Raw genomic sequence first — 56,122 nt, forward strand, 5'->3', positions numbered from 1 at the left:
AATACGCAAACATCAAGAGAAGTTAGAGCACAAGAACTAGAACGTCTAAATGTCTGTATTGTTCAGCTTCAAAGGACCAAGATAAATGTACACCTCTCTATTCGTCGTCAGCGTCAGATATGTATAAGATACAGAAGCAAGGGATGTTATTTTTAATAAATCACTTGATACATTTGCAATTTTTGTTATTAGTTCTAGCTCTTTTTTGATTTTTATTGAATTTCTTTGCATGGTACGTAAGTATAAAATTTTTGTTTTATTTTTGATTTTACGCTTTATTGAAGTGTATTTTTTATTTATGTATTCTTTTACAAAATTATATTTTTCTTCTAGTTTTCCTTTTTTCATTTTCAACCTTTAAATATTTTTTTTATATTGTAGCAGATTAATATCTCGTGAAGTTTGTTTGATTATCATTTAGCAAAAACAAAGGGAAGAAAATGCCTATAAGTTTTACAGATAATGAAAGAAAAGAATTTCAAAGTGGAATAAGTGCTTTTATTAGCGAAATAAATAAATGTCTTAAAAATAAAAACAAATCAACCAAAGGCTTTAGTGTTAATAATATTAAGCCGTTTTTTAATTTCTTTAAAAATAGTTATGAATATAGTATAGGTAGTGGTAGTGGGACTTTGGCTGATACTTGTTGGATTATTTTTGTTAGAAAAGAGCTTTTAAGCGATGGGCTTATAAATACTAGCAAAGTTAGTCCTAGATATGGTGTTTATGTTTATTTCGGGTATTCTCACTCTTTAAAAGAAGGTTTTAAATATCGTTTAGCATTTGGATTTCCAAAACATGATATTGAAAACGCAAGGTGCAAAGCTGTTGATGAAATGGAGCGAAGTGGTAAACTAACTGAGCTTGATTTTACCTATTATACGTTAGACTTAGAGCAAATCACAGATGATTTTATAAAGCTTTTAGAGTATTATGAGAGTTTTAGTAAAGATGACTTTATTCCAATAAATCAAGCAAATATTACTAATAATTTAAATAATACTAATGATATTAAAAACATCCCACTAAATCAGATTTTATATGGAGCACCAGGGGTTGGTAAGACTTATGATACTATAAATATAGCTTTAGAGATTTTGGGCGAAGATTTTTCAACTCAAACAAACGAAATTAACACAAGACAAGTAATGCAAAAAAAGTTTAAGGAGTATGTAGAAAACGGACAAATCGTATTTATCACTTTTCATCAAAGCTATGGATATGAAGAATTTGTAGAAGGAATTAGACCTGATTTTGATAACGATGATTTGAAATATGTGATAGATGATGGTATTTTTAAGACTTTATGTAAAAAAGCTAAGCAAAATTATATAAATTACTCTACTCCAAATGAGCTAGATTTTGATAAGCTTATCAATTATTTTGCTGAGTATGTAAAAAGTGAGTTTTTAGACCAAAATAAGGAATTTGAGTTAGAAAAGGGTGTAAATATTCATAGCGTTTATTATGATAAAGACGGCAAGTGCCGTTCTTTTAAACTTGGTGGCACTATACAAAGTGATCAAAGATTAGTTATGGATATAATTAAACGTGATTACGAAGAATTTAAAATAGGAAATATAAAAAGCTATAAAGATATAAAGCCAAAGTTTGAAAGCAAGAGTATTAATCATGGTAATGCGGGGTATTATTTTATGCTTTATAAAAAACTTTTTGAGTTTGAGAAAAAAGATAATTATAAAAACCAAAAAGAAGATTTAAAGCCTTATATAATCATTATTGATGAGATAAATCGTGGGAATATTAGTAAGATTTTTGGAGAGCTTATCACACTTATTGAGCCTAGTAAAAGACTAGGAAATGCTGAAGAGCTAGAAGTAGTGTTGCCATATAGTAAAGAGAGTTTTGGTGTGCCAAATAATGTTTATATAATAGGCACTATGAATACAGCTGATAAGAGTATCACTACCCTTGATACGGCATTAAGGCGTAGGTTTGAGTTTAAAAAGATTATGCCTAATAGTTTTCTTTTAAATTCTAATTGCGATGGGATAAATCTTCAAGAATTATTAAATAAAATGAATGAAAGAATTGAATGTTTAATAGGAGATGAAAAGCTTATCGGACATTCGTATTTTATGGATATAAACAGCATTGATGAGCTTAAAGTCGTGTTTAGAAATAAGATTTTACCACTTTTAGAAGAGTATTTTTATAATGATTATTCGCAGATAAAATCGGTGCTTAATGATAATGGTATGATAAAAACTAAAAATATTTTAAATACCGATAAGTTTTATTTAAGCGATGATTTTAATGAAACGGATTTTAAGAAAATATATGAAGATTGAAATAGCCCACGAACACGAAATAATAAGCTCACTTGATAACGATGAGTTTTTAAATGAGCTTATGAGCTTTGCTGAAAATAACCCAGAGTTTTTAAGAATAGTCGGTAAAAATAAGCTAAAAGCAAGAAATTATGTAGGACTTATAAAGACAAAAAGTGGGGTTTTAGAAATTTATCCTAAGGTTTCAAAACCAAGTAATGAGATAATGCCAAGAATAGATTTAAGCAAGGCTTATGAGCTAAAAGATGAGATGTTTAAGGATTGTAAAGAAAGAGAGTTAAATCCCAAGCAGCTACTTTTAGAACTTTTAAGAACTTTACAAAAAAGTCCGTTTAAAAAATCGCTTAAAGCAACGCTAAAAGATGAAAAAATGTCACTTTTTGAAGTCTTTGTTGAAATGTTTTTAGAAGAACTTTTCGTGCTTTTAAATAAAGGGCTTATGAGTGATTATATAAAAATAGCTGAAAATAGAACAACTTTAAAAGGCAAATTGCTTTTTAATGAGAATTTAAAACATAACTTAATTCATAAAGAGCGATTTTTTACCGAAAATGATGAATATATCATAGACAATGTGATAAATCAAACTATAAAAACTACATTATTTCATTTAAAAAAACTAAGTCAAAATAAAAAGATTTTAAAATATTTAAAGACTTTTGATGATATTAGTTTAATTGATATTAAAAAATGTGAATTTAGTGTAAAAAATAAGCATTATAGTTATTATGAAAACATACTTTTATGGTGTAAGTTATTTTTAAATGGTTTTAGTTTTACACCATTTGCGGGGGATAATAACGCTTATGCTTTGCTTTTTGATATGAATAGACTTTTTGAAGATTATGTAGCTTTTATGCTTAAAAAACACAACCCAAATATAAAAATAAGTGCTCAATTATTAAAAAAACACTTAATAAAAGATGGTCAAAATGAGCGTTGTTTAATGCGACCTGATATTTTAATTGAGCTTAAAGATAAAACAATCATCGCTGATACAAAGTATAAAATCATAAATAAGTTAAGTAATATTAGCCAAGCTGATTTATATCAATTATTTGCCTATGCAATAGCTTTTAAAGTTAGTGAAGTTTGGCTTATATATCCACTTTTTGATGGTAGTTTAGGGTATAAAACACTAGAATATAACTTAGATTGCTTTAATACTAAGATAAAATTACAAATTCTTTTTGCTCCTTTAGGTTGATATTTTAGTTGCATTGTGATTTGTTATAATCTAGGTTTTATGAATTTAAAATATGATTAGATATAAATAAAAAGCTTAATTATTAAGATAATAAATTGCAAGTTTAAAGATAGCTTTTACTATCTTTAAACATAGTTTCAAATTAAATTCCTAGATTTTCTAATGTTTTTTGAGCGTTTAGGAGTTGGGTTTTTACTGCGTTTTCTGATGTCCCACCATAAGAATTTCTTAAATCAACGCAAGTTTTTAAATCAATTGCTTTATAAATATCATCTTCAATTAAATCACACTCAAGCCTTAATTCATCTAAGCTTAATTCATCTAATTTAAGTTTTTTTGAGATTGCATAGCTTACTAATTTTCCCGTAATTTCGTGAGCTTTTCTAAATGGCACACCTTTTTTAGCTAAATAATCAGCCAAATCAGTAGCATTTGAATATCCATTAGCAGCTGCTCTTAGCATATTTTCTTTAATTGGTTTCATTTTTGCAATTAGTTTTGTAATTATTATTAGACTATCTTTTATGGTATCTTGCGTATCATAAACACTTGCTTTATCTTCGCTCATATCGGTATTATAAGCTAGTGGCAAACCTTTCATAATAGTTAGCATTGAGATTAGATTGCCATAAATTCTACCTGTTTTGCCACGCATTTTTTCGCATACATCGGGGTTTTTTTTCTGTGGCATTATGCTTGAACCCGTGCAAAAATCATCACTTAGCTCAATGAATTTATAATCATTTGAATTAAAAATAATTAGCTCTTCACAAAGGCGTGAAAGATGGCTAAAACAAATTGCACTAACACTACAAAACTCAAGCATATAATCTCTATTGCTAACACTATCAATACTATTTTCACTTGGCTTTGCAAAGCCAAGTTCATTTGCGCTAAAAAATCTATCTATATTAAAAGTAGTCCCAGCAAGTGCAGCCGAGCCTAACGGACATTCGTTTAATGAGTTGTATAGATTTAAAAATCTATCATAATCTCTTTTAAACATCCAAAAATACGCCATTATCCAATGCGAATATAAAATCGGTTGAGCGGTTTGAAGATGAGTAAAGCCTGGCATAATTAAGTCTAAATTTGTCTTAGCTTGGTTTAAAATCTCTTGCATTAATTCTTTTAAATTAGCTCTAATTCCTAATACAAATTCTTTCATTTGTAATATTCCATCTAGTGCAGTTTGGTCGTTTCTACTTCTTGCAGTGTGAAGCTTACCAGCACTTGCACCTATTAAAACACTAAGTCTTTTTTCAATAGCCATATGAATATCTTCATCGCTTATATTAAACTCAAATTTATTTTCTATAAATTCGTTTTGAATAATTTCTAAGCCTTTTAAAATCTCTGCTAATTCTTGAGAGTTTATGATTTTTTGACGCTCGAGCATTTTTGCGTGTGCTATGCTTCCTTTTATATCTATTAAAGCAAGTCTGTTTTCAAGTGGCAAAGTCGCTGTGTAATTTTCTACTAATTTATCCGTAGCTTGGCTAAATCTACCGCCCCATAATTTTTTCATACTATTCTCCTAATAAAATTCCTTCTTTAAGCCCATAAGCTGAAATGATAAATTCAAAATCATCAAATAAAGTATCAATAAAATAAGCCCCGCAAAGCACTGCAAAATCTCTATTAACTCCTAGCATTAAATCTCTTTTTTCGGCATTATTTGTATTAATAAAATCAATTAATTTATATAATTCATCTTTATTTACAATGCTATTATGAAACTCTAAATCATCAATATCTTTATAAGCAATATTTTTTGCAATACTTTTTGCGAATATTCCCGTTTTTGATGCTAGAACAATTGGTCTTGGATAGTTTTTAAGCTCGTTTTTATAAGGGTTTAAAAGTGTATATGCGTAGTCTTTAATATCTAAATTTTTTTCTTTTACGCTTTTATAAAAAGATAAAAGTCCTATATCAAGTAATAATTTTTTATCATTACTTGTAATTTCTGTTGAATACCCACCAACATCTACTAAAGTAAAATCACCTTGAATTGAAATTCCAACCCCTAATCTAGTAAGCCTTGCTTCTTCGTTTTGGCTTAATATTTTTAATTTAAAGCCGTATTTTTGATAAAGCATATTAGCTATTAAATCAGCGTTTTTACTTTTTCTAAAAATTGCAGTAGCAACTACTTTTGCCTTGCTTAAATCGTAATTTAGCTCATCAAGTGCATTGATTAAGACCTTAATTCCTTCATCATTTATACACTCGTTTTCATAAAATAGCCCTAAGTTTAAGACCTTTTCGTAGTTTTTTAAAACCTTATCAAATACAGCTATTTTAAGAGTATTTGAGCCTATATCAATTGCCAAATTCATTTAAAGTTGCCTTTATTAGCTTTAATAATTTTTCATTATCAATATCTTTTAAAACCTTTACTAGGTTTAACTTGCTTAAATCAATGCCTATATTCATATTAAGATTTTTATCATATCTTAAGCTTTTGCCCCTTGCTTCGCCACAAGTTTCTATATCTACATAATATTCATCGCTTTTACAAATGCTAGAATCTAGTAAATATGCAATTATTAAAGCATCGTGTATCCAAGTGCCAATGCTATTTCTTGTAAGCTCTGCATAACTTATCCAAGGCTTAATACTTGTATATAAAAAATCACATAATTTATTATTAATTGCTTTTATTTCTTCTAAATCTTTATGAGTTAGGCTAGTTTGCATTGTGATATTGTAAGGTGCTAGAGTGATTTTTGCCCCACTTCTTAGCACAATCCTAGCAGCTTCTGGGTCAAAACCAAAATTAGTATCTTTAGGGTATTTACTCATATCAAATACCCCGCCCATAATTAAAATCTCTTTTACATTTTTTGCAAACTCATTATCTAAAATACAAGCTTGAGCTATGTTTGTAAGTGGTCCAATAGCACAAACAATAAGCTCATTTTTATAAACTCTTGCTAATTCGCATAATTTATAAACAGCGTTTAATTTAGCGTTTTTATAAAGTTTAATAGGTTTAAAATCTTGCCATAAGTGTTCTAATTTAAAATTATAAACACTCTCATCAAGTCTTTTTCTCCACGGCGTTTCATCTTCCAATAAAGCCTTGCTTGAGCCTAAAAATACAGGAATTTTAATCCCTAATTTAGAAATTAAATTCCTTGCGACTGCATAAGCTTTGTGATTTATCACATTTCCGCTTAGAGTTGTTATTGCTTTTAAATCAATCTTTTTACTAGCAATTGCAAGTGCTAGGGCTAAGCCATCATCAGTATTAGCCCCACAAATACCATTGCCTATATCAGTGTCAATTACGATTTTCATATAGCATCTTCAATAAGATTTAAATCTCTACCCCTAGTTTCAGGAGCAAAAAATGTAGTAACAAATCCAATTCCTGCCATAAATATAAAATAAGCAGCGATTAAATACCAATTATGAGTTAGATTTATAAAATAAGTCGCTAAAAATGGTGCAGTTCCACCTGATAAAATGCCACCGATTTCTTTAGCTAGTGCCATTTTTGTATAACGATTTTTGCACCCAAACATTTCAACTCCGTAAGCTGCTTGAACTCCAAAAATCCCTAAAGATGCAAGACACATTCCTACGACAATTACACAAATTACTATTATTTCATTTTTGCTATCAAGTAACATAAATGCAGGAACTGCATAAATCATTAATAATAAGCAAAATATCCTATACATAATGCGACGACCAAATTTATCGCTTAGCCATCCAGATAATGGAATAACCAAAAATCCTAAAAATGAAGCTATTAAAACCCCTGTTGTAGCTATTTGTTTGTCTAATAATAAAATAGTATAAACATAACCTACTAAAAAGCTTTGAGCTATATAAGATGGGGCGTTTTCTCCCATTCTAAGACCTAGCATAATAAAAAATGATTTGTTTTTTTGCCAAAAAGTTTTGTTTTCGGTTTTGTGAGTTTTTAAATTTTGTTCTCGTTGTTTTTGCATTTGTTCTTTTTGTTTTGCAAATACAGGTGTTTCTCCTACAAAGCGTCTTAGATATAAGGCAAATGCAGCTATTAAAAAGCTAAATATAAATGGCAATCTCCAGCCCCATTCTAAAAAGTCTTTATCATCTAAAAATCCAAGTAAAAACCAAATTCCACTAGCAATTAAAGTCCCACTATTAGAGCCTAGTGCAATGATTGATGATACTAAACCACGATTTTTGCTAGGTGCGTATTCACCTAACATAATAGCTCCACCGCTAAGTTCAGCTCCTGCTCCAAAACCTTGTAAAAATCTTAAAATCACTAATAATAAAGGCGCTAAAATGCCTATGCTATTATAAGATGGGATAAATCCTATTAAAGTAGTCGCTGCACCCATTAAAAATATAGTTATCATCATAACTTCTTTACGACCATATTTATCTCCTAATCTACCAAAAAAGAAAGCTCCAATAGGTCTAGCAATAAAGCCAACTCCATAGGTTGCAAAACTAAGCATTAGAGCAATTATAGGAGTTTGCTCTGGGTAAAAAACTTTACCAAAAACGGTTGCAGCCGCAAGGCCATATAAAACAAAATCAGCATATTCCATAGCAGTTCCTAGCCAACAGCTAATGATTGCGTTTTTAAAGGATTTTTTGCCTTCTTTTGTCTTTAAAATATCATCTTGAATTTGATTCATTAAATCTCCTAAAATAAATAATAAAGTAAGCTTAAGAAAAATGCCGAAATTAAAGCACTTGCAGGTAAGGTTATCATCCATGCTAAGCCTATTGGCTTCATCATTTTCCAATTTGCGTTTTTGTTAAATACTCCAATTCCTAATACCGCACCTATTAGAATATGAGTTGAGCTGATTGGAATTCCTAGTTGAGTTGCTAGAAGTATTACAATAGCTGAAGCAAACTCGGCACTAAAACCTGTGGTAGGCTTGATTTTTGCTAGACTTTTGCCAACGGTTTTAATAACGCTTTTGCCTAAAAACCAAAGCCCAGCAACTAGTGAAATGCCAAATACTAACATTACAATAGTAGGCACTGCTGAAGTTGGATTTATTGTATTTGTGTGTAAAATATCTAAAATCGCAGCAAATGGTCCAACTGCGTTTGAAATATCGTTTGCTCCGTGAGAAAAGGCAAATGTGCAAGCTGTAAATATTTGAAACCATGAAAAAATACGATTTACTGCTTTTTTTGGTTCGCCTTTTTTCATAATATTAATAATTCCTACACAAATTATATAAGCACTAATACAAATTAATAAGATGATTAATCCTATACTAAAATGACTAAGTCCTGTATCAACATTATTTAAGGCTTTAAAAAATAACATAGATGAAATTACAAAAGCTATTAAAGTAGCTAAAACAGGTATGCGTTTGCTTAAAAATCCTGCTACATCAACTGCTTTTTCTTTTTTTGTAAATTCTTTTAATTTATTTGCATATTCACCTTTTTCGTTAAGCAAAATGCCGTAAAGCTCACTATATTGCTTAGATTTTTCGCTTTGCATAAATTCATCTATATATTGTTTTTTATACTCTGCTTTATCTTTTTTGATTTGTTTTAAAGTATTTTCTTTTTCTTTAGTAGGAACTACAATGAATTTATAAACTAATGAATAAACAAAATAACTCAAAACCCCACCTAATACAGGAGAGATAAACCAACTAGCAACAATAGTTCCTATCCCACCCCAGCTAACTTGAGTAGCGTTATTTTCGGCTATGAAACCTAAAGCTAGTGCAGCACCTAAAATCCCGCCTACTATTGAATGAGTTGAGCTAACAGGTAAAGATTTATAAGTAGCTATAAAAATCCAAACACTAGCAGCACACAAAGCACTCATCATAACATAAGCAAAGTGCATAGGTTCTATGTTTTCTTTAACGCTTACAATACCACTTCTAATAGTAGCAGTTACTTCAGCACCAGCAAAAAATGCTCCGCTAAATTCAAATATCGCAGCTATTATTAAAGCTTGTTTTATGCTAAGAGTTTTTGCTCCAACACTCGTTCCAAAAGCATTTGCAACATCGTTTGCACCTATATTGAATGCTAAAAATATTCCAAAAATTGCAGCAATTGTGAAGAATATATAATAATTTGTGGTGCTATAACCCCAAAACAAAAAGCCAACACAAACGATAGCAAAAAGTATCGTTATAATAATGTTTTCTCTTGCCATTACCTTTCCTTTTTAAAAAATTGGGCTAATTATAGACTAAAAAAAATTGTTAAGATTTCTACAATGTAAAATCTTTGTAAAATATGCTAAGATACGCAAAATTAAAAGGAGTGTTGATGAAAAAGTTTTTAGTATTGGTATTTTGTGTTAGTGCTTGTTTTGCTAATAATCAAGTAATTTGTAACAATGCAAATGATTGCTATAACATAGGAATTGCTAAGGCAAAAGAAATGCAAATAGCAGAATCTATTAAGTATTTAGAAAAGTCTTGTGAGCTTAATTATATGTCAGCTTGTATGGAATTAGGAACTGCTTATATTTATAGTGCTAAAAGTAAGGAAGAATTTACTAAAGGGATTAATTATTATATGTTAGCTTGTAATAATAATGAGCCTATATCGTGCCACAATATAGCGTATATGTTAGAGCAAAGCCAAAATCCTGCATTAATGAATGAAATAAAGAGTTATTATGAAAAATCTTGTAATTTAAGATATTTAAATGCTTGCACTAATTTAGGAAATATTTATTATACGAAAGAAAACAATAAAGAAAGAGCGAAAATGCTTTATGAAAAAGCTTGTAATTTAGGAGAGGCTATAGCTTGCAATAATTTAGGTAACTTTTATTATTATACCAATAAAAGCTTGGCTAAGGAATATGTAAGAAAAGCTTGTAATTTAGGCTATCAAGTAGCGTGTGAATATAAAATAGATTAAATTATAAAAAGTGCAAAATTAATTTTTCTAGCTAATTCCTTTTATTTTTGATAGTATGAAAATAAAAGGAATTTAAATTGGTAAGATTTTTTAATAAAGTTGATTTTTTTATTTTCGTATTGAGTGTAATTTTTTACGCTTATTGTATTTTTGTATTTAAGCATTTAACCACTTTTTCAGCCTTAGATATAACTGCTAATTCTATATTTATTATATTTGCAAATGCTTATTATTTTTATCTGTATTTAAAAGATGAATTGTTGTTTGATTCGTTTTTTGTATTTATTGGCTCTTCTTTTATTTTAGTAATCTTAATATATGGCTGCATTATTTTATGAAGTATTAGATTTGGAATTTAAAAGCGAGAATAAATCTCGCTTTTTATTTAACCTTGAATGATTTTTGGTTTAGAAAATGCTCTTAAAGGTCTAATAACACCTTTGAATTTTTCAATCTCTACTAAGGTTGTGTGAGCTGTGTTTGATTGAGCTAGTTTTGATGTTCCTTTATCACGAGTTAGCACATTTACGCATCCGTGCTGACAAAGTGATTTTTTCCCATAAACTTCAGGGTCATACCAAGCACCTTCACAAATTATAATAGTATCAGCCCTTACAATATCACTTACTAATGCACCTGCTAAAATTTCGCCCCTATCATTATATACTCTTACAATATCGCCTGTTTTAATACCTCTTGCTTTTGCAGTATCAGGATGAATTATCATAGGCTCTCTGCCATTTACTTCAGCATAATTTCTAATAAGTGAGTTATTTAGCTGAGAGTGTAGTCTAAATCTAGAATGAGGACTTACAACAGCAATTGGATATTTTTTAATTTGCTCTTTGTTACCAACCCACTCAAATGGTTCAAACCAAGCAGGATGACCTAAACAATCATCATAACCCATTTTTGCAATTGTTGGAGAGAAAATCTCAATCTTTCCACTTGGTGTTCCTAATCTATATTTATGCGGATTGCTTACAAAATCACTAAGTCTTGTGTAATATTCTGTATCTTTATTTACTTTATCAAATCTAACAAATCCTTTATTAAGTGCTTCGTCAAAAGTTGGCATATCATATCCTAATGTTTTTCCTTGTTGTAAAGCGTCGTTATAAATATATTTCATCCAATCAAGCTCGGTTGCTTTTCCTTCTGTAAATATTTCTTCTACTCCCCATCTTTTACAAATTTCTTTACAAATCCAAAAATCGCTTTTACTCTCTCCCATAGGTTCAATTACAGGCTTATTTAAGAAAATATATTCAGAATTTGTACTAGCTTCTATATCATAACGCTCAGGCTCAATAGCAACAGGTAAAACAATATCACTTAATTTTGCTTGTGAAGTCCAAAATGGTTCAGCTGTAATAATCGTATCAACCTTTTTAAATCCTTCAATAGCACGATTTACATCTTGATGGCGAGTAAAAAATGACCCACTAGCATTAAATGCTACTTTAATATGTGGAAGTTTTATTTTTTTACCATTTTGGTCAATTATTTTACCTGGGTTTAGCATAGCGTCAATACTTCTTGAACTTGGAATTGTTATGTTTTCAAATTTTTTCCAAGGACTATTTTCGTCTCCTAAATCATCGCTTGGAATAGATGAAAGTCCTTTTAAAGTAGGTGCTATAAATTTATCAGCACCTTGAGAATAATATCCTAAACTAAACTCAAATCCACAACCCTTGCTTCCTATATGCCCTAACATTGTTGCTAGTATTGTTATCATCCAATGTGCTTGCTCGCCGTGGTCTTGTCTTTGTATTGCACGACCTGCAATAATTATTGATTTATTATCACATAAATCATCTGCTAATTTTTTTAATGTTGTTGTATCTACTCCACAAATATTGCTAGCCCAAGTTAAATCTTTTTTTATTCCATCATTTTCGCCCATGAAGTATTCTTTAAATTTATTAAAGCCAACCGTATATTTTTTAATAAAATCTTTTGCATATTTTCCACTTTCATATAAATAACAACACATTCCTATCATCATTGCAGTGTCTGTATTAGGGCGAACTGATATTAATTCACTTTCAATATAACGATTTGTATTATTAGCATATACATCTATGCTATAAGTTTTGATTTTTCCTGCTTTACTTAGTTCTTTTAATTTTGTGAAATATTCATAATTAGTGTGAGTTGGTGTGCCAACTGCAATTTGATTTGTTACTAGCGGGTCAGTTCCCCAAAATACAACACTTTTTGCATTTTCTAAAATACTTTTCCAAGTTGTAGGTGCTTCATAAACGGTGTTTGAGCCAAAAATATGTGGTAATATTACCATACCAGCACCGGTTGAATAGTCTCCACTTTCTTCAACATATCCACCTAGGATTTTTAGCATTCTATGAGCTGTGGTTCTTCCCCAGCTAATTTTACCCCAGCCACCCCACCAATAGCATTCGCCATATATAGCTTCAGGGCCATATTTGTCAAAATTTTCTTTAAGCGCTTTTGCTGCTAAATCAAGTGCTGTTTCCCAACTAACTCTTACAAATTCTTCTTCACCCCTTAAATCGTTTTTCTTTTTTCCTTCTAGGTAGCTTTTTCTAACACAAGGATATAAAACACGGCTTTCGTTTTGTGTTCTATCTGGAACACAATTATTCATAGTATTAGGGAATTTATCTCCTTCAAAAGGTGTAACGCTAACGATTTGAGAACTATTAATATTTGCGTAAAAACTACCAAACCTATCAGATACTAAAGCCTTTTTATCATCAAAAATTGTATCTTTGATACCTTCAATTTTGCTAGCTTGTAATCCAACTCCTGCTACTGCACTTAGTTTTAAAAAACTTCTTCTTTTCATATTCTTCTCCTTTATTTAATGTCTTTTGCGTGATTTTGTAAATATTTAATAATTAAGCTTTTTTCATCCTTGCTTAGCTCCACATAACCAGAACTTATCATGCTTTCAAGATTTGAAGGCCATTGATTTACCGAATATTCTTTAGTATCGTGCAACAAATGACAAGGCGAGCAAGTTTGCTCGTAAAAACTTTTTGCATTTTTAAAGATTTCATCTTTGCTAGCTACTAAATCATTTGAATTTACATCAAAAGTTATGCTTACTTTATGCCAATTTTCTCCATATTCATCTTGCAACACTTCAAGCATTTTAATGTATGGATTAGCGTCACCTTTGTATGTTGGATTGTCATTGTTATCGTGAAAACTCATATAATTTTCAATTTGAGAAAAACTTTTAACTATTTCTTCTTGATAATTATCATTAACATATCCAATTAGCTCAACTTTGCTAGTATCGTTATTGCTTGAAATGACTTTTACAGGTGCTAATAAACTAGCAGTTCCTATTATTTTACCATCAAGTTTAATTTCAACATCTTTATTTAAGTACATACTATTTGCTAATGCAAAAGATGATATAAGACAACTTAAAAATAACTTTTTCATATAACTCCTTAAAATAAAATTAATTTTTATATTTAATATTTTAAACTAATAAACTTATGAAATTATTAAAAAGAATAATATTTATTATTCATTTTATTATGAGAATTCAAAACTTAATTTGATATATAAAAAATAATTCTTAAAGAATTTAAATTATCATATTATTTAATATTTATTATGATAATTAATTTAAATATAAGTTTGTTTTAATAATATTTATCATTCTCATAAAAAAGGATAAAAATGAATATTAAAACAACAATTTCTTTAAGTTTAGTTGCTGTTTGTGCTAATGCACTTAGCTTAGAACAATCAATAAAAAATGTAGATTTAGATGGGTTTTTAAGGTATCGCTATGATACTACTAGAGTTAAGGATATTGCTTTAACTCAACCAGCACACAAAATTAGATTAGATTATAAATTAAGCCTAAATTTAGCTGATAATTACAAGGCTAATGCGGTGTTTAGATATGATACAAAATCTTTTAGTTATTCAAATAATGCTTATATTAATACTAATGATAATTTTCATTTAAAAGAAGCGAATTTAACTTATACTAATTTTAATACAAGCTTTAGTTTTGGTAGATTAAAAGTGCCTAGTATGTTTAATGATGGGGTTTTGGTTACTTCGTTTTTAATTGATAATAATTCTTTAGATAATACAAATATAAATGCGTATTTTGTAGATAATTTTGATTTGAGTGAAAGTAGTTTGATAAACGAAAAAGCAATAAATCAAATATCTTATAAAATACCACTGAAAGCTACAAATCTGCCAAAGAATTTAAAATCACAAATCTATAATCAAAACCTTTATGGGCTAAATATTAATTATCATAATGATTTAATAAATCTTACTTTAGGTGCTGATTATCTTAATGATTTTGCTATTTTTTATGGAGTGGACTTGAAAAGTTATTTAGGAGATAAGAAGAGTTATCATTATTCTTTTAATTCTCAACTAACTAGCACATCATTAAAGCAAAATTACAAAACTTCTCTAAATGCAAGTAATTCTGTATTTTATGGCGTTGAAATTCTAGTCGGATTTAAGAATTTTGATTTTGAGTTAGGCTATATAAATTATGGTAAAAAGGATAAAGCAAGTTTTGTAACTTGGCATGATAAAGGATTGCTTTTGCATTCGGGAAAAACGATAATAGATGGATTTTATGGTGGAATAGGTAAAAGAGAATATTTGTATTCAAATATATCTTATAAATATGATAATTTTAATTTTTTATTTAGCATAATTGATGGTGGGGTAAAGCTTGATTTAGCTAAATATAAGCAAACAGAATTAATGCCAAAAATTGTTTATAAATATTCTAAGAAATTAAAATTTAGCGCATTTTATGATTATGCGATTACTAAAACCGATATGAAAAATATTAAAACTTATAAAACTAGATTAGAAGCTAAATACTCGTTTTAACTATATTAAGAATTTAATTTAGGAATTTAAAATAAATATATAGTTTTAAATTCCATTTTTCAATTAGTTTTTATCTAAATTATAATTTAAGATTTAATGTTTTCTTTGATAGCTGCTTTGATAACTTCTACAAATTCTCTACTATCTAAATAATAGTTAGGATAGGCTTTCCTTAGGGTTTTAATTTTGTCTGATGATACAAGCACTACATCAGTATTGTTTGCATTTTTTGATTTTTGTTCTAAAAAATCATAATATTCTTTAGCTTTTTCAAAATCTGATTTTTTATATCCAGTAATCCTTAAACGCCTTGTATTCATATCAAGGTCTATTACAAAATAATAATGTATCTTTTTTTGAAATTCTTCAATGTTTTTGCTAGATACTAAAAGTCCAGAAAGCATTGCTAATATGTTGTATTTTTTATCTAGTTCTAAAATCTTTTGGCATATTTCTTGTTGTGTAAATTTATTATAATTTTCGTGAATTTTTGTTTGTTCTATCATACAAAACAAAGCACTTGATAATCTAAAAAATTCTTTATATTGTTCTTCCCCTTCACCTTGCTTGATTTTTGATTTACTAGTTATTCCTAAAACTTCCACTGCTGTAGCCCAAAAATGCTGCAATTGTGTTCTAAGTTGCAATTCTAAGGCTCTTTTTGTCGTATCTTGATATTCATAAATCTGATGGATTGAGCGGTATCCATCATCTTTTGGTTTATTGATATAATCACTAGTTCGTAAAAGTTTAAATTTTTTTATACCTTTAAGATAGGTTTGTTCCATAATTTGCTGAAAAGTTTTAGTATTGTCAAGATTGGTAAATACTATCCTAAGTCCTGCAATATCTTGCATTCTATCAAGCTTCATATCTGGAAATCTTTTTAACTTGTATTCAACAGAATTTAGCCTTTTTAATCTTCTTGCTACTACTATAGGGGTAATTTTATTTGTTTTTAGTTTTCTATTAATTGATGTTGCAAAGCTTGACATTATTTGAGCGTGAACACTTCTCCAAAAAGACACTATCTCATAGTCGTTTTCAGTGGCAATACCTATTCTTATATTATCTCCAGCTTTTCTTACTTGTTGTTTGGTTGCAATTATATCGTTTTCGCCCATTTTTACTCCTATTATTGTAATTTTTAATGTCAAAATCAATGCTTTTTCGTAGTGTAGTATATCAAAAAGTAATTTAGTTAATATTAGAATTAAACAACATAACGAAACTTAAGACTATTTTGCGGATTTCATTATAGCTTGATTGTAAAAATTAAATAAGAATAAATAATAAATTGTAGGAATTTAAAATAAGAAATTTATTTTAAAATTCCTAATTTAAATTCTTAATACACCACATTACTTCCACCAACAGGAATGTAAATAATATCACTTTTTGAAATATCTGTAAAATTATTATTTGTTTTTGAAATTCTTCCTGTTAGAATTTGTTTTAGAGATTCTAAGCCTAATAATTTATTGCATAATTCACTTCTAGTTTTTAGTTTTTTTACCACTATAAAATAATCATCAGTAGTAACTTCTAAACAATCAGTATTTTTAATAGTAAAATACTTATCATCTTTTAGACTTTGAGAAGTCATATCCTTTAAATTACTGCTAAAATTTGTTTGGGTTGTATAATAAGAGCCTAAATCACTAATTAAAATAGCAAGGTTTTGAGATGATTTTACTATTTCAGCATCATCTCTTGTAGCATTTAGTTTAGGAATTGCAACTGCTGCTAATACACCTAATATTACAATAACAAATATAAGTTCTATCATTGTGAATGCTGTTTTCATTAACTTCCTTAAAGTAACTAACCTAGATTAGTTTCTAGGTTAAAAATTAACATTTCCGCCACCGAGTTTGATTTCATAGGCACTAGCTATTCCTTGATGATTTTTTATATCTTTATTTCCCATAGCCGCTTTTACACTACTAGTTGCGAAGAATGATTTGCAAACACCTTTATCAAAGTCCGGAGAAGCAAAAATTTTAATAGTGCTTCCACTTGATTCTGCATTGATTGTTACACAATTTAAATCTTTAATATACAAATAAGCTGTTGAAGTGTTTGTTGCGTGTGCTTGCATTACTACATTTGTCATATCTTGTATATTGGTAGCAAAACTTCCTTTAGCTGTGTAATAAGAAGCTATATCACTAAGAAGTGTTGAGAAATTACTAACACCTTTTGTAATTTCAGCATCATCTCTCGTAGCATTTAGTTTAGGTATCGCGACTGCTGCTAAGATACCTAGAATAACTATTACGAAGATTAGTTCTATCATTGTAAAAGCTTTTTTCATCTTTGTCCTTTAAAATTTAAAAAAAGCTAAGCTTGGATTTTACCAAACTTAGCTTTGTAATATTCATCAAATAAAGTGAAATTAGAAAGAAATATTTCCGCCACCTAGTTCGATTTTGTATGGGCTTGTAGAACTATAAGTAGATAATTTTTTATTACCTAAAATAGCTGTAATACTACCTACACCATCAAACGCTGTACAAATAGCTTCTCCACCTGTTGCTTTTAAATCAGTACCAGCCTCGATACTTAAAGTACTGCCTGAAGCTTTAATTACAGCACAAGTTTTACCTTTAATTTGGAATTCTCCACCTGTTCCTAAAGCAACATTTGTCATTTTTGCTAAATCTTTATCAAACGAACCTTTAGCTGTATAATAAGAAGTAATATCGCTTATTGCTGTTGAGAAGTTGCTAGCTGCTTTAGCTATCTATGCGTCATCTCTTGTAGCATTTAGTTTTGGAATTGCAACTGCTGCTAAAATTCCTAAAATTACGATTACGAAAATCAACTCAATCATTGTAAAGCCCTTTTTCATGGCTATCTCCTTAAAAAATAATTTCACTTTATTTACACAAATGTAAATCAAAAGCGTTGGTGTATTTTATTTATATTATTCTTAAATTTTACTTAAAATATGACAAATTTTTAAGTTTGGCATACTCACTTTTAGAATAAATTTCGTGCGAATAAACCCTACTTAACATTGTTATATCGTTGTGTCCTAAATGCTTTGCGATGATTGGTAAATCAAGCTTTAAATGTATGCAGTTTGACGCAAAAGTGTGCCTTGTAGAGTGTAGGCTACCTATTTTTAAATTCAGAGATTTTTTTAATTTATTAAACTGATAATAAATAGCAAAATAATCTAAACTAAAATGAGAAAAATTAATATTTTCTAATTCTTTTTTAAGTGCGTTTGATAGCGGGATTATCCTTGATTTTCCATTTTTTGGAGTGGTTATGCCGTATCTTGTGGCGTTTTTGGTAATGCTTATTAAGTTTTGCTTATAATTTATATCTTTTTTGGTGATTGCTAATATTTCACTAGCTCTTGCTCCTGTGTAAAAAGCAAAATATAAAAATGTTTTAAGCTCTCCTTTGGCTTTATTTAATAGCTTTTTTATGTGAAGTTGTTTGATGGTTTTGTTTGGTTTAATGGCTTTTGTAGGTTTTAGGAATTTGATATTTTTTAATGGATTTTGAGTGATTATTCCTAGTTCTAAAGCTAAATTTATACCTTCATTTGCGTATGATATGAGTTGTTTTATAGTGCTATATTTTAATGATTTTTCTTGTAAAGTTTTTATCAATTCATAAGCTTTTAATTTTGTAAATTCTTTGATTTTTATATCTTTTAATATTTCAAAAAGCATTTTATGAAGGTATTTTTTGTTTTCAATTGTGCTTGGCTTTAAAGATGATTTTTTAAACTCAAATGAATAAAGGCAAAAATATTTTAGGCTTAATTCTTTTTGGTTTTTGAATAGTTTAAATAATGGCTTAAAAGCAATTTTGCATAGAAATCTTAATAATTTTAACATTTTTTATCCTTTTTATATAATATGTATTATATTGTATTGATAATATAATATTTATTACATATAATTACTTAAAAAAGGAGTGAAAATGAAAAATATTTCAATAAGAATAAGTGAAGAAGACAAAATCGCAGTTGAAAATATATTTAATGAATTAGGACTTACTTTAAGTAGTGCTACACTTGCATTTTATAAACAAGTAATTATTAATAATGGCTTACCATTTGAGCTAAAAGTAGATCCATTTTATTCTAAAAAAAATATTGATAGATTAAAAAAATCTATCGCTGAATTGGAAAAAGGTGAATACATTACAAAAGATGTTTTAAATGATTAAATGCTGGTCTAATGATGCTTGGGAAGATTTTTTGTATTGGCAAGAAAACGATAAACAAGTGCTAAAAAGGATTATAGAATTAATAAAAGACATTGATAGAAACGGCTATTTAGGGATAGGAAAACCGGAGAGATTAAGCGGTGATTTAGCTGGTTATTATAGTAGAAGAATTGATAAAAAAAATAGGATTGTATATAAAATCGCAGATGGGAAAATCCTAATCGCGCAATGTGGCTCTCATTATAAAGACAAATAAGCTTATAAATCTTCAAAATATTAAAAATTGTCAAAATATTAGCTAGTTTAACTAGCTAAATTCGATATGAAATTTTAATTAGAAAATCAACTTTTGTGTAAATAAAGTGAAATTATTTTTTAAGGAGATAGCCATGAAAAAGGGCTTTACAATGATTGAGTTGATTTTCGTAATCGTAATTTTAGGAATTTTAGCAGCAGTTGCAATTCCAAAACTAAATGCTACAAGAGATGACGCTGAACAAGCAAAACTTGCTACAAATATAACTACTGCTATGGGTGATTTTGCGTCTTATTATACAGCTAAAGGAAGTTTTTATACTACTGGAACAACAAAAGTTGCTATGAATGCTTTAACAAATGTTCCTTTAGATTCTAGTGGAAAACTGCAAGTAAAAACTAAAGATTGTTTAACTTTTGCGGTTGAAGATGGAACTAAGATTAAAATTACTCCTGCAGCAGTAGCTTCTATGGATCCTGTATGTAAAAAAGTTTTAGCTCAAGATGGTATAAGAGCAGCTTTAACCAATGCTAGTGGAACACAAGTGGTTACAGCAGTAGCAAGTAAAATGGCTTCTACAGTGGCTACAAGTGGTGTTTCTTTTGATTACGCTTCAAGTGGTGTATCATTCTAATAAAAATATTTAACTATAAGCCTAGTTAGTATTCATTACTAGCTAGGCTTTTTTAAATTCTAAAGGAGAAATAATGCCAGATGAAAAGAAAAGACAATTGAAAAAAGCTTGGCAAAATAATTACCCTATATATAAAACTAATAAAATAGAAGTGATTTGTTCTCCTGATTACGAGAAAAATGATGATATAGGTGTTTTTTGGAAAGACCACAAAGAAACAAAAGCATTTCCATTAACCTTTAATACAATCACCCCTATTCGTTTAAGTAAAGAATTATCTCTTGCTTTATTAGTCGGATTAAAGACATTAAAAAATGATTTAAAGATTGAAATTAGCGATGAAGAGTTAAACACCTTAATTCAAAAATATGAAGAAAAAACACAAATAAAGGTAGAAAAATGAAAAATATTAAAATCAAAACTTTAGCAAAAGCTTGGGGAGATGAGAAAAAAATATCTATCCTTTATGAAGATTGCAGAATGAGAGTAATTTGTTCTAACTATCATAGATATGGCATAGAAAATGCAATAGGAATTCATTGGAAAGAAGTAATAGATGAAAACGGAGATATGATACACAATGCTTATCCTGTTCAAGGAAGTGCTCATTGTCCTTTGCATTTAAATAATAATCTAGCTTTAATTTTGCTTGAAGGCTTAAAATCAAATACAAAAAATAAATTAAAACTTATAGAAGATTTAATAGAATTTTATAAAAACAAACAGAAAGGATAAAGATGAAAAAAGCTTTTACAATGATAGAACTAATCTTCGTAATAGTTATTCTAGGTATCTTAGCAGCAGTCGCGATACCTAAACTAAATGCTACGAGAGATGATGCTGAATTAGCTAAAGCAAATACAAATCTTACAACACTTATGAGTGATATTCACAGCTATTATACTTCTAAAGGAGTTATTCCAAAAAATTTAAATCTTCAAACAATAACTTCTGTGCCTTTATATAATAGTGGAAGAGGAGATCCTGCAGGAAATATTAATGCAGCATTTATGGGAGTAAAAGATATTAAAAATTGCTTATATATTGAAGTAAGTAGAGGCAATACAGGAAACCAAGATGATTTTATAGGGATGAGGCTTGATATCGATAATCCTACAGGAGTATGTGGTAAATTTATTGAAGAAGTTAGAAAATCAGGTCTTTTAGGAGATGGCTATAAAGAAAATACTTTTCAAAACAGAAAAGCTACTCTTGATAAAAATATGACTTATCTTAGACTAGGTGGAAGTGGAGTATTATGGTAAAACAAGCTTTCACAATGATAGAGCTAATATTTGTTATTGTAATATTAGGAGCTTTAGCAGCAGTTGCAATTCCTAAACTAAATGCTACAAGAGATGATGCTGAAATAGTTAAAGCTAATCAAAATATTACATTATTAATAGGAGATTTAGCTAGTTATTACACAGCTCATAATGAGTTTGCTAAAGATATTAAAACAATGACAAATGTTGCTTTAGATAGTGGAGTTTATAAAGTTAAAAATAAGCCTTGTTTAGAAATAAGCCTTGATGATTATTATGTAGTAATAAAAAAATCAAAAGGTCAAGATAAAGTATGCGATATAGTATTAAATGACCCTAAAATAATATCAAACCTAACAGGAAGAATTTCAAAAACAAATAATAATTTTACAGATATTTCAAAAAGTGATGTTATTTACATTCCTGTTGGTGGAAGTAATGTGGTGTATTAAGAATTTAAAGTGATTTAAATTCTTGGCTTTAATACAAGATAGTTTAAGGATAAATATGTTTTATAAAACTACTTGCGTTTATTTTGTATTTTTAAGTCTTTGCCTTGCTTTTAGGCTTATATTTTTAGCTATTTATAATGAATTTTCTCTAAGTGTATTTTATATAGGACTACGCTTTGATATGGCTTGGTGCGGTGTATTAGCTACTTTATATCTAATAGCTAGTTTTAGTAGATGTTTTTTAGTTAGAATTTATTATGATATAGCTTGTTTTTTATTGCTTGTTAGTGAATTAGTATTTATGATATTTTTTAAGATTTATCGTAAAAATATAGATGATGTAATATTGCTTTTATTTGTTGAAGAGCCGCTTAAATTGTTTAAAACTGCAATTAAATCAAGTTATGGGATAGTGCCCGCATTTATAATTTTTATAATACTTTTTATTATTCTTATAAAAATCCATGAAAAAATATTAAAGAATAATAAAAAATATTTCGCTATCCCTTTGGGAATAATTTTAATTTTTAGTTTAAATTATCAGCAATTTTATTCTCCAATAGAGCAAGTAAAATTTAAAAACAATATCTTACAAACTAGTGCTTATGGACATATTCAAGGCTTAATAAATTATATAAAAATAAAAACTTATAAAAATACTTTTAAAAGTTTTAATGTAGGAGAGCCACGAGACACAGCCTGTGAAGTCTTAAAAGCTTGTGATAAAGAGATTGATTTATATAAGTATTTAGAGCATACTAAAGAAGATGAATTGCAGATAAAACCTAAAAAGATTTATTATATTATTCATGAAAGTTTGTCAGATTGGGTTTTTGAAACAAGATTTGCTGAACTTTTTAGTGATTTGCATGATTTTATCAAAAAAGATAATGTAGCATATATAAAAGCTTTGCATAATGCAGAAAATACAAGAGAAAGCTTTTGGATTCAAATTCTTAACACTTATTATGATAATTATTTGGATTTTGAACCAAATATACAAAGTTATAAAATAAAAACAAATATCGTGGATAATTTTAAAGCTTTAGGGTTTCATACAAACTTTTTTAAAGGCACTGAATATAATTGGTCTGGGAGCGTTTATTTGTTTGATTTATTAGGCGCTAATACTTATGATGAAAATAATATAAAAGCTTCAAAAGATTTTCGTAATGCTTGGGGTTTTGATGATGATGTAGTATTTGATTTTTTAGATACAAAGGCTGATGAAAAATCTTTAAATATTATGATAACAGTTAGCAATCATCCACCATTTGATTTAAATTTTTTAAAACATAGCGATATAAAAATTCCATTTGATAAAATTGAAAAATTAAGCAAAAAATATAAAAGCGAATTAGCAACATTATATTGGAGCCAAAAGATAATGATTGATTGGGTTAAAAATACTGCTAAAAAAGAGCCTAATAGTCTTTTTATTATCACAGGAGATCACTATGGAAGATACAATATAGATGATAGTGATGATTTAGCTACAACTCACACTATACCTGTAATTATGTATTACCCACAAGCTAAGATTTATCCAACTTGCAAGATAACAAATCAATTAGATATTATGCCAAGTATAATAAATCTAATAGCACCTAAAGATTTTAGATACTATAGTTTTGGAAATGCTTGTTTTTCTTTGAAAAAAGAAGAAATAAAAGATGAATTAAAAATAGGTAAAGATATTGCTTATAAAAATAATTCTTTTATGGCTTTAAGTAATTTAGAAACTAAACTTAGGGCTTTATCTTGGTATTTAATCTATAATGGAAACATTATTAAGTAATGTATAAAATAAAATCAAGATTTATAGACAATAAAAGAATTTAAATAGTATTTATTTAAATTCTTTTTAATAATCTTTGGTAAAACTATGTTTTTATCAAAGATTTTATAAAATAAAAAATCTCATTTATAAGCTTTAAGGACTAATATGAAAGATTATTCGCATACTTTATTTGATGTTTTAAGCGAGAGTGATTATGCTAAAAAATTAGCTAAATTTGATGATTTTTACGATGATTTTTTAAGCAATAACCTAGCTTATAATGAATACGAGCCTTTAGTTTTAGAAGAGCCAAGTTATGCAAAAAGCCTTGAGATTATTCACCCAACAAGGATTAAAAGACCAAAAGAACTAAGTTCTGATAATGCTTTAGCAAAGACCTTACACCAAATAGCTCATATTGAATATTCAGCAATTGACCTTGCATTAGATGCTGCTTATAGATTTTATCATACCGGCGGGCTTTTGTTTGCGAGTGATTTTTTAGAAATAGCTAAAGAAGAATGCTTACACTTTAGTCTATTAAACGACGCTTTAAATGAGCTAGGATATAAATACGGAGATTTTGGGGTGCATACTAATTTATTTGACGCTATGAGAGCTACTAATTCTAGTTTTAAGGTTAGAATGGGGGTTGTGCATAGGCATTTAGAAGCTTGTGGGCTTGATGCTAATCCTTTTGTGGTTAAAAAAATAAGCAGCACAAAACACCAAATAAAATCAAAATTATTAGAAGTTTTAAAAATCATCTTGCACGATGAAATAAGCCATGTAAATAAAGGCGATAGATGGTATAAAAACGCAGGTGGGACAAATGAGAATTTTTGTGATTTACTCTTAGAATACAAACACCTAATAAGACCTATTAAAAATATGAATGAAAACGCTAGAATTATGGCTGGATATACCCAAGATGAATTAGATGAAATAAAAAAGAATTTTAATTAATATGCTAGAGAAAATATCAAATCAAATATCAATTTTAAAAGACTTAGAACTAATTTATAATAATACTAAAATTAATTTTGCAAAAGGCTTTGAATTTGCCTTAGATTACGATGAATTATTAGCAAAATTAAATGATTATAATTTAGAAGAATTAGAGCAAATCTCAATTAATTTAGAATATTTGCAAAAAAATTATATAAATGAAATATTGTTTTTAGAAAATGCACTTAAGGATAAATAATGTTAATTTATGGATTAGATTATATAAAAAATCAATTTACAGCTTTAGAATTTGAATTAGGACTTAGTGTAAATAATGTAAGTTGTGTAAAATTTAGCGAAGAAATATTAGCAAAGCCAAATATTAAAAGAGCTATATTTTGCGATACTTTAAGTGAAGTTTTGCAATCAAATGCAGCACTTTGTGAATACATTATCCCAAATGCTAAAATCTTAAAAGACAGCGTATTTTTAGCAGAAAAATATTTATTTGATAGCAAGATTTTATCTTTTATAAAAGATACTAGCGATATTGAAAAAGCCGCTTTAATAGGCGTTGATGCGGTGCTTTTTTGCGATTTTAAAGACTTCGATGATTATTATATTTAATCTAGGAATTTCCTAGATTAATTAGCAAAAATTCTAATCCCGACATCAATTACTACAAGTATTATCAATATACTTAATAAAGTAATTAATGCTGCGTTAGACTTGGGTTTTATCTCGCTTTTGGCTTTTTCAATTTTCTTTAATTTATCATTTAATTGATATTCAAATTTATTTTGCTCTTCGCTTAATTTTTTAATTTGTTCTTTTAACTCTTGATTTCTAGTTTTAAGCAAACTTGAAAGCTCGTTTTCTAATTCGTTGATAGTATTTGCATCAACTTTTATTAATTCTTTACTTGTTTTATCCATTTTAATCTCCTTTAATGTTTTTATTAAATTCTAAACAATGAAAATTATCGCTAAAGCCAAAAAATAGATATTTAATGGCATTTGCGTATTTAATATCGCTAAATTCATCTACTCCAAATTCCATCAAAGCTCTTGATTGTTTTTTAAAGCTATGTTTTAGATTAAGTTTATCAAAATAAAAGCACAATTCATCATAATTTACATTCCAAGTAATATCACAATTTGCAAATAATTCTTCTAAATTAGCGTTAAATGGGTCAATTAATTGATGATTTTTAAATATTCTTAAACTAAACTCATCATTTAAATATGTAGAAAAATAATCAAATGTTAAAAAATAAAATTCCTTACACTTCTTATCTAAAGCACTTAAAAAATCATATATCATAGGAGAAAATTCCAAGCGTTTTTCAAGTTTATCTTGTAAATATTCATAACTATTTTTATGCTCTTTAAAGATTATTTTGCCATTTTCAACGAAGCCAAATTTATGATTATCATAAAGCTCACAAGCAAAAGCGTCAAATAATTCATTTGCGATAAAAAAGGCATTATCACTACTAAAATCATCAAAATAATAATGTTTAAATTCCACATTCAAATTCTTTTTTTGTAAAGCCCTTAGATTGTCGTGTGGCTCTATGATTTTTACATTAATTTGCTTATAAATTTCAGGGCGTTTATCTTTTAAATATGTTAAAAAATCTTTTAATAAATACCCTTCATTTGCACCGATTTCTACTATATCAATAGGTAGTTTTAAAATCTTTTCATCAACTAAAAAAATAAATCTTTTAGCACACAAAAAGCCAAAAAGCTCTCCAACACTAACAGCTGTATAAAAATCCCCATCTTTACCAACTTTTACACCTTTTTTATAATACTCTTTACTCCAAGTATCAAAATATTTGCTAAAAATCAATTAAAAGCCTTTGCGTTAAATTTATTTACAAAATCAAGTGGGTCAACACTAACGCCTTTTATAGCAATTCCAAAATGAAGATGAGGCCCACTAACCCTACCCGTATCTCCACTAAGTCCTATAATATCTGATTGTTTTACAAAATCACCCACTTTTACATTAATCTTGCTTAAATGATAATATTGCGAATAAACGCCGTATCCATGATCAATCACAACGCTACCACCTGAATAATATCTATCTTTTGCAATAACTACTACTCCATCATTACTAGCTGGAATGCTAACTCCAATTGCTGCTCTAAAATCAGTGCCTGAATGATAACTCTTAAGAGTGTTTTCAAACACCCTAGCACTTCCAAAAGGGCTTGTAATAACGCTATCTAAAGGGATTATGAAAGGCTTATTAATATATACTTTTTCGGTGCTTTTTGCATAGATTTTCACTGCTTCATCGTATTCTTTAGCAATTCTTTCTTGAAGCTTTTTGTTTGGCTTAATAATTGATGGTTTTGCAAGTTTAATTTGCTCTTTTTTATATTCTCCTTCAAGCACTTTAAGGCTATATTCTTGATTGTCTAAAGTAATATTTAAAGTTTTACCACTTGAGCGATAATTTGGGGCTAAAATTAATAAGGTTTTATTATTTATCGGATATTTTGTGTAAGTGATTTCGCTTTTACTAATTATTGGATTTTGAATGCTAATATCAACTTTACCATTTATTAGATTATTTGATAGCAAAAATGTTGTAAAAAATGAGATAAAAAATAATTTTTTCATAAAATTCCTTAGTAATTTAATATAGAAAAGATTAGCAAAATAGCATAAATATTGAGTTTTTGCCACTTTTTGATTATCATTATCTTATATATTTTATTTTATTTTAAGTTTTAGGGACTACAATCATTTTTGAAAACGAAAGGATTTTTAATGGATAAAGCTAAGGTTTTAAGTGAAGTTTTAGAATACATTACAATCACTCATCACACAAGTGGTAGATTAAGACTTGATATATCTAGCAAGATAAGAGAATTAAAAGACTTAGAAAGCTACAACATTGATGAAGTTTTTAATCTAAAAGGGATTAATGAAGTTAAAGTTAATAAAATCTTAGGCAAGGTTACTATTTTATATGATGATAAAATCATATCAAAACAAAGCCTTGATAATTTAATCAATGCAAAAAACATTGATGAGATTAACCTAGCTTTAAAGGAGCTTAACATTGCTTGAGCTAAGATTTGAAAACCAAGAGTTTTTGCAAGAACTAGAAAACAGCGATATAAGAAGAGCTTTTGAGCTAGATTTAACTAGCATAAAATTATATGAGTATTATGCTAATTGCTTTAATGATGGTATTTTAAGAGATATTTTAAATGCAAAAAAGCAATTAAATCAATTATTAATTAGCGATAATAATGCTTTATTGGTTGAGTGTAGTTTAAATGATGCTTATTTGCTACTTTTAGCAAAAGAATTTGAAATCGTTCAAGCTTATAAAATAGCGGCTAATGTTTGCAAAGATGAAAAGCTAAAAGACCTTATTTTTAGACTTTGGGCTAGTTCGGTTAATGAGTATCAGGTGGCTTTAAGAAAAAGCCTTGCGACTAATGAATTTAATGTAGATTCTTTAGTTAGTAATTTTTTAAAAGATATTTTAAAATAAAGGAAGATTATCATGCCAATTCCATTCATATTAGGTGCAGCATTAGGCGTAGCTGCAGTAACAATTTATAATAAAAAAGATAGTATTAAAAAAAGTATAAGTGAGTTTAATTCTCAAGATTTTGCAAAAAGTGCAGGAAAAATGACAGAAAATGCAATTTTAAAAATCTCAAAACTTAAACCTTGTTGCAAATGCGAGAAAGAAGTAGCTAAAAAAAGCTCTAAGAAGTAAAAATTATGCTTACATCAAGTAGAGTTCCGAGTGATCATTTATTAAGCTCTAGTCTTAATAATTTTTTTACAACTCAAGATTTAAAAGCAAGTTTAAAGGTAGGAGTTACTAGCTATTTTGCAATTAAAACAAGCAATGATATAGCTAGGAAAGATTATAAAAACGCAATAGTTTCTGGAATTAGTGGAATTTTAATTAATCAATTTTTAGGAGAAAATAAAATGACAAATAATAATAATCCATATTTAAACAATAATCAAAATTACAATGTTAATCAAGGATATAATAATCAAAATTATTCTTATAATCCATATTTAAATAATGTTTCAAACAATAATTTAAATAATACTGCAAACAACAATCAAAATACAGGCTTTTTAAGTTCGCTAACAACTCAAGGAACAGGGCTTTTTGGCTCTCCTTTAGTAAAAGGAATTTTAATTGGTGCTGCGGTTACTTATTTATTAAGTAATAAAGATGCAAAAGATACTTTAGCAAAAGGTGTTGCAAAAATTCAAAGTTTTGCTAGTGCTGCTATTGAAGAATTTAAAGAGCAAGTAGAAGATGCAAAAGCTTCAATGCAAGAATAATTGTAAGGTTATTCATCACTCTAAAAATCGTCTTAGAATTAGGCTAAATACGCTTAATAATCTAAGCGATAATCATTTATTAGTAAGTGAGTTTAATCTTAATTTTTCTGGTGTTTTTGTAAGTGTTAATAATGCTTCAAAAAGCTTAGTTTTTACAAGTTCAAAAGAAATTGATAATAATTTAGCTCAAAAAATATTAGATTTTTTTAGCACTTATGAAATTAAGCAATTAAAAAAAGCAAAAGAAACTCCAAGTAAGGCTATGATTTATTCATCTATTTTAGCTTTAGCAAATAGCTATAAAACAAGCCCTATTTATGATGGTTTTGTTTCTAGTGCAACTGCATTGCCTTTATTAAAAGAAGGAACTTTAGAACTTATTGAAAATGGCTTAACTTCAAAAGTATTAGAAGCAGCAGCGGTAGGAGTTTCTTTATATAGAAAAGATTATAAAGCAGCAAATAGCACTAATTTAATGCTAAATATTGGCGAATATATTGAAGAAAGCGTAGTGGCAAAAAGTGATGATTTGATAAAAGAACTAGCAAAACCACAAATAACTCACGCTTGGGTAGAAGTTAATCAAGAGCTTATTAAAAAAAGTGCAAAAGATTTGGTAGTAGGGGATATTGTAGTGGTATCTCAAGGAGATAATATAGCAGTTGATGGTTATATTGTTGATGGGATTGCTAGTATTAATCAAGTTTCTATGACAGGAGAAGCCCAAGCAGTTACTAAAAGTCGTGGAGATAGGGTTTTAAGTGGAACCGTGGTAGTTGAAGGTCGTATTAAAATATGGGCTGAAAGTGTTGGAGAAAATACATCAACGGCTAAGATTTTACATTATATGAAAGATTGCTTAGAAGAAAAATCAAAAATAGGGCAAAAAGCTTATAAATTAGCAGATAGTTTAGTGCCTGTTACTTTAGGACTTGCTGGACTTGCATATTTATATAAAGGAAGTGCAGCGATGGCTAGTGTGCTTCAGGCTGATTATTCTTGTGCTTTAAAACTAGCAACTCCTGTGGCATTTAAAAGTGCTATTTCTTATGCAGGAAGAAGACAGATATTGCTTAAAGGTAGCACTGCTTTAGAGAATTTAAGCTCGGTTGATACTTTTGTATTTGATAAAACAGGCACATTAACTTATGGGGATTTAAAAGTTGAAAGCGTTCATGTATTTAGTCCAAAATATGATGAAAAAACCTTACTAAATCTTAGTGCAAGTGCTGAAGAGCATTATTTTCACCCTGTTGCAGAAGCTATAGTAAAGGCTGCTAAAGAGCGTGGATTTTCTCATATTAATCACGGAGAAGTGGAGTTTATAGTAGCACACGGCGTTAAAACTAGCATTGATAATGAAGAAGTAATAATTGGCTCAAGGCATTTTTTAGAAGATGATGAAGGTGTTGATTTTTCTAGGGCTAATGCAAATATTAAAGAGCTTTTAGATAAAGGCTTAACTCTTTTATATGTAGCAAAATCTAAAGAATTATTAGGCGTAATTGCTATGAAAGATGAAATTAGAAGCAATGCTAAAGAAGTCTTAGCAAAGCTTAAGCAAAACGGCGTAAAAGAATTAGTAATGCTAACAGGCGATATTGAAAGTAGGGCTTTAGAAGTTGCAAAAGAACTTGGAATTGATAAGGTTTATGCAGAGCTTTTACCACAAGATAAAGCAAATATTTTAGCTAGTTTAAAAGCTCAAGGCAAAAAAGTAGCCTTTATAGGCGATGGTATAAACGACGCTCCATCGTTAGTTCAGGCTGATGTTGGAATTTCTATGCAAAAAGGTGCTGATTTAGCAAAAGCTAGTGCTGATATTGGATTACTAAGAGATGATTTTGCTTGTATTTTAGAAGCAAAAGTTATAGCTAATGAAACTATGAAAAAAATTGATAAAAACTTTAGCACAACGGTATGGGTTAATTCATTCATATTAGGTGCTGCAACACTTGGTTTATTAAGCCCAGCAGCTACTGCATTTGCTCATAATGGCACAACTATTGGCTTATTGGCTAATGCTATAAAACATAAGCAATTATTTTAAATTATATTAGGAATTTGATTTTAAATTCCTAATTTTTCTTTTTAATTATTCTTTAAAATTTAAATATTTTAATTTTTATAAAACATTAAAATAATTATGTGTAAAATTGGCATTTTAAAGGAGTTAAAATGAAAAACAAATATGTTTGGATTGTTGTAGCGATTTGCTTTTTGCTTTTTGCGAATGTTGTTGGATTTTTGGATTTAGCCATAGTTTTAGCGGCTATATTTTTAGGCGTTAGACTTGGTGGAATTGCGATTGGCTATACTGGTGGGATTGGAGTTATTTTATTAGGTATTTTGTGTGGTATAAAACCAGGCGAAATTCCAACTTCGGTAATTTTAATCATTATGTCAGTAATTGCAGCAATTTCGGCTATGCAATTAGCAGGTGGACTTGATTATTTGGTGCATATTGCTGAAAAAATACTTAGGAAAAATCCTAAAAAAATCAATTATTTAGCTCCTAGTATTACTTATTTTTTAACTATTTTAGCAGGGACAGGGCATACTGCGTTTTCTATGATACCAGTAATTGTTGAGGTTGCAAAAGAGCAAAATATTAAGCCAAAAGCTCCACTTAGCCTTGCAGTTGTATCAAGTCAAATAGCAATTACTGCAAGTCCTGTTAGTGCAGCTGTTGTTTATCTTAGCGGTGTGCTTGAGCCTTTTGGGTATTCTTATTTAACATTATTAAGCATTTGGATAGGTAGCACTTATTTAGCTTGTATGCTTAGTGCGTTTTTGGTAACTAAGTTTTCAAATCTTGATTTAAGTTCTGATGAGTATTATCAAGAATTACTTAAAAAAGGCGAAATAGCAAAAAAACAAAGCACTCAAAAAGAGATTATTAAAGGTGCTAAGACTAGCGTTGTGATTTTTGTTATTGGCGTTTTAGCTGTTGTTTGTTATGCGACTTATATTTCAGGCTTAAAAGCTGATGAGATAATTATTCCAAGAGATAGTGCTATTATGTGTGTAATGCTTAGCATTGCTACTTTTATTGTATTAAGCACTAAAATCAATACTTCAAAAATCATTGAAACAAGTGTATTTAAGAGCGGTATGAATGCTTGTGTTTGTGTTTTAGGTGTTGCGTGGCTAGGAGATACTTATGTAAGCGCTCATAGTAATGAAATAAAAGAATTTGCTAAAGGCTTAGTAGAACAATATCAATTCTTATTAGCTTTTGCCTTTTTCTTTGCTAGTATGCTTTTATATTCTCAAGCAGCAACTGCTAAAGCAATAGTTCCATCAGTAATTGTTGCACTTGCATTAAATGAAAACCCAGAAAACGCAAAAATAATCATCGCTTCTTTTGCAGCAGTTTCAGCGCTCTTTGTGTTACCAACTTACCCAACATTACTTGGTGCGGTTGGAATGGATGATACAAAAACTACTAGGATAGGAAAGTATGTATTTAACCATTCTTTCTTTATTCCAGGCGTTTTAATGATTGCTTTAAGCGTTGCTTTAGGATTTTTATTTGTAAAATTTATTTAAAAAAAACTTGAAATTATCATTATTTTTTGTATAAAATGTATCCTTTTTCAAAAAAGGATACATTATGAAACGACTTACTTGGAGTAATAGACTTACATATATTTTAACCGTTGCAGGTGCTACTATTGGATTTGGTGCTACTTGGAGATTTCCTTATATGGTAGGAGAAAATGGTGGTGGTGCTTATGTTTTATTATTTATAATAGCTATGTTTTTAGTCGGTGTTCCTATTATCTTAGTAGAAAATATAATAGGCAGAAGAATGCATAAAAATAGCGTTGATTGTTTTAGTAAAAAATGGCAATTTGTTGGGTATTTAGGGCTATTTGGAAGCTATGCGATTATGGCTTATTATATGGTTTTAGGTGCTTGGGTAATTAGCTATATTGTCAATATTATTATGTCTATGTTTAATTTAGGCGGGCTTGATTTAACTTCAGTAATTACAGCAGAGCAAACTAGCTTACATTATCAAAAAAATATAGAAAATGACCCTTTAATGATAGGAATTTATACATTTATTTTTGTATTTATTAATTGGATTATTTTAAGGCGTGGAGTTATTGATGGAATTGAGCGTTCTGTTAAGTATCTAATGCCGCTTTTGTTTTTATGTCTTATTGCTATGGTTATTAGAAATGTTACTTTAGATGGGGCAATTGAAGGGATTAAGTTTTATTTATATCCTGATTTTAGCAAGATTACACCTAGTATATTTTTATATGTTATAGGACAAGTATTTTTTGCTTTATCGCTTGGATTTGGGGTTATGATTACATTATCAAGTTATCTTGATAAAGGCGAGGATTTATTAAAAACAGCAATTATTACAGGTATTGTAAATACTCTTGTAGCGGTTTTAGCAGGATTTATGATATTTCCTTCTTTATTTTCTTTTGGTTTAAGTCCTGATGCTGGTCCATCATTAGTATTTAAAACCTTGCCAATAGTGTTTTCTCATATGCATTTTGGGGATTTCTTTGCTATAGTGTTTTTTATTTTATTATTAACAGCTGCACTTACTACGAGTTTGCCTATTTATCAAGTAATTATTTCTGTATTAGAAGAAAAATTTAAAATATCAAAAAATACAGCGATTAATTTAGTTTTAGGTGGAATTTTTATATTAGGAAATATTCCTGCTTTATTAAGTTATGGAGTGCTTGATAATGTTTTAATTTATGGAAGAAATATTTTTGATACATTTGATTTTATTAGTGGAAATATTTTATTTGTAATTACAGCTTTACTTTGTGTAATTTATGTTGCTTTTGTTTTAGGTAAAGATGAAGCTTTAAGAGAAATTAGCAATAATTATGAACTTAAAAATCCACTTTATAAAGCTTGGTTTTATTATATAAAATATTTTATTCCTATTGTAATTATTGTAATTTTTATAAGTGGTTTTGAGAATTTAAAATCATATATTTTGGGATTTTTTAATTAAATATTTTACGATTTAGCATTAGCTAAATCGTAAGTATAAATTATTTTTTGTTTTCTACTTTTTCTTTTTTGTTGTGTTTTGATTTTTTAGCTTCTTTACTTTTTTTATTTTTCTTAGCTTCTTTTTTTGCCTTTTTAATTTCTTCTTTTGTTTGTTTTACTTCTTCTTTAACTACTTCTTTTTTTTCTTCTACTTTATCGCTAACTTGTTTTACCACTTCTTCTTTAGCTTTTACTTCTTCTACTACCTTTTGCTCACTTTTTTCTAATATTTTTTCAGCTTTTGCGCCATTGATACATTCAGCACTTTTGCAATCCAAAACATCAACTGCAGGAATTTCAGCAGCACATAAATTAAGGCCTATAAAGGCAACTAATGACAAACATACTTTTTTCATTTTTATCTCCTTTTAAAAAAGTCGCGAAATTGTAGGAGCGAATTATTAAAAATGGTTAATAGGAATAAATTATTTTTATCAACATTAATTCTAATTGATAATAATGAAAAAAATAATAAGTATCATTTAGATTTTATTTATTTATAACTCATACAATAATGAGTAAAATTATTATAAAGGTTATCTTGTGAAAAAAATATTTTTGCTTATTTTTGCTATTTGTATATCTTTAATAGCTAGAGATGATGTTGATTATTTCAAAGAAAAAGATTTAATTATAGAAAAGCTAAATAAAGGTTTAGAAGCCTATAAAAAAGGTGATGCAAAAACTGCAAGACAACTTGCAAGTGAAGCTTATTTTCAACATTTTGAAAATATGGAAGGTCCTATTGGAAGAAATATTGGTAGAAAAGGCTATTTGATGGAGAGAAAATTTACCAATCTTCGTGGTTATTATGGGCGTGGAGAAAATATAGGCAAAATTGAAGCTTTAATAGATGGTTTGATATTTGATTTAGAAGAAGTAACGCCAGTTATACAAAATGGCTTTAAAATAGTTGCAGTAGCGTCTGATCCAAATTATGATAAAGCAAAAGCTGAAATGAATGCAAGAGAGAATTTGTTAAAAACTTGCATTGAAGGTGAGATGATGTTTGGAGCAGATGAAAATAGTGCAAAAACTAAATGTGAAGAACAAAAAGCAGCAGAATTAGCCCATCTTAGCAAAGAAGCAAGTGGAGAAATCACAAAACCAACTATGCAAAAAGAAGTTTATGATAGTTTAGAAGACCTTCAAGCAGCAGCTGCGATTGATCCAAAATTACAATATGTATATGATTTATTAAGTGAGAAATTTGACGAAGCTATTCAATACAATAAGCAAGGAGAATTTACAAAAGCAGCTGATACAATTGGCGTTGCAAGAGAAGAAATATATATAAATACAAATATTGAAATTCTAATAAATGCAACAAAAAATCTTAATATGAGAAGCAAGTTAAGAAGTTTTGGCAGTGATATTCGCGAAGGAAAAGTAACTGAAAGCGATATGAGAGCTAGAAGTGAAGAGATATTAGATTCTATATTTGATGTAATGACTAAAATAGATGCTAGTAATTTAGATAAATTAAAATTAGTTGGATATGTTGATGAGACTAAGAATGTAGATTATACTCAAGTTGCAACTGATATTAAAATAGCTTTAAATAAAATAGTTCAAGACTATGAAACAATGGGAGAAAAAGCAAGTATTGATGCTCTTCAAAATATATATTTAGATATTTTTGAAGCAAAAGGAATGGAGAGTAAAATTGGTGCTGTTAATTCAAATATAAAGCTTGAAATAGAAGCAAAATTTACTAAAGGAACAGCACTAATTAAAAGTAAGGCTTCTAAAGATGAGTTAATTGCTAATTTTGATGAGTTAAATAAATTAATTGAAAGTCAGTTAGATAAAATCAATGATACAAGTGTTTGGTTTTTATTTATATCATCACTTACTATTATTTTAAGAGAAGGTTTAGAAGCTTTAATAATAGTAGTTGCAATAATTTCATATATTATTCAAAGTGGTAATAAAGACAGATTAAATATAGCTTATTCAGCACTTGGTAGTGGTGTTGTTTTATCGTTTATCACTGCTTTTATAGTTTCATATTTTATTAAAAATTCAGGACAAAGTAGAGAGCTAATAGAAGGTGTAACAATGCTAATTGCTGTTGTTTTATTATTTTATGTTGGCTTTTGGCTACTTAGTAATGCAAGAAATAAAAAATATGCAAGTAATTTAAAAGAGCAAGCAAGATTAGCTATTACAAATGGCAGTGCTAAAACATTATGGTGGACCGTGTTTTTAGCAGTATTTAGAGAAGGTGCTGAAACAATATTGTTTTATCAAGCATTATTGATTGATTCTGGTTCTAGTGCTGGACTTAGTGCTGTTTTAGGTGGTTTAGCTCTTGGTATTGTTATATTAGTAGTTTTATATTTCTTACTTAAAGCTGGTGCAATTAGAATTCCTATAAAACAATTTTTCTTAATAACCTCAATTATTATTTTTTATATGTGTTTTGCTTTTACAGGCAAAGGGATTATGGAACTTGTTGAGGGCAAGGTCTTAACTCCACATCTCATACCAATGCAATTTGAAAGCATTACTTGGTTAGGATTATATCCTTATTATGAGAGCTTAATTTTACAGGCAATAATCCTCGTCCTATTAATAGGAGGAGTTGTTTATATGCAAATCAAATCAAAGGAGAAACAATGAAAAAATCATTGCTTAGTTTAGTAGCAGGTGCTTTTTTAGCGTCTTCAGTGTTTGCAGGAGAAGTTGAAATTCCTACAATTGATGGTGCAGAAAGCTATAAATTACACGGAATGGAAATAGCAGCTGTGTATCTTCAACCAATTGAAATGGAACCAAGAGGTATTGATTTAGCAGCGTCTTTAGCTGATATTCACTTAGAAGCTGACATTCACGCTCTTAAAGAAAATCCAAATGGTTTTCCTGAAGGTTTTTGGATGCCATATCTTACAATTGGCTATAAATTAACTAACCTTGATAATGGTAAAACAAAAGTTGGAAAACTTATGCCAATGGTAGCTGATGATGGTCCTCACTATGGTGCAAATATTAAAATGGATACAGGAATTGGTAATTATGAATTAGAATTTGTAATTGATAATCCTGAAAAACAAGGTTTTGGTCGCCACGTAGATAAAGAAACAGGTGTTGGCGAGTGGTTTGATACATTTAATGTTAAATACAAATTCAAATACACAGGAACACCTGATAAATAAAACTTAAAATATAGAAAGCTTAGGCTTTCTATAAAAAATATACAAAAATAAGGACAATAATGAGTATATATTTTGTGCATATATTTTTAGAGTGCTTTTTAGTTAGTTTTTTTACAGCTTTTTATGCTAAAAATTCATCATTAAAATTAAATATTATTTTTACTTTAGTTGGTTTTATTTTTGGATATATTTTATTTTATATATTCCACTATGAAAAAGTAGATAGAATAGGGGTATTAACAGCTAATATAATTTTATTAGTTACTTTATTTTTTAGCTTAATTACATTAGTAATTTTTAAAACTACTTCTTTATTTGCTTATATATTAAGCTTTTTTATATCTTTAGCAGCTTCTTTAAAATACTTTTTATTATCAGTTGCTTATCCTATATTTTCATCAAGCTTATTAGATACTCAAGGGATTTTAAATTTTGGCTTTATTTTATTAGCTATTTTTATTTGCATTATTTTTTATATTAATTTTCTTTTTGCTAATTCAAATTCATTTTCAAAATCAAGAATTTGTATTTATGTAATTTTTGCAATTATGTTTTTAAATACTGCTTTTGCTGAGATTATGTATTATTTAATTAGAATTGGAGTTAGTGATAGCTCTATTTTGCTTAGTTATATTACTAAGAGTAGATATTATGCCGAGTTTTATTATTATATCTGCTTGATTTTAGGTATTGTTTATGTTGGCACTTGCTTAAAAAATAGACCAAAATATAGAGAAAAAGCTTGTGATTTTGACATAGAATATAGAAAAAATATCGCAAAAACTTTTAGTATAAATTCTCATTTTACTATTCATTTTATATTAAGTATTAGCGCTGCTTTAGTTATGTTATTTTATGATTTAGTAGATTCTAAACCTATTCAAGTTGATGAGCCAAAAATCATTACTCCTAAAAATAAAGATTATTTTGAATTTGATGCTAAAGATATTCAAGATGGTAAATTATATCGCTATGCTTATATTTCTAGCTCTGGTAAGGAAATTAGATTTTTTATAATTAATCGCCACGCAGGTAAGCAAACTCCTGTAGTAGTATTTGATGCTTGTAGTATTTGTGGGGATAATGGCTATGTTATGAAAAATAATGAATTATTATGTGTAGCTTGTAATGTTAGGATATTTTTACCTAGCGTAGGTAAAGAAGGTGGTTGCAATCCAATTCCTTTAAAATTTGAAGTTATTAACGATAAGATAATTGTGAAAGTAAAAGATATATTAGGTGGGGAAAACTATTTTAGTAAAGTAGTTGAAATGCAAGTTCAAGACCCAGTAAATAAAGAAAAATTTCTAAACACAAAAGCTAAGAAAACCTATATTTATAATGGTATTAGCTATTATTTTAATTCTGATGAAAGTTATCAAGAATTTAAAAAAGACCCATCAAAATTTGTAAGCTCAAGTGATAAAGCTTTATTTTTGATTGAAAGAAGAAGTTAGGAGTAAAAATGTTTTTAAGAATAGTAAAAAAATCAATTTTAGGCAATCCTATTCAAAAATTATTAAGTTTTGCGACTATTTTTTTAGCTTGTTTGCTCCTTGCTTGTATGCTTAATATAACTCTTGGAGTTGGCAATCAGCTAGGAAAAGAGTTAAGAAATTATGGAGCAAATATTAGTGTTTTACCACAAGGCTCATCTTATAGTATTGAAGTTGGTAATAAAAGCTTTAAATTACAAAGCGAAAGTAAATTCCTAAATCTTGATGATTTGAGAAAAATTAAAGATATTTTCTGGTCAAATAATATAACAGCAATAGCTCCATTTAAACAACGCCAAGTAGAATTTCAAGGCAAAAAAATCAGTATCTTAGGCACATATTTTAATAAAGAATTAGTCATAGAACAAGATAAATTTGGTAATAAAACCGTGGTATTTGATACTGGATTTTTATCTCTTTTACCTTTTTTAAAGACTGATTTAAATTTTGTAAATGATAATAGTTTAGAAAATGAAGTAAATATAAGTGAAAAATTAGCAAATTCTTTAAATCTTAAAGCTAACGATACTTTTAAAGTGCTTATAAATGATAAAGAAGTAGAGTTAAAAGTAGTTGGTATTGTGAGTAATTTGGGTGATTATGAAGATAAAATTTTAATTAATATAGATAGATTAAATGATATTTTAAATGAGCCAAATACTTATGAAAGAGCAGAAGTATCAGCTCTAACAATTCCAGAAAATGACATAGCTCATAGGGCAAGATATGATATAAAGAGTTTAAATCAAGTAGAATTTGATAATTGGTATTGCACGGCTTTTGTAAGCTCTATTGCATATCAAATTGAAGAAAATTATAAAGGAGCAAGTGCAAAAGCTGTTAGTAAAGTAGCAGATGCTGAAAGCTCTATCGTTAAAAAAATTCAAGGTCTAATGGGAATTATTTTTATTATATCTTTAATTGTCGCAAGTATTGCAGAAGCGTCTTTAATAAATAGCGATGTTTATAGAAGAAAAAAAGAAATAGGTTTGTTTAAAGCATTAGGCGCTAGTAATTTACAAGTTTATTTGGTTTTTGCGATTGATTATTTGTTTGTTAGTTTAATTGCTAGTATTTTTGGTGCTGTGTTTGGATTTTTTGTAAGTGATATTATATCTTATAGCATTTTTTCTCATAGTATTGAATATAACTTCATAATTATATTTATTTGTATGTTTTTTGCTAGTTTGGTGGCTTTACTTGGCTCATTAATAGCTACTAAGAATTTTGTAAATCTTGAAATAGTTGAGGTGTTATATGAGCGTAAATAACTTTTTTTTCACACAAGTTAAAAAGAGTATAGTTTTTTCAAAACAAAGATTAATAATAGTTTTAATATCAATTTTTATAGGAACTTGCGTTACTAATGCTTTTTTAAATATATATTTTGATATTGACAATAAAATGAGCAAAGAGCTTAAAAGTTACGGAGCTAATATGCTAATTAGTTCTAAAAGTGATGATTATTTAGATATTAAAGAAGCTAATTTAATTAAATCAAAAATTAGTAAAGACAAATTATTAGCTTATTCTCCTTATTTATACTTTAGCCCTGTTTTTTCTACAAGGCAATTAATAGTAGCTGGGGTTGATTTTGATGAATTTAAAAAAATCAATAAGTTTTTATTAGTTAAAAAAGGTAGCCTAAGTCAAAGCGAATATTCAAAAGATAATAGTATTTATTTAGGTATAGACTTAGCAAATACGCTAAAAAAAGACATAAATCAAAAACTACCTTTAACAATAGTAAAAAATGGTATTCCTTATGAAAAAACTTATATTATAAAAGGGATTTTTTCTACTGGAGATGAGATTGATGCTATGGCTTTTATCAATTTAAATTCCGCTAAAGATTTATCAGGTATTAATGATAAATATTCTTATGTATCTTTAATAGTTGATGATGATTTTGAAAATCTATCAGAGCTTAGCAAAATAGCAGTAAGCAATAATGCAGAATTAAAACCAATTTTAAGTGTGAGTTTAAAAGAAGGAGCAATTTTAGAAAAAATAAAAGGTCTTATGTTTTTGATTTCTATTGTTATTTTAATAATTAGCTCAACAAGTGTTAATACAACTCTTAGTTCAATTATTTTTTCAAGAAAAAAAGAAATAGCCTTGCATTTAGCTCTTGGGGCTAGTTTTAAAGATATAGCAAAATTATTTGCTTATGAAGTATTTATTTTAGCTGTTGTTTCATCTTTATTGGGCACTATTGGTGGGTATTTTTTAGCACAGATTTTAGGCAATATTATTTTTAATGCTAGTATAGATTTTAGATTAAGTGCTTTTGTGCTTTCAATTTTTATATCGTTATTTTTTGCATCATTTGCTGCGTATTTTCCGATAAAAAAAGCATTGCAAATAGATATAGTAGGTAATTTAAGAGGAGAATAAATGAGTATTATTAAGGTTAGTAATTTACATAAAAGATTTGATAAAGCCCATGTTTTAAAAGGTCTTAATTTTGAATTAAATCAAGGTCGTTGGCTTAGTATTGTAGGTAAGAGTGGTAGTGGAAAAACTACGCTTTTAAATATTTTATCATTGCTTGATAATGCAAGTGAAGGCGAATATTTTTTAGATGGTATTAATGTAACTCATTTAAGTGAAGCTGATAAACAAAGAATAAGAAGAGAAAAAATAGGGCTTATTTTTCAACAATTTCATTTAATACCTTATTTAAGCGTATTAGAAAATGTTATGCTAGCTCAATATTATCATTCAAGTATTGAAGAAAATGATGCTAAGAAAATCTTAGATAAAGTAGGATTATTAGATAGATTAGAGCATTTACCTAGCGAATTAAGTGGTGGTCAGCAACAACGCCTTTGTATAGCTAGAAGTCTTATTAATAATCCAAATATTTTATTAGCTGATGAGCCTACTGGCAATCTTGATGAAGAAAATGGAGAAATAGTTTTAGATATATTCAAAAAATTAAGAAGCGAAGGCAAGACAATTATATTAATTACTCACAATCCTGACTTGGCTAAAAATGGAGATGAGATAATTACTATTAAAGATGGATTTATAGTGAATGAATAAAATTCTAATAGTTTTAATACTTTTGTTTTTTGTATCTTGCGAAGATAATAAGCTAGTATTAAATAAACAAGCTCCTAATATTCTTGCAAAAACTACAGCTTTAAATAAAATAGAGTTAAAAAGACAAGGTATAGAATTGATAGAATTTTGGCAAAATGGTTGTGCTGCTTGCCTTAAAGTAATGGCTGGATTAAATGAATTTGCGAATGAAAATAATATTAGTATCTATGCAATTAATTCTATTGATGATTTAAATACTATTAAAAAACACGAATTAGAACACCAATATTCAAATATGATTTTTTTAAAAGATGAAGAAGACATTAGCTGGAGTAGGTATGATATTTTTGCTGTTCCGACTTTATTTATTTTAAAAGATGGAGTTTATGTGGATAAGGTATTAGGCGATAGAAGTTTGGAATTTTTAACTAATAAGATTAAGGAATATTTATGAGATTTTTTCTAGCAATTTTCATATTTTTACTTTGTGCTTGTAAAGATGAAGCAATGTTAGCTTTAAATTCAAAAGAGCCAATACATTTAAGTTATAGTGCGAAAGAGCAAGCATTAAAGGGATTAAATGAGCCTTTTATGTTATTTTTTTACACAAAGGATTGCGGTGTATGTGCTAAACAAATTCCTATCTTAAATGAGCTTAGTAAGGATTATAAAATTATTGCTGTATTAGGTGGTATGAGAGATTATGATATGGCAAAAGAAAGCTTAAAAGGTGTTACATTTGCTACTATTTATGAGAGTTTAGATGTTGAGTATTTAAGCAATGTAGTAGGTGGTGTTTGGGGTGTGCCTGCTATGTTTATTTACGATAAAGATGGAAAAATGGTTAAAAAATTTATATCGCTTACTCCAAAATCTGTCTTAGAAAATGAATTAAATATGTTGATTTAATATTAAAAACGCATAAGTAAAATCTAAAATATTTTTCATCTAAAAATAATTAAGAATTTCATTTGATACTTTAATATTCAAAAATTAGCAAAACTTTAATTAGTATTACAAAACTAAAAGGTTTAGAGTTTAAGTTACTCTTCCTTTTAGTATAAATTTTATTAATTGTTTTCTAAAATACTTTTAGCTAGGGCTTTTGCTTCTTTATAATCTACCTTTCCACTGCCTAATAATGGAATTTCTTTTATCAAAATATATTTACTAGGTTTATAAATTGCTAGTATTTCGCTTTGTTTTATTAAATCTACAAAATAATCAAATTTTTCTTCACTACATTCAATTAATAAAACTACCATCTCGCCTTTTTTATCATCTTCTAAAGAAGTAGAGCAGAGTTTTACTTCATCATTATTAATCACTTTAGCAACTTCGCTTTCAACAAGTCCTAAAGAAATCATCTCTCCACCAATTTTTGCAAACCTTGAATATCTATCTACAATGTATAAAAATCCATCTTCATCTAAATGTCCCTTATCCCCTGTGTTATACCATCTAATGCCATCTATTTCTTTTATAACTTCGGCAGTTTTTTCAGGATTATTTAAATATCCTTGCATTACTTGGTGTCCGCCTATTAAAATAAGTCCATCTTCGTTTGCTTTTAATTCTTCATAGCTTAGTGGATCGACTATTCTAATAGCAGTGCCAGGTAACGGCATACCTACGCTTTTATCTTTATTTGCTCTATGTAGTTGCCAATATGTGCTATCAAATTTATTAGGTAAATTCACACTTGCAACAGGCGTTGTCTCGGTAGCTCCGTAACCTTCGTAAATATTTTTTTTGAACTTTAGCTCAAAAGCTGATTTAATCTCGGGCTTTAATTTTTCAGCACCTGCAACTACAATTCTAAGGCTATCAAACATAATTTCATCTATTTTTTTATTTCTTGCATAAATTCCTAAAAATGTAGAAGTTGCACACATAATGCTAACATTATTTTTTACTATAGTTTTTGCAACGCCTAAAGCATCGGTAGGGTCAGCACAAGTTGCACTTTTTATCCCTTCTATTAAAGGCATAAAGGTAGTAACGGTTAGTCCAAATGCGTGAAATGGCGGTAAAGATGAGAGTATTACATCATCATCTTTTGCACAAATTATGCTAGAAATTGAAGCAATATTGCTTAAAATATTTTTATGGCTTAGCATAACTCCTTTAGGCATTCCTTCGCTACCGCTACTAAATAAAATCGCAGCTGTTTTTTCATTGCTTAAATTCTTAGTAAATAAGGCTTGTAACATAAAGCTAGGTAAGATACTTATTAAAAAGAGTTTAAAGATAATATCTAGCTTTTCTTTTTTTATTGCTTTTATTAAATCTTCTAAATAAATGATATTTACATTTTCTAATTCTAATTTAAAGCCTTTATTTTCTAGCTTTTCTAAGAATTTAGATGATGTATAAATATGCTTTATATTTGCACTTTCTTTTGCTTGATTGATTGCTTTTATTCCTGCGGTGTAATTTAGATTTACTATGGTTTTTCCAGCAAATAAACTAGCTAGATTTACAAGCGTTGAAGCAAATGAAGCAGGTAATAATATGCCTATATTTTCATCGTTAGGGATTTTTTTACTAAGCACTAGGCTTAATGCTAGGAGTTTTTTGTAGCTTATATCTCCTGCTAAAGGGTCGTTTATCGCTATATTTTGTGAGTATTTTTTAGCACTTATGATAAAGGCTTTTTCTATTGTTTTTAGATTATCGCTTTGAGTTTTTGTAGCTAAGAATGATAGTTCAAATACTTTAGCTTTTACTAATTCTTTATTTGAATGTATGCTAAGGGCTGTTCCGAATGCTATTGCTATTTCTCTTTTACCGATTTTTTTATTTCTTAGATTGTATTCTTCATCACTTCTTGAAAACGAACTACCCCAAAGCCCGTGGATATAAAAAGGAATTATAATCCCATCATCTTCGCTTAAATCCTTGCACGCTAATTCAAATCCACTTTTAAATTCATTTAAATGTCCGTGTCTTGAGAGAGTTCCTTCAGGGAAAATACAAACAATTTCGCCTTTTTTGATATAAGTTGCAATTAATTCTAAGGCTTCTTTACTTGCAGCAGAGCTTACAGGGATTACTCCAAAATGCTTTATAAACATTCTAATATACCATTTTTGATAGTATTTTCTCTCCATTACAAAATGCACTTTTTTAGGGATTGCCATTTGTATAATAGCCCAGTCAATAAAGGAAATATGATTGCCTAATAATAGCACTCCTTTATTTTGTGGGATATTTTCAAACCCTGCTACTAATAATCTATATTTTTGATAAAAAGCAAGGCTTACTATTATTCTTACTAAAGAAAAAGGCAGTTTTATTAATACATAAAAAGAGCCTAAAAAACTCACAACTACAATGAAATAAAACAAATATAAAACATCAATTTCTAAATAAGCAAAAAAAGTAGCAAGTATTACAAAACTTAGCATAAAAATATTTTGAATAAAATTATTTCCTGCTAAGACTATACCTAATTCATTTTCTTTAGCATTAAATTGTATTAAAGAATTAAGAGCGATTGTAAATATTGCCCCAGATATGCCAAATATAAAAAATACAAGTGCAAAGGCAAATAAATTATTAAGAAAGCTTATTAATAATGAGCTTAAAAATAATCCTAAAGCACCAAGCGGGATAAGCCCTAATTCAATGTAGTTTTTAGAAAATCTACCTGCAATTATTGAACCTATAATAACGCCTATTGCACTAGCTGCCATTACGCCTTGCACATAAAAGGTGTTTAATTCATTTAGATGAAACTTAGCAAATACAGGAAAAGATACTAAATATAATTGAGAAATAGCCCAAAAGAAGGCAATTCCTATTATACATAGCCAAATTACTTTATTTTGAAATATTAAGCTAAGGTTGTTTTTAAGCAAAACTCCTTTTAAATAATCGTTTTTATTGAATGCTAAATTAGAATTTTCGCTTTTAACCTGCGGTAATTTAGACGCTAAAATAAATTCTAAAACACTAAAAGCTACTAGCAATAAGCCTAATGGAGCTACTTGAGTTAATATATCCTTACTCGTGCTAAACTCGTTTAATAATAATTCAAAACCTAAAGAAAATACAAGCATTCCACACAAAATAGCCACAATACTAACAGCATTTATAGCACCATTTCCCATAGCAAGTTGTTTGATGCCGACTAGTTCTTTAATATAACCATATTTAGCAGGAGAATATAAGGCTGATTGAATACCCATAATAAGCGTCATTATAAAGGCTAGATAAAAATAACCATTGTAATAACTAAAACAAATGATTGATACTAAAAATATATTTGCTAAAGCAGTTATTTTCATAACTTTATTTTTAGGATATTTATCAGCTAAAAATCCTGATATTGAAAAGCTAAAAATATAAGGCAATAAAATTAAAGCATTAATAATTGCGGTTAAAAATAATTGCGTGCTGCCATCATAAATCTTATAAACCGTGTTTTGAATGATGATTTTATGTCCTAAATCAACAAAAGCATTCAAAAACCCAACTAATAAAAATGCGATTATTCCATTGATTTTTAAAAAATCGTTTCTCATTTATAACCCCTAAGAAATAATTTATTTAATTATTTTTTATTTTATTGTAAATTAGTTATAACGCTTTATAAGGTGGTTATAAATATGGTTGGTTTGATTATTAATTGTTTTGGAATTTGAAAAATAAATGTATTTATGAGTATTTTTAGTTTTATTAAACGCTTAAAATATTTATAGGTAATAAAAGCTTATAATACTAAAAGTAATTTAGCTAGAATTGTTTAAAAATCTAAAATTAAACAATAATTAGTGATTTTAAAAGTTATTACATTATTGATTTAGCTAAGGTATTAATTTAAGAATTTTAAATGTATGATTTAATTTCTTATTATTTATATTTTAAGTGATTTTTATACATAGTTAAGATAACTTATTTATTTATTGTTTAAAAGGTTGTTTATATCTGATTTTTCAAGTCTATGTAGTAGCCATTCATCTTTTGTATTAGCTCCTATTTTTTTATAAACTTCAAGACTTGGATAGTTGTCTTTAAGACAAACCCAATCAATTCTTTCGTAATCATTTTGATTAGCTATTTTAGCTAGTTCTTTTATAAGTGCTTTTCCTATTCCTTTATTTCTGTATTCAACATCAACAAATAAATCTTCTAAGTAAATTCCACATTTTCCTAAAAATGTAGAGAAATTATTAAAATACAAAGCAAATCCAACAGGCTTTAAATCATAATAAGCTATTAAAACATAAGCTTTTTGTTTTATAAATAAGTTTTCTTTTAAAAGTTCTTTAGTAGCCACAACGCTACTTGATAAGTTTTCATAATCAGCTAATTTTTTAATAAATTCTAAGATTAAATCTAAATCTTTTTCTGAAGCTTTTTGTATTGTAATCATTCTATAAACGAAATTCTATAAACGGAGAAAAATCTCCGTAATATTAGCGTTTAAGTTCTTTAATTCTTGCAGCTTTACCGCGTAATCTGCGTAGATAGAATAGTCTTGAGCGTCTTACTTTACCATGGCGAACTACCGTAATACTTTCTAGACTATCAGAATAAATTGGGAATATTCTTTCTACTCCAACACCATTTGCACCAATTTTGCGAACCATAAAAGTTTCACCTGTGCCTTGACCACGACGAGCTATACAAATACCTTCAAAATTTTGAACCCTTGACTTATCACCTTCTTTAATATGAATAGCAAGTTTTAATGTATCGCCAGCTCTAAAATCAGGAATATTTTTTCCTTCAATTTGTTTAGCTTCAAACTGCTCAATATATTTATTTCTCATAGTTTTTCCTTAAATTATTGTGCTTAGCAAGTAAATCCGGGCGGTGGAATTTGGTCTTGCAAAACGATAGATGATTTTTTAAAAGGCTAATATTAGCGTGATTACCCTTAACAAAACTTGAAATTGAATAAAATTTCTTAAAAATATTATTTTTTTTATATTCAAATATAAAAGGTTTAGTAAAAGATGGAGCTTCTAATAAATAATTTTCAAAACTTTCTTCCACTAAGCTTTCTTGTTTTATTACTCCATTTATATTTCTAGCAATTGCATCGCACATACAAAGAGCTCCTAATTCCCCACCCGTTAGGACAAAATCACCTATGCTAAAAACTTCATTTGCATAATTTTCATACACTCTTTCATCAATACCTTCATATCTTCCGCATACAAAAGTAATTTCACTTTTTAAAGCAAGTCTTTTGGCATCAATTTGTTTAAAAGGTTTTCCTGTAGGGCTTAAAAATATAATATGAGAATTTTTATAATTTTCTAAACAATCAAATAAAGGCTGGCAAGCCATAAGCATACCTGCTCCGCCGCTGATTTTCGTATCATCTACTTTATTATGTTTGTTTGTAGAATAATTTCTAGGATTGTCAAAATGTAGTTTTATAAGCTCTTTTTCTCTTGCAATTTTTAAAATGCTTTCATTAAAATAGTTTTCAATTAGATTTGGAAATAAACTTATAAAATTAAATTTCATTACGAATTTTCTAAAATACTTTTAGAATTATTTACCTTGATAATATCACTTACTGAAATTATAAAATTATTGTGAAAAGGTATATAAAAACTCTTAGCTAAGCCTAAATTTGCTAATTCATCGCTAGTTTTTATCTCTAATAAATCATTAGCTCCTGTTTCTAAAATATCAACAACGCTACCTAAAAACTCATCATCTTGATATACTTTTAATCCAATAATATCAAAATAAAAATATTCATCTTTTTTAAGCTTAATATTTTTTCTAGTATTTTCAATATTAGAGTAAAGCTCCATATTTACAAGTTCTTTAGCCTTATTTACATCTTCATATCCTACAAATTGCACTAAAGAATTTGAAAAATCAAAAGATTTAATTATAAATTTTTTACCATTTTTATTAAAAAATTCAGCTTTAGGTTTAAATTGTTCGTAAAAATCACTTTTATTATGAAATTTTAAAAAACCAAGTAATCCGTGAGTTTTACCAATTTTAGCAACATAAACTAGATTATTCATCAAAAGTTTTTACCGTGATTTTATAATTTAATTTTTGAGTATTTTTGTGATTAACTGCTATTGTTTTAATTGCGGTTATGATTTTTCCTGATTTTCCAATAAGTCTTCCGGCATCTATTTTAGTAGCCATAATAACAATATCTATTAGGTTATTTTCTTTTTCTTCTACAAAAATTTCTAGCCGCTCAGGATTTGCGGCTATTGTTTTTGCATATGTAAAAATAAATTCTTTTACCATTATTTTGTAATTCTTGCTACACGATCGCTTAATTTAGCGCCTACGCTTTTCCAGTAAGCTAGTCTTTCAGCATCAAATTTGATTGTTTCAGGCTCGCTCATAGGATTGTAATATCCTATACTCTCAATCCAACCGCCATCTCTTCTTTTTCTGCTATCTGTTACTACGATACGATAAAAAGGACGCTTTTTTCTACCCATTCTTGTTAGTCTTACAACTGTCATTATTTTCTCCTTGATTGATTTAAAGATTTTTTATAAACAAAAATTGTCTATAAAAAAGCTTTAAATAAGTTTAAAGCTTTAAAAATTTTTAATTATTTTGGAAAATTTCCTTGATTTAGCATAGAACCTAGCCCTTTCATACCACCTTTTGAAAGTTTTTTAGCGATTTTTGATGCATTTTCAAATTGTTTTAAAAATCTATTAACTTCCATTTGAGATAGACCTGCGCCTTTTGCAATTCTTGCTTTTCTAGCATTGTTTAATAGGCTTGGAGTTTCTCTTTCTTTTGGTGTCATTGAGCTAATCATTGCCTTTATATGTATCATTTCTTTAGAGCTTTCTAAATCTATATCTTTTACTTTATTAGCAATGCCACCAAGACCTGGTATCATTCCAACTAATGAACCTAAATTCCCTAATTTTTTTACACTTTCAAGTTGGTTTATAAAATCATTGAAATTAAATTCACCTTTTTTGATTTTTTTGCTTAAGATTTTTGCTTCTTTTTCATCAAAAACTGCTGAAGTTTTTTCCATTAAAGTTGCTAAATCGCCTTCTCCCATAATACGACCAACAATTCTTTCTGGAACAAAACTCTCAAAATCTCCTACCTTCTCGCCAATACCTACGAATTTTAAAGGTAGATTTAATAATTTTGCTATACCTAAAGCAACCCCGCCTTTAGTATCTGCATCAAATTTACTTAAAATAACACCACTAATGCCTATTTTTTCATTAAATGTTTCTGCAGTTTTTACACCTTCTTGACCACTCATAGCATCAGCTACATAAAAACTCTCATAAGGATTTATTATATCTTTTACACGAGCTAATTCATTCATTAAAGGCTCATCAATCGCTAAACGACCTGCAGTATCCACTAATAATACATCATATAAGCCATCTTTAGCTTTATTAAGAGCATTTTTCGCTACTTCGCAAGGGTCTTTACTATCCATTGAAAATAAATCAATTTCATTAGCTTCACATAATTGTCTTAATTGCTCTACCGCAGCAAGTCTTTGTAAATCACACGCTGCTACTAGAACTTTTTTCTTTCTAAGTTTTAAATAATTTGCTAATTTTATCGTGCTAGTTGTCTTTCCACCACCTTGTAAGCCTATCATCATTACAGATGTTAAACCACTTGGAGAAAATCTAAATTCGCTTATTTTATTTTCTGGTGTTAGTATGTTTGTAAGGTTATTTTTAATTGCATCTAAAAAATGCTTTTGACCGATTCCTTTTGCTTTTACTTCATTTTCTACATTAACTAATAATTCTTTCGTTACCTTAAAATGAACATCAGCCTTTAATAAAGACTTTTTAAGAGTTTCCATAGCGTTTTTTAACGCTTTTTCATCATCTATTGTTTTTAATTTATTTACCGCTTGCTTAAAAGAATCACTAATCAACTCAAACATTAAAAATATCCTTTAATTTAAATTTTAAAAAAGGGGTAATTATAACCCCAAATGCTTTATATTTGTTTAATAAATTATATATCTATATCACAAATAGTAGCAATCATAACAGCTTTTATAGTATGCATTCTATTTTCTGCTTGATTAAAAATTATATCAGCATTATTCTCAAATACATTTTCTGTAATTTCATTACCTTTTACTGCAGGTAAGCAGTGCATTATTATCGTATTTTTTCCAGTTTTTAAAAGCAATTCATCATTTACTTGATAAGGTTTTAAAATATTTATTCTATCTTTTGCTTTTTCTTCTTCTCCCATAGAGCACCAAACATCAGTATATATAATATCAGCACCCTTAATATCTTCAATATTATCGCTGATTTTTATACTTGAGTTATTCGCAAAACTTTTGCAAAGATTTATTAATTCATTATCAGGATGAAGTTCTTTAGGACTAATATTTATGTAATTTAATCCTAATTTAGCGCAGCCTATCATAAGAGAATTTGCCATATTGTTTCTACCATCTCCAATATATGCACAATTAAGCCCTTCTAGTTTGTTAAAATGCTCGTAAATAGTTAGCATATCGGCTAGAATTTGAGTTGGATGAAATTCGTTTGTCAAACCATTCCAAACAGGAACATCACTATATTTTGCTAAGGTTTCTAAATCACTTTGATTAAAGCCGCGAAACTCAATGCCATCAAACATTCTGCTTAATACCCTAGCGGTATCTTGTATGCTTTCTTTTTTGCCTAATTGTATATCGTTAGCACCTAAATATTCAGGATAAGCTTTTTCATCGTTACAAGCTACTACAAATGCACATCTTGTTCTAGTTGATGGTTTTTCAAATATTAAAGCTATGTTTTTTCCTTGCAAATGATTGCCTGTTATACCTTGCTTTTTCTTTTCTTTTAGCTCTTTTGCAAATTTAATAAGTGCTAGGATTTCATCTTTACTAAAATCTTTTAAAGTTAGAAAATCTCTGTTTGTTAGTTTCATTTTTTCTCCTTTTGTTACTAATTTATACAATTTTAAAATATTTTTGAAGAATTTATTTTAATTTATTGCAAAAAAAGTTATTATAAAGCAATTTTTTTAAGGAGGACAAATGGAAAAATTACAAATAAATAAATCAAATCTGCGTTAAAACTTATCACTTCTTTTATTCTATTTTTTTATTTTTTACATTTTTTATTTTTATTAATTTTTAGGAGATTATTATGAAACAAATTTTTATAGCTACATTGCTAGCTTTAGGGCTTTTCGCACAAGAGATTTATAAAGTTGGTTTATCGCCTGATTTCCCACCATTTGAGTATATGGAAAATGATGAAATTGTGGGGTTTGAGATTGATTTAGTAAGAGCAGTAGCAAAGGAGTTGGGTATTCAGGTTGAGCCTGTTACAATGCCATTTGATGGGCTTATTGCGGCTTTAAAAGTGGGTAAAATTGATATTATTTCAGCAGGTATGAGTTATACTTCACAAAGAGCTAAAAATGCTGAATTTACAAAAAGCATATTTGATAGCAAAAATTATTATTTGAAGTTAAAAGGAAATGATAAAATAAATTCTTTAGATGATTTATCAAATGGTGCAATAATTGGGGCAAAAATAGGCACTCTTCAAGCTGACGAAATAACTAATTTAAAAGGTGTTAAGCCGTATTTAAACGAAGAATATATAGTGCTTATTAATTCTACTTTAAATGGTAAAATTGATGGTTTTGTAATGGAAGAACCAGTCGCTAAAAGTTATATGAAAAAGTATCCAAATTTAGAAGTTTTTGCTACTTCTAGTATTGAAGGAATGAGCCTAGCTTTTAAAAAGGGTAATACAAAATTAAGAGATGATTTTGATAAAACTATTGAGAAATTTAAGCAAGATGGAACTTATTTAAAATTATTAGAAAAATATAATTTAAACTAATCCTTGAAAAAGGATTAGTAAATTCTTTCGCCTTTTAGCCAAGTTTGATGAACTTTTATATCTTTTATTTTTGTTTTATCAACACTAAAAATATCATTATCTAAGACAATAAAATCAGCGCTTTTACCATCTTCAATAGTTGTGCAATTTTTTAGCATTAGGATATTTTGTGAGTTTTTAGTTAGCATTAAAATTGCATCTTCAACTGATATTTCTTCATTTTTATTATAGTTTTTGCCGTTAGGATTAGTTCTTACAACAGCTGCATTAATACTTACAAATAAATTAAAAGGCTCGTGATGAATTGTAGCTGGTGCATCACTTGAAATGCTTAAATCTAAATGTTCTTTTAATGTGTTTAAAGCACAAATTGAATTAAATCTATCATCTTCTAACGCATCTTCATAGCTTGTATATTCAGCGTATTGAAATATTGGTTGTGTGCTTATAGCAATTTTTACTTTTAACTTTTTTATTTTTTCAATATGTTTTAAATTTAGCATAGAAGCATGCTCAAATCTAACGCTAGGATAATCTTTTAACCAATTTTCATAGCTTGTAAGATTATCAATTACTATATCTATAGCTTTATCTCCCATTAGATGAAAACTTATTTGGCAATTATTATTTTTGGCAAAATCAATGGCTTCTTTAATTTCATTAATATTACATACTAAATCCCCATAATTGTCGCTATTTTTATAAGGTTTATGAGTAAATGCAGTTTGTGATGAAATAGTGCCATCTACAAAGAATTTAATTCCATTAGTTTTAATATCTTCTACGCTTTTAAATAAGCCAAATTCTTTAGCGTCTTTATAAACTTGATATAAACTAACTCTTTGTTTTAAACCCATATTTTTTGCTAATTTATATAATTCATAAGCTTTTAAAGGTTTAGAATAACACATCATATCACTAATATTTACTATTCCTAAACTTGCATAAATTTCGCCTAATTTTACTAATTTTTTTGCTTCATCTTCTAAGCTTTCTTTTTCCATTGCATTGCGAATTAACATAGATGCACCTAAATCATACATAATACCATTAGGAGTGCCGTCTTCAAATCTGCCTATTTTTCCACCTTTAGGCTCTTTTGTGTCTTTTGTAATATTTGCTAGTTCTAATGCTTTAGAATTGCAAACGCAAGAATGACAGCAACTTCTTAATATAAAAATTGGTTGTGTTGAGCTTATCAAATCTAAATCTTTTATAGTAGGAGCTCTTTTTTCATCTAGTTTTGATTCATCATAACACCAACCTTTAATCCATTTATTTTCCTTACCATAATTTGGTGAAGTTTTTAAAAATTCTATTAATTGTGGAATATTTGCCACATAAGGTTTAGTGCAAGCTAGACTATCTATTATTTGTGATACATATGTTGGATGCGTGTGAGTATCGCTTAATGCAGGAATAACGCAGGCATTTTTTAAATCTATGATTTTATTGCAATCATTTCTATTTACATTATTGATTTCACAAAATTTAGAGTTTTTTATACTAAATTCGCTTATAAAATCATTTTCGTTTTTACCTGTAAAAACTTTAGCATTAACAAAACCTATTTTCATAATCTATTCCTTTATGTTACATAATGTTACATTTTTTATATTTAATTTAAAATTACACATATTATAATTAACATATTTTACTTTTTTGATTATTATAAGTCATATTTTTAAGGAGGACAAATGGAAAAATTACAAATAAATAAATCAAATCTGCGTTAAAACTTATCACTTCTTTTATTCTATTTTTTTATTTTTTACATTTTTTATTTTTATTAATTTTTAGGAGATTATTATGAAACAAATTTTTATAGCTACATTGCTAGCTTTAGGGCTTTTCGCACAAGAGATTTATAAAGTTGGTCTATCGCCTGATTTCCCACCATTTGAGTATATGGAAAATGATGAAATTGTGGGGTTTGAGATTGATTTAGTAAGAGAAATTGCTAAGGAGTTAAATATAAAAATTGAGATTATTCCAATGTCTTTTGATGGTTTAATACTAGCTTTAAAATCAAAAAAGATTGATATTATTGCATCAGGTATGAGTTACACACCTAAAAGAGCTAAAAATGTTGAGTTTTCAAATCCAATAATAGAAAGTGAAAACCACTATATCAAATTAAAAAGTAATAAAAAGCTAAATTCTTTAAAAGACCTTGAAAAAGGAGCTATTTTAGGAGCTCAAATTGGCACTTTACAAGCTGATGAAATATCTAATATTAAAGGCGTAGTTCCATTTTTAAATTCTGAATACATTCCACTTGTATTATCTACTTTAAATGGCAAAATTGATGGTTTTGTATTAGAAGCTGCTGTTGCTAAGAGCTATACTAAAAATTATGATGATTTTGAAGTATTCGCAAAAACTCCAATAGCTGGAACTTGCATAGCTTTTCAAAAAGGCAATACTAAATTAAGAGATGATTTTAATAAAGTAATTAACAAATTTAAAAACGATGGAACTTATTTAAAATTGTTACAAAAATATAATTTAGATTAAAATTTATGCCTAATATTTAGGCATAAATTGAATTTTTTAGATATATTAAAGTCTTAATAAAGGAAAAAAATGAAAAAGAATTATTTTTTAATAAGTATTTTGTGTGTGGTTTTTATATCTTTAAACCTTAGAGCACCAATTACTGCAATAGGTCCTATAGTTGATAATATTATGAGTTATTATGATTTAAATTCTACGCAAATTGGGATTTTAAGTGCTTTGCCGCTTTTTTGTTTTTTTATTTTTTCTTTAATAGCTCCGATTTTACCAAATACAAAAGCTATGCTTTATGCGATTATTTTAATAATGTTTGGACTATTTGCTAGAGCGTTTTTTAATACCTTTTTCTTATTTTTTGGGACGATTTTAATAGGTTTAGGTATTGCGATTTTGAATGTTTTAATGCCTAGTTTTGTTAAAAATCACTTTAAAAATATTGGAAAAATTATGGCACTTTATGGAATGTTTTTAAGCATTTCTAGCTTAATAGGAGTTTTTGGGCATTATTTGATTGATTATATTGGACTTAGTGGAGCTTTATTTTGTTGGATTATATTTGCTATTATTGCGTTTTTTTGCTATCTGCCATTTATTAAAAATCATAGGCTTAATAGATATTCTAAAACTCAAAATTTCAGTGATTTTTTAAGTATTTTTAAAAACAAAAACGCTTGGATAATCACTGCTTTTATGGGGCTTCAAAGTTGTGTTTTTTATACGATAATTACTTGGTATCCTAGCATATTAGCTATTAGTATGAATAAAGATTATGCGACTAATATTGTTATATTATTTCAATTTTGTTCTATGTTTTCAGCTTATTTTATACCTAATAAAATGGCTCAGATTGAAAATAAAGCAATGCTTTTAACTTTAGTTTGTATTA

Annotated in this window: 62 protein-coding genes (1 of these 62 cut by a window edge); 34 read left to right on the forward strand and 28 right to left on the reverse strand. The window is 28.1% G+C overall.

Annotated features, from left to right (window positions below; all coding sequences use genetic code 11):
• Positions 1 to 45: 45 nt before the first annotated feature.
• Positions 46 to 348 carry a hypothetical protein gene (locus KJQ97_RS00005; protein ID WP_214119468.1) on the reverse strand — a complete coding sequence of 101 codons (303 nt, stop codon included), beginning with the start codon at positions 346 to 348 and terminating at the stop codon, positions 46 to 48.
• A 92-nt stretch (positions 349 to 440) separates the two neighbouring features.
• Here KJQ97_RS00005 and KJQ97_RS00010 point away from each other — a divergent pair, with 92 nt between their 5' ends.
• Both KJQ97_RS00010 and KJQ97_RS00015 read left to right on the forward strand, forming a co-directional pair.
• Entirely contained in the window at positions 441 to 2,312 is a 1,872-nt protein-coding gene (locus KJQ97_RS00010; RefSeq protein WP_214119470.1) for an McrB family protein, read from the forward strand.
• The gene (locus KJQ97_RS00015; RefSeq protein WP_214119472.1) at positions 2,302 to 3,519 is read left to right on the forward strand and encodes an McrC family protein; all 1,218 of its coding nucleotides are present in this window, start codon (positions 2,302 to 2,304) and stop codon (positions 3,517 to 3,519) included. The genes KJQ97_RS00010 and KJQ97_RS00015 overlap by 11 nt, the downstream gene beginning before the upstream one ends.
• A gap of 142 nt (positions 3,520 to 3,661) precedes the next feature.
• On the opposite strand, the gene argH is transcribed toward KJQ97_RS00015, so the two are convergent.
• From argH to KJQ97_RS00040, 5 genes are read right to left on the reverse strand one after another with little or no spacing between them, the layout of a single operon-like run.
• Positions 3,662 to 5,047 (reverse strand): argininosuccinate lyase, encoded by a 1,386-nt coding sequence (gene argH, locus KJQ97_RS00020; protein ID WP_214119474.1) that lies wholly within the window; start codon positions 5,045 to 5,047, stop codon positions 3,662 to 3,664.
• Between the two features lies 1 nt (position 5,048).
• Positions 5,049 to 5,861: a Ppx/GppA phosphatase family protein gene (locus KJQ97_RS00025; RefSeq protein ID WP_214119476.1), complete on the reverse strand. Its 813-nt coding sequence runs from the start codon at positions 5,859 to 5,861 to the stop codon at positions 5,049 to 5,051.
• Positions 5,845 to 6,825 carry a nucleoside hydrolase gene (locus tag KJQ97_RS00030; protein WP_214119478.1) on the reverse strand — a complete coding sequence of 327 codons (981 nt, stop codon included), beginning with the start codon at positions 6,823 to 6,825 and terminating at the stop codon, positions 5,845 to 5,847. Before KJQ97_RS00030 ends, KJQ97_RS00025 begins: the two co-directional genes overlap by 17 nt.
• On the reverse strand, positions 6,822 to 8,183 hold the full coding sequence (locus KJQ97_RS00035) for an MFS transporter (RefSeq protein ID WP_442862228.1): 1,362 nt from the start codon (positions 8,181 to 8,183) through the stop codon (positions 6,822 to 6,824). Before KJQ97_RS00035 ends, KJQ97_RS00030 begins: the two co-directional genes overlap by 4 nt.
• Positions 8,177 to 9,673 carry an inorganic phosphate transporter gene (locus KJQ97_RS00040; protein WP_214117829.1) on the reverse strand — a complete coding sequence of 499 codons (1,497 nt, stop codon included), beginning with the start codon at positions 9,671 to 9,673 and terminating at the stop codon, positions 8,177 to 8,179. Before KJQ97_RS00040 ends, KJQ97_RS00035 begins: the two co-directional genes overlap by 7 nt.
• Before the next feature lie 116 nt (positions 9,674 to 9,789).
• Here KJQ97_RS00040 and KJQ97_RS00045 point away from each other — a divergent pair, with 116 nt between their 5' ends.
• Together KJQ97_RS00045 and KJQ97_RS00050 are read left to right on the forward strand one after the other, a co-directional pair.
• Complete coding sequence (locus KJQ97_RS00045) at positions 9,790 to 10,392, forward strand: tetratricopeptide repeat protein (RefSeq protein WP_214119480.1); 603 nt, start codon at positions 9,790 to 9,792, stop codon at positions 10,390 to 10,392.
• A 77-nt stretch (positions 10,393 to 10,469) separates the two neighbouring features.
• Entirely contained in the window at positions 10,470 to 10,730 is a 261-nt protein-coding gene (locus KJQ97_RS00050; RefSeq protein ID WP_214119482.1) for a hypothetical protein, read from the forward strand.
• A gap of 47 nt (positions 10,731 to 10,777) precedes the next feature.
• On the opposite strand, the gene KJQ97_RS00055 is transcribed toward KJQ97_RS00050, so the two are convergent.
• Positions 10,778 to 13,225: a molybdopterin-dependent oxidoreductase gene (locus tag KJQ97_RS00055; RefSeq protein ID WP_214119483.1), complete on the reverse strand. Its 2,448-nt coding sequence runs from the start codon at positions 13,223 to 13,225 to the stop codon at positions 10,778 to 10,780.
• 11 nt (positions 13,226 to 13,236) lie between these two features.
• Positions 13,237 to 13,833 (reverse strand): hypothetical protein, encoded by a 597-nt coding sequence (locus KJQ97_RS00060; protein WP_214117825.1) that lies wholly within the window; start codon positions 13,831 to 13,833, stop codon positions 13,237 to 13,239.
• Between the two features lie 243 nt (positions 13,834 to 14,076).
• On the opposite strand from KJQ97_RS00060, the gene KJQ97_RS00065 reads away from it, so the two are divergent.
• Positions 14,077 to 15,273 (forward strand): major outer membrane protein, encoded by a 1,197-nt coding sequence (locus KJQ97_RS00065; protein ID WP_214119485.1) that lies wholly within the window; start codon positions 14,077 to 14,079, stop codon positions 15,271 to 15,273.
• 86 nt (positions 15,274 to 15,359) lie between these two features.
• Here the strand turns inward: KJQ97_RS00065 and KJQ97_RS00070 are convergent, their stop codons facing one another.
• The 6 genes from KJQ97_RS00070 to KJQ97_RS00090 all read right to left on the reverse strand — a co-directional run bounded on the left by KJQ97_RS00070 (position 15,360) and on the right by KJQ97_RS00090 (position 19,133).
• Positions 15,360 to 16,397 (reverse strand): RelA/SpoT-related domain-containing protein, encoded by a 1,038-nt coding sequence (locus KJQ97_RS00070; RefSeq protein ID WP_214117823.1) that lies wholly within the window; start codon positions 16,395 to 16,397, stop codon positions 15,360 to 15,362.
• 224 nt (positions 16,398 to 16,621) lie between these two features.
• Complete coding sequence (locus KJQ97_RS00075; protein ID WP_214119487.1) at positions 16,622 to 17,080, reverse strand: type II secretion system protein; 459 nt, start codon at positions 17,078 to 17,080, stop codon at positions 16,622 to 16,624.
• A gap of 39 nt (positions 17,081 to 17,119) precedes the next feature.
• Positions 17,120 to 17,590, reverse strand: coding sequence for a type II secretion system protein (locus KJQ97_RS00080; RefSeq protein ID WP_214119489.1), 471 nt, complete (start codon positions 17,588 to 17,590; stop codon positions 17,120 to 17,122).
• Positions 17,591 to 17,671: 81 nt separating this feature from the next.
• The gene (locus tag KJQ97_RS09735; RefSeq protein WP_250325826.1) at positions 17,672 to 17,926 is read right to left on the reverse strand and encodes a hypothetical protein; all 255 of its coding nucleotides are present in this window, start codon (positions 17,924 to 17,926) and stop codon (positions 17,672 to 17,674) included.
• Positions 17,927 to 18,019: 93 nt separating this feature from the next.
• A complete protein-coding gene (locus KJQ97_RS09965) occupies positions 18,020 to 18,127 on the reverse strand; it encodes a type IV pilin protein (RefSeq protein ID WP_502756483.1) in 108 nt (35 codons plus the stop codon).
• An 88-nt stretch (positions 18,128 to 18,215) separates the two neighbouring features.
• On the reverse strand, positions 18,216 to 19,133 hold the full coding sequence (locus KJQ97_RS00090; protein ID WP_214119491.1) for a tyrosine-type recombinase/integrase: 918 nt from the start codon (positions 19,131 to 19,133) through the stop codon (positions 18,216 to 18,218).
• Positions 19,134 to 19,218: 85 nt separating this feature from the next.
• Between KJQ97_RS00090 and KJQ97_RS00095 the strand changes: the two genes are divergently transcribed.
• From KJQ97_RS00095 to KJQ97_RS00145, 11 genes are all read left to right on the forward strand, one after another.
• Entirely contained in the window at positions 19,219 to 19,467 is a 249-nt protein-coding gene (locus KJQ97_RS00095) for a type II toxin-antitoxin system RelB/DinJ family antitoxin (RefSeq protein ID WP_214119493.1), read from the forward strand.
• Positions 19,460 to 19,723: a Txe/YoeB family addiction module toxin gene (locus tag KJQ97_RS00100; protein ID WP_214119495.1), complete on the forward strand. Its 264-nt coding sequence runs from the start codon at positions 19,460 to 19,462 to the stop codon at positions 19,721 to 19,723. The genes KJQ97_RS00095 and KJQ97_RS00100 overlap by 8 nt, the downstream gene beginning before the upstream one ends.
• A gap of 133 nt (positions 19,724 to 19,856) precedes the next feature.
• Positions 19,857 to 20,357 (forward strand): type II secretion system protein, encoded by a 501-nt coding sequence (locus KJQ97_RS00105; protein ID WP_214119497.1) that lies wholly within the window; start codon positions 19,857 to 19,859, stop codon positions 20,355 to 20,357.
• 73 nt (positions 20,358 to 20,430) lie between these two features.
• Positions 20,431 to 20,760, forward strand: a complete 330-nt coding sequence (locus KJQ97_RS00110; protein WP_214119499.1) for a hypothetical protein — start codon at positions 20,431 to 20,433, stop codon at positions 20,758 to 20,760.
• A complete protein-coding gene (locus tag KJQ97_RS00115; RefSeq protein WP_214119501.1) occupies positions 20,757 to 21,092 on the forward strand; it encodes a hypothetical protein in 336 nt (111 codons plus the stop codon). Before KJQ97_RS00110 ends, KJQ97_RS00115 begins: the two co-directional genes overlap by 4 nt.
• A gap of 2 nt (positions 21,093 to 21,094) precedes the next feature.
• Complete coding sequence (locus KJQ97_RS09745; RefSeq protein WP_250325823.1) at positions 21,095 to 21,622, forward strand: type II secretion system protein; 528 nt, start codon at positions 21,095 to 21,097, stop codon at positions 21,620 to 21,622.
• Positions 21,616 to 22,074, forward strand: coding sequence for a type II secretion system protein (locus tag KJQ97_RS00125; RefSeq protein ID WP_214119502.1), 459 nt, complete (start codon positions 21,616 to 21,618; stop codon positions 22,072 to 22,074). The genes KJQ97_RS09745 and KJQ97_RS00125 overlap by 7 nt, the downstream gene beginning before the upstream one ends.
• A 55-nt stretch (positions 22,075 to 22,129) precedes the next feature.
• Positions 22,130 to 23,872 (forward strand): sulfatase-like hydrolase/transferase, encoded by a 1,743-nt coding sequence (locus KJQ97_RS00130; RefSeq protein WP_214119504.1) that lies wholly within the window; start codon positions 22,130 to 22,132, stop codon positions 23,870 to 23,872.
• Between the two features lie 147 nt (positions 23,873 to 24,019).
• The gene (locus KJQ97_RS00135; protein WP_214117820.1) at positions 24,020 to 24,820 is read left to right on the forward strand and encodes a ferritin-like domain-containing protein; all 801 of its coding nucleotides are present in this window, start codon (positions 24,020 to 24,022) and stop codon (positions 24,818 to 24,820) included.
• A 1-nt stretch (position 24,821) separates the two neighbouring features.
• Positions 24,822 to 25,061 carry a hypothetical protein gene (locus KJQ97_RS00140; protein ID WP_214117819.1) on the forward strand — a complete coding sequence of 80 codons (240 nt, stop codon included), beginning with the start codon at positions 24,822 to 24,824 and terminating at the stop codon, positions 25,059 to 25,061.
• Positions 25,061 to 25,429, forward strand: a complete 369-nt coding sequence (locus KJQ97_RS00145) for a hypothetical protein (RefSeq protein ID WP_214119506.1) — start codon at positions 25,061 to 25,063, stop codon at positions 25,427 to 25,429. Before KJQ97_RS00140 ends, KJQ97_RS00145 begins: the two co-directional genes overlap by 1 nt.
• A gap of 17 nt (positions 25,430 to 25,446) precedes the next feature.
• Here KJQ97_RS00145 and KJQ97_RS00150 read toward each other — a convergent pair whose 3' ends face one another.
• The 3 genes from KJQ97_RS00150 to pgp3 are packed head-to-tail and all read right to left on the reverse strand — an operon-like array spanning position 25,447 to position 27,441.
• Positions 25,447 to 25,737 (reverse strand): hypothetical protein, encoded by a 291-nt coding sequence (locus KJQ97_RS00150; protein WP_214117817.1) that lies wholly within the window; start codon positions 25,735 to 25,737, stop codon positions 25,447 to 25,449.
• A 1-nt stretch (position 25,738) separates the two neighbouring features.
• Positions 25,739 to 26,659, reverse strand: a complete 921-nt coding sequence (locus tag KJQ97_RS00155; RefSeq protein WP_214117816.1) for an SAM-dependent methyltransferase — start codon at positions 26,657 to 26,659, stop codon at positions 25,739 to 25,741.
• The gene (pgp3, locus tag KJQ97_RS00160; protein WP_214119508.1) at positions 26,656 to 27,441 is read right to left on the reverse strand and encodes a peptidoglycan metallopeptidase Pgp3; all 786 of its coding nucleotides are present in this window, start codon (positions 27,439 to 27,441) and stop codon (positions 26,656 to 26,658) included. The genes KJQ97_RS00155 and pgp3 overlap by 4 nt, the downstream gene beginning before the upstream one ends.
• Positions 27,442 to 27,591: 150 nt before the next feature.
• On the opposite strand from pgp3, the gene KJQ97_RS00165 reads away from it, so the two are divergent.
• The 7 genes from KJQ97_RS00165 to KJQ97_RS00195 all read left to right on the forward strand — a co-directional run bounded on the left by KJQ97_RS00165 (position 27,592) and on the right by KJQ97_RS00195 (position 34,147).
• The gene (locus tag KJQ97_RS00165; protein ID WP_214117814.1) at positions 27,592 to 27,894 is read left to right on the forward strand and encodes an HMA2 domain-containing protein; all 303 of its coding nucleotides are present in this window, start codon (positions 27,592 to 27,594) and stop codon (positions 27,892 to 27,894) included.
• Positions 27,887 to 28,327 carry a hypothetical protein gene (locus KJQ97_RS00170; RefSeq protein WP_214119510.1) on the forward strand — a complete coding sequence of 147 codons (441 nt, stop codon included), beginning with the start codon at positions 27,887 to 27,889 and terminating at the stop codon, positions 28,325 to 28,327. The genes KJQ97_RS00165 and KJQ97_RS00170 overlap by 8 nt, the downstream gene beginning before the upstream one ends.
• 12 nt (positions 28,328 to 28,339) lie before the next feature.
• Positions 28,340 to 28,558 carry a hypothetical protein gene (locus KJQ97_RS00175; RefSeq protein WP_214117812.1) on the forward strand — a complete coding sequence of 73 codons (219 nt, stop codon included), beginning with the start codon at positions 28,340 to 28,342 and terminating at the stop codon, positions 28,556 to 28,558.
• Between the two features lie 5 nt (positions 28,559 to 28,563).
• Positions 28,564 to 29,148 (forward strand): YtxH domain-containing protein, encoded by a 585-nt coding sequence (locus tag KJQ97_RS00180; RefSeq protein ID WP_214119511.1) that lies wholly within the window; start codon positions 28,564 to 28,566, stop codon positions 29,146 to 29,148.
• The gene (locus KJQ97_RS00185; RefSeq protein WP_214119513.1) at positions 29,123 to 31,198 is read left to right on the forward strand and encodes a heavy metal translocating P-type ATPase; all 2,076 of its coding nucleotides are present in this window, start codon (positions 29,123 to 29,125) and stop codon (positions 31,196 to 31,198) included. Before KJQ97_RS00180 ends, KJQ97_RS00185 begins: the two co-directional genes overlap by 26 nt.
• A gap of 128 nt (positions 31,199 to 31,326) precedes the next feature.
• A complete protein-coding gene (locus KJQ97_RS00190) occupies positions 31,327 to 32,700 on the forward strand; it encodes an anaerobic C4-dicarboxylate transporter (RefSeq protein WP_214119515.1) in 1,374 nt (457 codons plus the stop codon).
• Between the two features lie 64 nt (positions 32,701 to 32,764).
• Positions 32,765 to 34,147 (forward strand): sodium-dependent transporter, encoded by a 1,383-nt coding sequence (locus KJQ97_RS00195; protein ID WP_214119517.1) that lies wholly within the window; start codon positions 32,765 to 32,767, stop codon positions 34,145 to 34,147.
• Between the two features lie 40 nt (positions 34,148 to 34,187).
• Here KJQ97_RS00195 and KJQ97_RS00200 read toward each other — a convergent pair whose 3' ends face one another.
• Positions 34,188 to 34,544 carry a hypothetical protein gene (locus tag KJQ97_RS00200; RefSeq protein WP_214117807.1) on the reverse strand — a complete coding sequence of 119 codons (357 nt, stop codon included), beginning with the start codon at positions 34,542 to 34,544 and terminating at the stop codon, positions 34,188 to 34,190.
• Between the two features lie 187 nt (positions 34,545 to 34,731).
• Here KJQ97_RS00200 and KJQ97_RS00205 point away from each other — a divergent pair, with 187 nt between their 5' ends.
• The 8 genes from KJQ97_RS00205 to KJQ97_RS00240 are packed head-to-tail and all read left to right on the forward strand — an operon-like array spanning position 34,732 to position 42,799.
• On the forward strand, positions 34,732 to 36,813 hold the full coding sequence (locus KJQ97_RS00205; RefSeq protein ID WP_214117806.1) for an FTR1 family iron permease: 2,082 nt from the start codon (positions 34,732 to 34,734) through the stop codon (positions 36,811 to 36,813).
• Positions 36,810 to 37,346, forward strand: coding sequence for an iron transporter (locus KJQ97_RS00210; protein WP_214117805.1), 537 nt, complete (start codon positions 36,810 to 36,812; stop codon positions 37,344 to 37,346). Before KJQ97_RS00205 ends, KJQ97_RS00210 begins: the two co-directional genes overlap by 4 nt.
• A gap of 59 nt (positions 37,347 to 37,405) precedes the next feature.
• Positions 37,406 to 38,803 carry a Fe-S-containing protein gene (locus KJQ97_RS00215; RefSeq protein ID WP_214119519.1) on the forward strand — a complete coding sequence of 466 codons (1,398 nt, stop codon included), beginning with the start codon at positions 37,406 to 37,408 and terminating at the stop codon, positions 38,801 to 38,803.
• 8 nt (positions 38,804 to 38,811) lie between these two features.
• Positions 38,812 to 40,113 (forward strand): ABC transporter permease, encoded by a 1,302-nt coding sequence (locus KJQ97_RS00220; protein ID WP_214117803.1) that lies wholly within the window; start codon positions 38,812 to 38,814, stop codon positions 40,111 to 40,113.
• Positions 40,100 to 41,239: an ABC transporter permease gene (locus KJQ97_RS00225; RefSeq protein WP_214117802.1), complete on the forward strand. Its 1,140-nt coding sequence runs from the start codon at positions 40,100 to 40,102 to the stop codon at positions 41,237 to 41,239. The genes KJQ97_RS00220 and KJQ97_RS00225 overlap by 14 nt, the downstream gene beginning before the upstream one ends.
• Positions 41,240 to 41,890, forward strand: a complete 651-nt coding sequence (locus KJQ97_RS00230) for an ABC transporter ATP-binding protein (RefSeq protein WP_214119521.1) — start codon at positions 41,240 to 41,242, stop codon at positions 41,888 to 41,890. It abuts the gene before it with no gap.
• Positions 41,883 to 42,344: a TlpA family protein disulfide reductase gene (locus tag KJQ97_RS00235; RefSeq protein ID WP_214119523.1), complete on the forward strand. Its 462-nt coding sequence runs from the start codon at positions 41,883 to 41,885 to the stop codon at positions 42,342 to 42,344. Before KJQ97_RS00230 ends, KJQ97_RS00235 begins: the two co-directional genes overlap by 8 nt.
• Positions 42,341 to 42,799: a TlpA family protein disulfide reductase gene (locus tag KJQ97_RS00240; RefSeq protein ID WP_214119525.1), complete on the forward strand. Its 459-nt coding sequence runs from the start codon at positions 42,341 to 42,343 to the stop codon at positions 42,797 to 42,799. Before KJQ97_RS00235 ends, KJQ97_RS00240 begins: the two co-directional genes overlap by 4 nt.
• 161 nt (positions 42,800 to 42,960) lie before the next feature.
• Here KJQ97_RS00240 and KJQ97_RS00245 read toward each other — a convergent pair whose 3' ends face one another.
• The 9 genes from KJQ97_RS00245 to argF all read right to left on the reverse strand — a co-directional run bounded on the left by KJQ97_RS00245 (position 42,961) and on the right by argF (position 51,790).
• A complete protein-coding gene (locus tag KJQ97_RS00245) occupies positions 42,961 to 46,419 on the reverse strand; it encodes an acyl-[ACP]--phospholipid O-acyltransferase (protein WP_214119527.1) in 3,459 nt (1,152 codons plus the stop codon).
• Between the two features lie 374 nt (positions 46,420 to 46,793).
• Positions 46,794 to 47,270 (reverse strand): GNAT family N-acetyltransferase, encoded by a 477-nt coding sequence (locus KJQ97_RS00250; RefSeq protein ID WP_214117797.1) that lies wholly within the window; start codon positions 47,268 to 47,270, stop codon positions 46,794 to 46,796.
• Positions 47,271 to 47,313: 43 nt separating this feature from the next.
• Positions 47,314 to 47,670, reverse strand: coding sequence for a 50S ribosomal protein L19 (gene rplS / locus KJQ97_RS00255; RefSeq protein ID WP_214117796.1), 357 nt, complete (start codon positions 47,668 to 47,670; stop codon positions 47,314 to 47,316).
• Positions 47,660 to 48,376 carry a tRNA (guanosine(37)-N1)-methyltransferase TrmD gene (gene trmD / locus KJQ97_RS00260; protein WP_214119529.1) on the reverse strand — a complete coding sequence of 239 codons (717 nt, stop codon included), beginning with the start codon at positions 48,374 to 48,376 and terminating at the stop codon, positions 47,660 to 47,662. The genes rplS and trmD overlap by 11 nt, the downstream gene beginning before the upstream one ends.
• Positions 48,376 to 48,894: a ribosome maturation factor RimM gene (gene rimM, locus KJQ97_RS00265; RefSeq protein ID WP_250325824.1), complete on the reverse strand. Its 519-nt coding sequence runs from the start codon at positions 48,892 to 48,894 to the stop codon at positions 48,376 to 48,378. The genes trmD and rimM overlap by 1 nt, the downstream gene beginning before the upstream one ends.
• Complete coding sequence (locus KJQ97_RS00270; RefSeq protein ID WP_214117793.1) at positions 48,887 to 49,132, reverse strand: KH domain-containing protein; 246 nt, start codon at positions 49,130 to 49,132, stop codon at positions 48,887 to 48,889. Before KJQ97_RS00270 ends, rimM begins: the two co-directional genes overlap by 8 nt.
• On the reverse strand, positions 49,132 to 49,356 hold the full coding sequence (gene rpsP / locus KJQ97_RS00275) for a 30S ribosomal protein S16 (protein ID WP_214117792.1): 225 nt from the start codon (positions 49,354 to 49,356) through the stop codon (positions 49,132 to 49,134). The genes KJQ97_RS00270 and rpsP overlap by 1 nt, the downstream gene beginning before the upstream one ends.
• A 92-nt stretch (positions 49,357 to 49,448) precedes the next feature.
• Positions 49,449 to 50,780 (reverse strand): signal recognition particle protein, encoded by a 1,332-nt coding sequence (locus KJQ97_RS00280; protein ID WP_214117791.1) that lies wholly within the window; start codon positions 50,778 to 50,780, stop codon positions 49,449 to 49,451.
• Positions 50,781 to 50,854: 74 nt separating this feature from the next.
• Entirely contained in the window at positions 50,855 to 51,790 is a 936-nt protein-coding gene (gene argF / locus KJQ97_RS00285; RefSeq protein ID WP_214119533.1) for an ornithine carbamoyltransferase, read from the reverse strand.
• Between the two features lie 221 nt (positions 51,791 to 52,011).
• Between argF and KJQ97_RS00290 the strand changes: the two genes are divergently transcribed.
• Entirely contained in the window at positions 52,012 to 52,719 is a 708-nt protein-coding gene (locus KJQ97_RS00290) for a transporter substrate-binding domain-containing protein (protein WP_214119535.1), read from the forward strand.
• 14 nt (positions 52,720 to 52,733) lie between these two features.
• Here KJQ97_RS00290 and KJQ97_RS00295 read toward each other — a convergent pair whose 3' ends face one another.
• Positions 52,734 to 54,296: an amidohydrolase gene (locus KJQ97_RS00295; RefSeq protein WP_214119537.1), complete on the reverse strand. Its 1,563-nt coding sequence runs from the start codon at positions 54,294 to 54,296 to the stop codon at positions 52,734 to 52,736.
• A gap of 232 nt (positions 54,297 to 54,528) precedes the next feature.
• On the opposite strand from KJQ97_RS00295, the gene KJQ97_RS00300 reads away from it, so the two are divergent.
• Together KJQ97_RS00300 and KJQ97_RS00305 are read left to right on the forward strand one after the other, a co-directional pair.
• Positions 54,529 to 55,236: a transporter substrate-binding domain-containing protein gene (locus KJQ97_RS00300; protein ID WP_214119538.1), complete on the forward strand. Its 708-nt coding sequence runs from the start codon at positions 54,529 to 54,531 to the stop codon at positions 55,234 to 55,236.
• Between the two features lie 69 nt (positions 55,237 to 55,305).
• Positions 55,306 to 56,122, forward strand: partial view of an MFS transporter gene (locus KJQ97_RS00305; RefSeq protein WP_214117786.1) — the 5' portion only. 329 nt of this gene lie beyond the right edge of the window; the window shows 817 of its 1,146 coding nt (coding positions 1-817); it begins with the start codon at positions 55,306 to 55,308; its stop codon lies beyond the right edge, outside the window.

Source organism: Campylobacter sp. 2018MI01 (assembly GCF_018501205.1).
In the GTDB taxonomy this organism is placed as follows: Bacteria; Campylobacterota; Campylobacteria; order Campylobacterales; family Campylobacteraceae; genus Campylobacter_E.

What these genes read in the sequence shown, in the direction of transcription:
- KJQ97_RS00015 (WP_214119472.1), top strand. Translation starts at nt 2,302, where the DNA reads ATGAAGATTGAAATAGCCCACGAACACGAAATAATAAGCTCACTTGAT.
- KJQ97_RS00250 (WP_214117797.1), bottom strand. Translation starts at nt 47,270, where the DNA reads ATGATTACAATACAAAAAGCTTCAGAAAAAGATTTAGATTTAATCTTA.
- KJQ97_RS00070 (WP_214117823.1), bottom strand. Translation starts at nt 16,397, where the DNA reads ATGGGCGAAAACGATATAATTGCAACCAAACAACAAGTAAGAAAAGCT.
- KJQ97_RS00145 (WP_214119506.1), top strand. Translation starts at nt 25,061, where the DNA reads ATGTTAATTTATGGATTAGATTATATAAAAAATCAATTTACAGCTTTA.
- argF (WP_214119533.1), bottom strand. Translation starts at nt 51,790, where the DNA reads ATGAAACTAACAAACAGAGATTTTCTAACTTTAAAAGATTTTAGTAAA.
- KJQ97_RS00230 (WP_214119521.1), top strand. Translation starts at nt 41,240, where the DNA reads ATGAGTATTATTAAGGTTAGTAATTTACATAAAAGATTTGATAAAGCC.
- rpsP (WP_214117792.1), bottom strand. Translation starts at nt 49,356, where the DNA reads ATGACAGTTGTAAGACTAACAAGAATGGGTAGAAAAAAGCGTCCTTTT.
- KJQ97_RS00100 (WP_214119495.1), top strand. Translation starts at nt 19,460, where the DNA reads ATGATTAAATGCTGGTCTAATGATGCTTGGGAAGATTTTTTGTATTGG.
- rplS (WP_214117796.1), bottom strand. Translation starts at nt 47,670, where the DNA reads ATGAGAAATAAATATATTGAGCAGTTTGAAGCTAAACAAATTGAAGGA.
- KJQ97_RS00190 (WP_214119515.1), top strand. Translation starts at nt 31,327, where the DNA reads ATGAAAAACAAATATGTTTGGATTGTTGTAGCGATTTGCTTTTTGCTT.
- KJQ97_RS00105 (WP_214119497.1), top strand. Translation starts at nt 19,857, where the DNA reads ATGAAAAAGGGCTTTACAATGATTGAGTTGATTTTCGTAATCGTAATT.
- KJQ97_RS00280 (WP_214117791.1), bottom strand. Translation starts at nt 50,780, where the DNA reads ATGTTTGAGTTGATTAGTGATTCTTTTAAGCAAGCGGTAAATAAATTA.
- KJQ97_RS00130 (WP_214119504.1), top strand. Translation starts at nt 22,130, where the DNA reads ATGTTTTATAAAACTACTTGCGTTTATTTTGTATTTTTAAGTCTTTGC.
- KJQ97_RS09735 (WP_250325826.1), bottom strand. Translation starts at nt 17,926, where the DNA reads ATGACAAATGTTGCTTTAGGAACAGGTGGAGAATTCCAAATTAAAGGT.
- KJQ97_RS00245 (WP_214119527.1), bottom strand. Translation starts at nt 46,419, where the DNA reads ATGAGAAACGATTTTTTAAAAATCAATGGAATAATCGCATTTTTATTA.
- KJQ97_RS00115 (WP_214119501.1), top strand. Translation starts at nt 20,757, where the DNA reads ATGAAAAATATTAAAATCAAAACTTTAGCAAAAGCTTGGGGAGATGAG.
- KJQ97_RS00150 (WP_214117817.1), bottom strand. Translation starts at nt 25,737, where the DNA reads ATGGATAAAACAAGTAAAGAATTAATAAAAGTTGATGCAAATACTATC.
- KJQ97_RS00290 (WP_214119535.1), top strand. Translation starts at nt 52,012, where the DNA reads ATGAAACAAATTTTTATAGCTACATTGCTAGCTTTAGGGCTTTTCGCA.
- trmD (WP_214119529.1), bottom strand. Translation starts at nt 48,376, where the DNA reads ATGAAATTTAATTTTATAAGTTTATTTCCAAATCTAATTGAAAACTAT.
- KJQ97_RS00060 (WP_214117825.1), bottom strand. Translation starts at nt 13,833, where the DNA reads ATGAAAAAGTTATTTTTAAGTTGTCTTATATCATCTTTTGCATTAGCA.
- KJQ97_RS00065 (WP_214119485.1), top strand. Translation starts at nt 14,077, where the DNA reads ATGAATATTAAAACAACAATTTCTTTAAGTTTAGTTGCTGTTTGTGCT.
- KJQ97_RS00010 (WP_214119470.1), top strand. Translation starts at nt 441, where the DNA reads ATGCCTATAAGTTTTACAGATAATGAAAGAAAAGAATTTCAAAGTGGA.
- KJQ97_RS00095 (WP_214119493.1), top strand. Translation starts at nt 19,219, where the DNA reads ATGAAAAATATTTCAATAAGAATAAGTGAAGAAGACAAAATCGCAGTT.
- KJQ97_RS00080 (WP_214119489.1), bottom strand. Translation starts at nt 17,590, where the DNA reads ATGAAAAAAGCTTTTACAATGATAGAACTAATCTTCGTAATAGTTATT.
- KJQ97_RS00025 (WP_214119476.1), bottom strand. Translation starts at nt 5,861, where the DNA reads ATGAATTTGGCAATTGATATAGGCTCAAATACTCTTAAAATAGCTGTA.
- KJQ97_RS00200 (WP_214117807.1), bottom strand. Translation starts at nt 34,544, where the DNA reads ATGAAAAAAGTATGTTTGTCATTAGTTGCCTTTATAGGCCTTAATTTA.
- pgp3 (WP_214119508.1), bottom strand. Translation starts at nt 27,441, where the DNA reads ATGAAAAAATTATTTTTTATCTCATTTTTTACAACATTTTTGCTATCA.
- KJQ97_RS09965 (WP_502756483.1), bottom strand. Translation starts at nt 18,127, where the DNA reads ATGAAAAAGGGCTTTACAATGATTGAGTTGATTTTCGTAATCGTAATT.
- KJQ97_RS00140 (WP_214117819.1), top strand. Translation starts at nt 24,822, where the DNA reads ATGCTAGAGAAAATATCAAATCAAATATCAATTTTAAAAGACTTAGAA.
- KJQ97_RS09745 (WP_250325823.1), top strand. Translation starts at nt 21,095, where the DNA reads ATGAAAAAAGCTTTTACAATGATAGAACTAATCTTCGTAATAGTTATT.
- KJQ97_RS00270 (WP_214117793.1), bottom strand. Translation starts at nt 49,132, where the DNA reads ATGGTAAAAGAATTTATTTTTACATATGCAAAAACAATAGCCGCAAAT.
- KJQ97_RS00165 (WP_214117814.1), top strand. Translation starts at nt 27,592, where the DNA reads ATGGATAAAGCTAAGGTTTTAAGTGAAGTTTTAGAATACATTACAATC.
- KJQ97_RS00215 (WP_214119519.1), top strand. Translation starts at nt 37,406, where the DNA reads ATGAGTATATATTTTGTGCATATATTTTTAGAGTGCTTTTTAGTTAGT.
- KJQ97_RS00090 (WP_214119491.1), bottom strand. Translation starts at nt 19,133, where the DNA reads ATGTTAAAATTATTAAGATTTCTATGCAAAATTGCTTTTAAGCCATTA.
- KJQ97_RS00040 (WP_214117829.1), bottom strand. Translation starts at nt 9,673, where the DNA reads ATGGCAAGAGAAAACATTATTATAACGATACTTTTTGCTATCGTTTGT.
- KJQ97_RS00195 (WP_214119517.1), top strand. Translation starts at nt 32,765, where the DNA reads ATGAAACGACTTACTTGGAGTAATAGACTTACATATATTTTAACCGTT.
- KJQ97_RS00125 (WP_214119502.1), top strand. Translation starts at nt 21,616, where the DNA reads ATGGTAAAACAAGCTTTCACAATGATAGAGCTAATATTTGTTATTGTA.
- KJQ97_RS00075 (WP_214119487.1), bottom strand. Translation starts at nt 17,080, where the DNA reads ATGAAAACAGCATTCACAATGATAGAACTTATATTTGTTATTGTAATA.
- KJQ97_RS00180 (WP_214119511.1), top strand. Translation starts at nt 28,564, where the DNA reads ATGCTTACATCAAGTAGAGTTCCGAGTGATCATTTATTAAGCTCTAGT.
- KJQ97_RS00300 (WP_214119538.1), top strand. Translation starts at nt 54,529, where the DNA reads ATGAAACAAATTTTTATAGCTACATTGCTAGCTTTAGGGCTTTTCGCA.
- KJQ97_RS00185 (WP_214119513.1), top strand. Translation starts at nt 29,123, where the DNA reads ATGCAAAAGCTTCAATGCAAGAATAATTGTAAGGTTATTCATCACTCT.
- KJQ97_RS00030 (WP_214119478.1), bottom strand. Translation starts at nt 6,825, where the DNA reads ATGAAAATCGTAATTGACACTGATATAGGCAATGGTATTTGTGGGGCT.
- KJQ97_RS00055 (WP_214119483.1), bottom strand. Translation starts at nt 13,225, where the DNA reads ATGAAAAGAAGAAGTTTTTTAAAACTAAGTGCAGTAGCAGGAGTTGGA.
- KJQ97_RS00235 (WP_214119523.1), top strand. Translation starts at nt 41,883, where the DNA reads ATGAATAAAATTCTAATAGTTTTAATACTTTTGTTTTTTGTATCTTGC.
- KJQ97_RS00135 (WP_214117820.1), top strand. Translation starts at nt 24,020, where the DNA reads ATGAAAGATTATTCGCATACTTTATTTGATGTTTTAAGCGAGAGTGAT.
- KJQ97_RS00240 (WP_214119525.1), top strand. Translation starts at nt 42,341, where the DNA reads ATGAGATTTTTTCTAGCAATTTTCATATTTTTACTTTGTGCTTGTAAA.
- KJQ97_RS00220 (WP_214117803.1), top strand. Translation starts at nt 38,812, where the DNA reads ATGTTTTTAAGAATAGTAAAAAAATCAATTTTAGGCAATCCTATTCAA.
- KJQ97_RS00175 (WP_214117812.1), top strand. Translation starts at nt 28,340, where the DNA reads ATGCCAATTCCATTCATATTAGGTGCAGCATTAGGCGTAGCTGCAGTA.
- KJQ97_RS00295 (WP_214119537.1), bottom strand. Translation starts at nt 54,296, where the DNA reads ATGAAAATAGGTTTTGTTAATGCTAAAGTTTTTACAGGTAAAAACGAA.
- argH (WP_214119474.1), bottom strand. Translation starts at nt 5,047, where the DNA reads ATGAAAAAATTATGGGGCGGTAGATTTAGCCAAGCTACGGATAAATTA.
- KJQ97_RS00210 (WP_214117805.1), top strand. Translation starts at nt 36,810, where the DNA reads ATGAAAAAATCATTGCTTAGTTTAGTAGCAGGTGCTTTTTTAGCGTCT.
- rimM (WP_250325824.1), bottom strand. Translation starts at nt 48,894, where the DNA reads ATGAATAATCTAGTTTATGTTGCTAAAATTGGTAAAACTCACGGATTA.
- KJQ97_RS00045 (WP_214119480.1), top strand. Translation starts at nt 9,790, where the DNA reads ATGAAAAAGTTTTTAGTATTGGTATTTTGTGTTAGTGCTTGTTTTGCT.
- KJQ97_RS00225 (WP_214117802.1), top strand. Translation starts at nt 40,100, where the DNA reads ATGAGCGTAAATAACTTTTTTTTCACACAAGTTAAAAAGAGTATAGTT.
- KJQ97_RS00005 (WP_214119468.1), bottom strand. Translation starts at nt 348, where the DNA reads ATGAAAAAAGGAAAACTAGAAGAAAAATATAATTTTGTAAAAGAATAC.
- KJQ97_RS00110 (WP_214119499.1), top strand. Translation starts at nt 20,431, where the DNA reads ATGCCAGATGAAAAGAAAAGACAATTGAAAAAAGCTTGGCAAAATAAT.